This window comes from Candidatus Eisenbacteria bacterium, from assembly GCA_018831195.1.
GTDB lineage: Bacteria > Eisenbacteria > RBG-16-71-46 > CAIMUX01 > JAHJDP01 > JAHJDP01.
In genome coordinates this window covers 57,672-115,342 of record JAHJDP010000004.1, presented here as the reverse complement: position 1 = coordinate 115,342, position 57,671 = coordinate 57,672, and the positions used below count along the sequence as shown (strand labels likewise).

The 57,671-nt window shown below is 56.6% G+C and carries 43 protein-coding genes (2 of these 43 cut by a window edge); 18 read left to right on the top strand and 25 right to left on the bottom strand.

Annotation, left to right across the window (positions count from 1 at the left end):
• From KJ970_00810 to KJ970_00800, 3 genes are all read left to right on the top strand, one after another.
• On the top strand, positions 1–905 hold the 3' portion of the coding sequence (locus KJ970_00810; protein ID MBU2689441.1) for a hypothetical protein. Its footprint begins 115 nt before the window's first position; the window shows 905 of its 1,020 coding nt (coding positions 116–1,020); its start codon lies off the left edge, out of view; its stop codon occupies positions 903–905.
• A 168-nt stretch (positions 906–1,073) separates the two neighbouring features.
• A complete protein-coding gene (locus tag KJ970_00805) occupies positions 1,074–2,336 on the top strand; it encodes a VanZ family protein (protein MBU2689440.1) in 1,263 nt (420 codons plus the stop codon).
• Between the two features lie 4 nt (positions 2,337–2,340).
• Positions 2,341–3,228 (top strand): tetratricopeptide repeat protein, encoded by an 888-nt coding sequence (locus KJ970_00800; protein ID MBU2689439.1) that lies wholly within the window; start codon positions 2,341–2,343, stop codon positions 3,226–3,228.
• A 20-nt stretch (positions 3,229–3,248) separates the two neighbouring features.
• On the opposite strand, the gene KJ970_00795 is transcribed toward KJ970_00800, so the two are convergent.
• The 6 genes from KJ970_00795 to KJ970_00770 all read right to left on the bottom strand — a co-directional run bounded on the left by KJ970_00795 (position 3,249) and on the right by KJ970_00770 (position 11,807).
• A complete protein-coding gene (locus tag KJ970_00795) occupies positions 3,249–4,844 on the bottom strand; it encodes a DUF5060 domain-containing protein (GenBank protein ID MBU2689438.1) in 1,596 nt (531 codons plus the stop codon).
• A 148-nt stretch (positions 4,845–4,992) separates the two neighbouring features.
• Positions 4,993–6,630: a DUF5060 domain-containing protein gene (locus tag KJ970_00790; GenBank protein MBU2689437.1), complete on the bottom strand. Its 1,638-nt coding sequence runs from the start codon at positions 6,628–6,630 to the stop codon at positions 4,993–4,995.
• Positions 6,588–7,625, bottom strand: coding sequence for a flippase-like domain-containing protein (locus KJ970_00785; GenBank protein MBU2689436.1), 1,038 nt, complete (start codon positions 7,623–7,625; stop codon positions 6,588–6,590). Before KJ970_00785 ends, KJ970_00790 begins: the two co-directional genes overlap by 43 nt.
• Complete coding sequence (asnB, locus tag KJ970_00780) at positions 7,573–9,462, bottom strand: asparagine synthase (glutamine-hydrolyzing) (protein ID MBU2689435.1); 1,890 nt, start codon at positions 9,460–9,462, stop codon at positions 7,573–7,575. Before asnB ends, KJ970_00785 begins: the two co-directional genes overlap by 53 nt.
• 90 nt (positions 9,463–9,552) lie before the next feature.
• The gene (locus KJ970_00775; GenBank protein MBU2689434.1) at positions 9,553–10,965 is read right to left on the bottom strand and encodes an FAD-dependent oxidoreductase; all 1,413 of its coding nucleotides are present in this window, start codon (positions 10,963–10,965) and stop codon (positions 9,553–9,555) included.
• Positions 10,962–11,807, bottom strand: coding sequence for a hypothetical protein (locus KJ970_00770; protein MBU2689433.1), 846 nt, complete (start codon positions 11,805–11,807; stop codon positions 10,962–10,964). Before KJ970_00770 ends, KJ970_00775 begins: the two co-directional genes overlap by 4 nt.
• A gap of 351 nt (positions 11,808–12,158) precedes the next feature.
• On the opposite strand from KJ970_00770, the gene KJ970_00765 reads away from it, so the two are divergent.
• The 4 genes from KJ970_00765 (at position 12,159) to KJ970_00750 (ending at position 17,854) form a co-directional block, all read left to right on the top strand.
• Positions 12,159–13,979 carry a hypothetical protein gene (locus tag KJ970_00765; protein ID MBU2689432.1) on the top strand — a complete coding sequence of 607 codons (1,821 nt, stop codon included), beginning with the start codon at positions 12,159–12,161 and terminating at the stop codon, positions 13,977–13,979.
• A gap of 110 nt (positions 13,980–14,089) precedes the next feature.
• The gene (locus KJ970_00760; protein MBU2689431.1) at positions 14,090–15,070 is read left to right on the top strand and encodes a glycosyltransferase family 2 protein; all 981 of its coding nucleotides are present in this window, start codon (positions 14,090–14,092) and stop codon (positions 15,068–15,070) included.
• Positions 15,067–16,068: a glycosyltransferase gene (locus tag KJ970_00755; GenBank protein ID MBU2689430.1), complete on the top strand. Its 1,002-nt coding sequence runs from the start codon at positions 15,067–15,069 to the stop codon at positions 16,066–16,068. Before KJ970_00760 ends, KJ970_00755 begins: the two co-directional genes overlap by 4 nt.
• Positions 16,046–17,854, top strand: coding sequence for a glycosyltransferase family 39 protein (locus KJ970_00750; protein ID MBU2689429.1), 1,809 nt, complete (start codon positions 16,046–16,048; stop codon positions 17,852–17,854). The genes KJ970_00755 and KJ970_00750 overlap by 23 nt, the downstream gene beginning before the upstream one ends.
• Here the strand turns inward: KJ970_00750 and KJ970_00745 are convergent.
• A complete protein-coding gene (locus tag KJ970_00745) occupies positions 17,844–18,815 on the bottom strand; it encodes a bifunctional helix-turn-helix transcriptional regulator/GNAT family N-acetyltransferase (protein ID MBU2689428.1) in 972 nt (323 codons plus the stop codon). The genes KJ970_00750 and KJ970_00745 overlap by 11 nt on opposite strands.
• Before the next feature lie 279 nt (positions 18,816–19,094).
• On the opposite strand from KJ970_00745, the gene KJ970_00740 reads away from it, so the two are divergent.
• Together KJ970_00740 and KJ970_00735 are read left to right on the top strand one after the other, a co-directional pair.
• Positions 19,095–22,307: a hypothetical protein gene (locus KJ970_00740; GenBank protein MBU2689427.1), complete on the top strand. Its 3,213-nt coding sequence runs from the start codon at positions 19,095–19,097 to the stop codon at positions 22,305–22,307.
• A 171-nt stretch (positions 22,308–22,478) separates the two neighbouring features.
• A complete protein-coding gene (locus tag KJ970_00735) occupies positions 22,479–24,197 on the top strand; it encodes an ankyrin repeat domain-containing protein (GenBank protein ID MBU2689426.1) in 1,719 nt (572 codons plus the stop codon).
• A gap of 25 nt (positions 24,198–24,222) precedes the next feature.
• On the opposite strand, the gene KJ970_00730 is transcribed toward KJ970_00735, so the two are convergent.
• Complete coding sequence (locus tag KJ970_00730) at positions 24,223–25,356, bottom strand: SUMF1/EgtB/PvdO family nonheme iron enzyme (GenBank protein ID MBU2689425.1); 1,134 nt, start codon at positions 25,354–25,356, stop codon at positions 24,223–24,225.
• A 179-nt stretch (positions 25,357–25,535) separates the two neighbouring features.
• Between KJ970_00730 and KJ970_00725 the strand changes: the two genes are divergently transcribed.
• Positions 25,536–26,180, top strand: coding sequence for an acyltransferase (locus KJ970_00725; protein ID MBU2689424.1), 645 nt, complete (start codon positions 25,536–25,538; stop codon positions 26,178–26,180).
• Positions 26,181–26,185: 5 nt separating this feature from the next.
• Here KJ970_00725 and KJ970_00720 read toward each other — a convergent pair whose 3' ends face one another.
• The 5 genes from KJ970_00720 to KJ970_00700 all read right to left on the bottom strand — a co-directional run bounded on the left by KJ970_00720 (position 26,186) and on the right by KJ970_00700 (position 30,527).
• Entirely contained in the window at positions 26,186–26,851 is a 666-nt protein-coding gene (locus KJ970_00720) for a lactate utilization protein (GenBank protein MBU2689423.1), read from the bottom strand.
• Position 26,852: 1 nt separating this feature from the next.
• Positions 26,853–28,271, bottom strand: a complete 1,419-nt coding sequence (locus KJ970_00715; protein ID MBU2689422.1) for an iron-sulfur cluster-binding protein — start codon at positions 28,269–28,271, stop codon at positions 26,853–26,855.
• The gene (locus KJ970_00710; GenBank protein MBU2689421.1) at positions 28,268–29,008 is read right to left on the bottom strand and encodes a (Fe-S)-binding protein; all 741 of its coding nucleotides are present in this window, start codon (positions 29,006–29,008) and stop codon (positions 28,268–28,270) included. Before KJ970_00710 ends, KJ970_00715 begins: the two co-directional genes overlap by 4 nt.
• On the bottom strand, positions 29,005–29,955 hold the full coding sequence (locus tag KJ970_00705; GenBank protein MBU2689420.1) for a slipin family protein: 951 nt from the start codon (positions 29,953–29,955) through the stop codon (positions 29,005–29,007). The genes KJ970_00710 and KJ970_00705 overlap by 4 nt, the downstream gene beginning before the upstream one ends.
• 170 nt (positions 29,956–30,125) lie before the next feature.
• A complete protein-coding gene (locus KJ970_00700; protein MBU2689419.1) occupies positions 30,126–30,527 on the bottom strand; it encodes a GntR family transcriptional regulator in 402 nt (133 codons plus the stop codon).
• Positions 30,528–30,655: 128 nt separating this feature from the next.
• Between KJ970_00700 and KJ970_00695 the strand changes: the two genes are divergently transcribed.
• Positions 30,656–31,816, top strand: a complete 1,161-nt coding sequence (locus KJ970_00695; GenBank protein MBU2689418.1) for an ATP-binding protein — start codon at positions 30,656–30,658, stop codon at positions 31,814–31,816.
• Between the two features lie 28 nt (positions 31,817–31,844).
• Here the strand turns inward: KJ970_00695 and KJ970_00690 are convergent, their stop codons facing one another.
• From KJ970_00690 to KJ970_00655, 8 genes are all read right to left on the bottom strand, one after another.
• Positions 31,845–32,453, bottom strand: coding sequence for a T9SS type A sorting domain-containing protein (locus tag KJ970_00690; GenBank protein MBU2689417.1), 609 nt, complete (start codon positions 32,451–32,453; stop codon positions 31,845–31,847).
• Positions 32,454–32,511: 58 nt separating this feature from the next.
• Positions 32,512–32,832 carry a hypothetical protein gene (locus tag KJ970_00685; protein MBU2689416.1) on the bottom strand — a complete coding sequence of 107 codons (321 nt, stop codon included), beginning with the start codon at positions 32,830–32,832 and terminating at the stop codon, positions 32,512–32,514.
• Positions 32,833–33,155: 323 nt separating this feature from the next.
• Complete coding sequence (locus KJ970_00680) at positions 33,156–33,875, bottom strand: class I SAM-dependent methyltransferase (protein MBU2689415.1); 720 nt, start codon at positions 33,873–33,875, stop codon at positions 33,156–33,158.
• A gap of 10 nt (positions 33,876–33,885) precedes the next feature.
• Positions 33,886–34,332, bottom strand: coding sequence for a methionine--tRNA ligase subunit beta (gene metG, locus KJ970_00675; GenBank protein MBU2689414.1), 447 nt, complete (start codon positions 34,330–34,332; stop codon positions 33,886–33,888).
• Entirely contained in the window at positions 34,304–35,044 is a 741-nt protein-coding gene (locus KJ970_00670; protein MBU2689413.1) for a glycosyltransferase family 2 protein, read from the bottom strand. Before KJ970_00670 ends, metG begins: the two co-directional genes overlap by 29 nt.
• A 14-nt stretch (positions 35,045–35,058) precedes the next feature.
• The gene (locus tag KJ970_00665; GenBank protein MBU2689412.1) at positions 35,059–36,252 is read right to left on the bottom strand and encodes a Xaa-Pro peptidase family protein; all 1,194 of its coding nucleotides are present in this window, start codon (positions 36,250–36,252) and stop codon (positions 35,059–35,061) included.
• An 18-nt stretch (positions 36,253–36,270) separates the two neighbouring features.
• On the bottom strand, positions 36,271–37,425 hold the full coding sequence (locus tag KJ970_00660) for a glycosyltransferase family 4 protein (GenBank protein ID MBU2689411.1): 1,155 nt from the start codon (positions 37,423–37,425) through the stop codon (positions 36,271–36,273).
• A gap of 26 nt (positions 37,426–37,451) precedes the next feature.
• Positions 37,452–38,240, bottom strand: a complete 789-nt coding sequence (locus KJ970_00655; GenBank protein MBU2689410.1) for a patatin-like phospholipase family protein — start codon at positions 38,238–38,240, stop codon at positions 37,452–37,454.
• A gap of 243 nt (positions 38,241–38,483) precedes the next feature.
• Between KJ970_00655 and KJ970_00650 the strand changes: the two genes are divergently transcribed.
• The 4 genes from KJ970_00650 to KJ970_00635 all read left to right on the top strand — a co-directional run bounded on the left by KJ970_00650 (position 38,484) and on the right by KJ970_00635 (position 44,371).
• Positions 38,484–40,400: a hypothetical protein gene (locus KJ970_00650; protein ID MBU2689409.1), complete on the top strand. Its 1,917-nt coding sequence runs from the start codon at positions 38,484–38,486 to the stop codon at positions 40,398–40,400.
• 74 nt (positions 40,401–40,474) lie between these two features.
• Positions 40,475–41,422, top strand: a complete 948-nt coding sequence (locus KJ970_00645; GenBank protein ID MBU2689408.1) for a hypothetical protein — start codon at positions 40,475–40,477, stop codon at positions 41,420–41,422.
• 54 nt (positions 41,423–41,476) lie between these two features.
• Positions 41,477–43,360 carry a biosynthetic arginine decarboxylase gene (gene speA, locus KJ970_00640; protein MBU2689407.1) on the top strand — a complete coding sequence of 628 codons (1,884 nt, stop codon included), beginning with the start codon at positions 41,477–41,479 and terminating at the stop codon, positions 43,358–43,360.
• A 132-nt stretch (positions 43,361–43,492) separates the two neighbouring features.
• Complete coding sequence (locus KJ970_00635) at positions 43,493–44,371, top strand: HDOD domain-containing protein (protein ID MBU2689406.1); 879 nt, start codon at positions 43,493–43,495, stop codon at positions 44,369–44,371.
• 48 nt (positions 44,372–44,419) lie between these two features.
• On the opposite strand, the gene KJ970_00630 is transcribed toward KJ970_00635, so the two are convergent.
• Complete coding sequence (locus KJ970_00630; protein MBU2689405.1) at positions 44,420–47,068, bottom strand: fibronectin type III domain-containing protein; 2,649 nt, start codon at positions 47,066–47,068, stop codon at positions 44,420–44,422.
• Between the two features lie 78 nt (positions 47,069–47,146).
• Entirely contained in the window at positions 47,147–49,504 is a 2,358-nt protein-coding gene (locus KJ970_00625; GenBank protein ID MBU2689404.1) for a hypothetical protein, read from the bottom strand.
• 366 nt (positions 49,505–49,870) lie between these two features.
• Between KJ970_00625 and KJ970_00620 the strand changes: the two genes are divergently transcribed.
• The 3 genes from KJ970_00620 (at position 49,871) to KJ970_00610 (ending at position 55,182) form a co-directional block, all read left to right on the top strand.
• Complete coding sequence (locus KJ970_00620) at positions 49,871–51,316, top strand: DegQ family serine endoprotease (protein ID MBU2689403.1); 1,446 nt, start codon at positions 49,871–49,873, stop codon at positions 51,314–51,316.
• 105 nt (positions 51,317–51,421) lie between these two features.
• Positions 51,422–51,697 carry a DNA-directed RNA polymerase subunit omega gene (locus KJ970_00615; GenBank protein MBU2689402.1) on the top strand — a complete coding sequence of 92 codons (276 nt, stop codon included), beginning with the start codon at positions 51,422–51,424 and terminating at the stop codon, positions 51,695–51,697.
• Between the two features lie 116 nt (positions 51,698–51,813).
• Positions 51,814–55,182, top strand: coding sequence for a hypothetical protein (locus tag KJ970_00610; protein MBU2689401.1), 3,369 nt, complete (start codon positions 51,814–51,816; stop codon positions 55,180–55,182).
• On the opposite strand, the gene KJ970_00605 is transcribed toward KJ970_00610, so the two are convergent.
• Together KJ970_00605 and KJ970_00600 are read right to left on the bottom strand one after the other, a co-directional pair.
• Positions 55,169–56,302, bottom strand: a complete 1,134-nt coding sequence (locus tag KJ970_00605; protein ID MBU2689400.1) for a hypothetical protein — start codon at positions 56,300–56,302, stop codon at positions 55,169–55,171. The genes KJ970_00610 and KJ970_00605 overlap by 14 nt on opposite strands.
• Positions 56,303–57,671, bottom strand: partial view of a DUF2723 domain-containing protein gene (locus tag KJ970_00600; protein ID MBU2689399.1) — the 3' portion only. The gene runs 605 nt beyond the window's last position; 1,369 of the gene's 1,974 nt are visible here — the last part of the coding sequence; its start codon lies off the right edge, out of view; its stop codon occupies positions 56,303–56,305.

Sequence of the window (57,671 nt, the reverse complement as noted above, 5' to 3'; positions counted from 1 at the left end):
CCCGGTCAAGCATTGAACAATGGTCTGAGACATACGATTCTTCTCCTCACGAGGCGGTATTTAATGGGATCCACATCATCAATGAGACATTCCAGATGGTGTTTTCAGGAGACAAAGATGATACAAAATTGATACTCCAGCAGAGCCTCGAGATAAAATATGGCGCCCCACCGGATCCGCAGCTCTCAAAGATTACTGTACAAGCCTGGCCCCTTGGCGCGGCTCTGTCTGATCAACCTCTTTATAAATACACTGCGTATGGTTTTGAAGGAGAACCCTATCGGGATATGTATAGAATCCGGGATGGGGGACATTGCAGCAATGTCATCACAGAGACCTATTTCAGCCTATCGACGGGCGAGGCGCTCTTTGAAACCAGGGCCCCCTTGCTTCAAATAAACACCCTCGACAATCAACTCAGACGATATATCACATTTAACAGGGCTCCGGCGCGCTCCCGGAATCAATCCCCGACGCGGCCGCCGGCGCACCCTAAAGGCCGGCCGCCGGCCCAACCGACCGTTGTCACCCTGACCCGTGATTTCGGAGTTTTGGAACTCATCGGTGGAGCCTCACCCGGATCGAAGCTGATGATAATTCTTCCCTGGCGCTATAATTACGAACTTAGATCGCTCTATTTCTGTGGTAATGGAATACCCGCCGGTTCTCAAACACTGGCTCTCTATGAGGCCCAAAGCCCTCAACAGATAGGCGGTTTTACAATCGCGGTGGAGATCTCGCGATGGCCATCAGGTCCATCGTTCCATTCATCTCCATACGAACCGATCCCTCCCCTGAAATTCGAGATCCCCATAATGGCGGATCAGTTTGCACCAGACCTGGTCGTAACCGATGAGGAGATCCTTCTAAGTCTGCTTGACGTGGATGAGGACTCGTACAGGTGAATATCCGGCATGGGTGAAGATGTTCCCGGGGACGCCGGGCCGGTGGGCGGCTAGAATACCCTTTGCAACGGCCTCGATTCAGGTTAAAATCCAACTTTGGAGAAAAAGCCGCAAGATCATATATTGAGGGATTCTCTTTGGGAGTCCTCAGAGGGCTGGTTGGCGGGAATGTCTAAAACAATAAAAACGTCGCAAAGGATACCCCTGGGACCTCCCCTTCTTTATTCCACCCGTCTTCATCTCATACTGTTCAGTTTCCTCCTGGTGGCGACACCTTTCATCATGGTGCGGAATTATCTCCAATCAGCGCTCGAAAAAATCTCTCTCGCGACGATAGCGATCGCCGGAATTTCAATCCCCATCGTCCCGCTCGTCGCCGGCATCCTTCTGCTGGCCGCCGTCATCCGGTTTATAAAGAGTGTGACGCTCAAGGGCCTCATCGCCGCGACCGTACCCATCATCATGATCGCAATGGGGCAGTTGATCTGTGACGTCTACTATGATCACGCCTTTTATGAGCTGCAGCAGAATTGGCACTACTTCGCCTACATGACCTTCGCCTTCATGATGTATCGCGATCTCAAACCCCGCGAGGTGCCTTTCGCGAAACTGATCTGGATGACATCGCTCTTCGCCTTCTGCTTCTCCACTTTTGACGAGATATTTCAATTATTCATGAGCGGGCGGGTTTTTGATATGGGCGACATATCAAAAGATGTCTGGGGCGCCTTGATGGGATTGATTATTCTCTACATAGGCTCGCAGAAGTGGAAAGATATAAAGCGCGATTGGAAAAGCGTCCGGCACCCGAAACTTGGCGGCTACATAAAATCTCCGGCAAGCGTGCTGATTCTGGATTTTGTCTTGTCCTATATTTTTCTTTACGTCTCGTCGCTGCTGACCGACGCGCCCTATTGGAAGTCTATTGTGGCCATCACCATCGGCTCCTATATCGTATTTTTCCTCATCTTTCATCTCAGCCAATTCCGCCCTATTAAATGGGTCCTGCTCATTCTATTGACCGCCGCGGTTCTCATTCAGGGGTATTCATTTTTTAAGTTCAAGAACGACAACATTGTTTATCACAAATACGGAATGACCGTGTACAAGGGGATCCCGATACCCTTCTTTGATATCATTGTCTTCCCGAACGGCACCGTCCGGCCGGCCGACAAAAAGCATTTCTTCAGAGACAGGGATCAAGCCTATCTCCTAAGACGGCATGCCGATATTATTCTCATCGGCTCGGGGCACCACGGCCTCGGTGGCAAGGGATTTCCTCAGCAGACGCCCAGTCAGTTCATCTTCAACCGCTATTCCTTGAAGGGAACACAGGTCATCATTCTCAAGAGCCAGGATGCCTGCCTTCTTTTCAACCGGTTAAAACAACAAGGGAAGAACGTCCTCTTCGTTCTTCATACGACCTGTTAAAGTCATGACTCAAAATAATGACAACCGGCAAGTACAGGAGATTTCCCGCACCAGGGTGATCGTCACCTGCGGCCTCCTCGCACTCTGGCTGTTTTTCATAGCCTTCGGTGTCATCGCCGCGACGGATCCCCTCTGGCTCCGTAAGCTTTCGGGCATCGGCAAGGAGGTCGAAACCAATAACGTGAAGAACCGGGCCGATGCCATCTTCCGCCGCGGAAACCCCCGAGAAGCCATCGAATTGTATAAATATGTTCTCGACATCCGTCCTGATTTTACGGGGGCCTCGGTCAATCTTGCCATCGCCTATGGACGCACGGGACAGCCGGCCTATGGCGAAAAGATCCTACTTGATGCTCTTGAATCGGGCACGGAGCGACCCGGAATCATCGCCTACAATCTTGGCGAAATCCTGGAAAAGCAGGGGAAGTTCGAAGAAGCGATTCAGAACTATAACAAAGCGATCGATACGAGCGTAGGGCAGGACCGCGTCTATGGGAAACTGGGTGCCATTTATCTTCAGCAGAACCTTCTTGATAAAGCCCGGGAATCCTTCCAGAAAAGACTGCAGATTCAATTGGATCCCTGTACATCCTATCGTTATATGCTGCGCCGCTGCCTGACGACGCATAAGCGGTTTCCCGAAGCCATCCAGGCGGCGCAAGAACATCTCGATAGGGGGGTCGTAACAGATGATCTCGAACCCTTCGATCTCGAGATCATAACGCAGCTGCAGCGGGTGGATCGCGGCATCTCCGAGACCTGCACACAACTCGGTATTATCTATAGAAAACTCGGGGAGAACTCCCTGGCGGACAAATATCTAAACCAGGCGCTCATGATCTGGCCGGAGAATCCAACGGCAAGGGCCGCTTTATCGCCATCCGCCAATTAGGTGAACGAGTTTGACGCCGCCTAATACTCTATGGGGGCATTGGCCTTCATTGGAATCGAGTCGGGAGCCGCCTCACCCCATTGCGCTCTGACACTATTGAGTATTTCCAGTAGCGACCGGCCCGATTCACCCCGGAAAGATCCGGCGGTTTCCATTTGCAGGGCGGCCCGCTCCAGCCGCATGAAGCGAATCATATATTCATCTCTCTTGACCGCATCACTCTCAAGCTCAAGACCGGCTATCTCATGCGCCAACCTCTCCAGTGCGGCGCGGATCCCGGCGGAATCCCCGGCGATCACATCAAAACGCCCCTCCTCACTGAGGTAGGGAACTTCGGCGAATTGCTGAGTCCAGTGATATGACCAGGGGCCCAATTCATCCGGCAAAAACTCAACCATCCAACAATGATCGCCCTGATATTCCGCCTTGATCCTGTGTTTCTCACCCTGAGGGGAGACAAAGGTCCAGAGAACTTCCTGTTCTTCAGGCGGCGCCGTCAGAATCCAGGTATCCCTCAATTCGGAACGAAAACCGGTTCCGAGAGGAACCGGATCGACGGCGGCGGTGAGCCGCAGGACTTCCGGTGACGACGGGCGGCGGGTCGGATGGGACAGGACACACCATTCAGCCCGCTGATCCCGAACAGCGGATCCCATCTCCAAGACAGGCGGGATAAAACCGATTTCAGGGATGAAAGTGGCCGCAATCCATTCCGCCGGCCCCTGTGGGAATCCATCCAACAGGGTGCGCCTTCCATACTCGAGGTGAATTTCCTTCTCAATCGTGGAGATTTCGCAGGATGACTCCCACTCCAATATAAGATACGGGCGCCGCCTCACATTCCGCTGATCGCCATGATTCCCTGAATAGAAATATATCATCGAACCGGGGAGATCTTCCGCATAGTCATCGAGTTTGATGAGGAAAAGAAGGGGGCGCGCCTCATTGAGTTCCCGCTCGATATAAGAGGCGAGACGGGAAGAAGAAAAGGATAACAAGGAATCGCCCGGTTGCAGGATCGCTTCGGCGAGAGGCATCCCGCCCGTATCGGCCTGGGGATCGCTATCGGAGGCATACCCGGCGCCGGGCAGCCCCCAAGGCTGATCAGGCCAGGAGTTATCATTCCACCAAACCTCACCCGGTTTCGGCGGACTGACATTGTCGTAGAGCGTTCCTCCTGTTCCAGGGTTCCAATCCTTTCGGACGTCATAAAGCAGCACACGCGTTGGGCGGAAGGGATTATTCTCCAGAGTTAAACAGATCCGGGCTTCCAGGATATCGGCACCGGGAGGAAGCTCGATCTTCTCCCAGCGCTGTAAAATCCGGAACAACTCATATTCGCCGTATCTCGGCGAGCGATCCCGGCGGCCGGCCCGGACATGGATCTGACCCGGTTGATTCCAACCATAACGAAATCTTCCATCCAGGAATCCTCTGAGATCATTATCCTCCATCCCCTGATAACCGGTTCCGTTGACCCAAGTGGTGCGATGGCGTGCGGGATGGACTATGGGAGTGTGCGGGGGCTCGTCCTGCAGGAGGGGACCTCCATAGAGCGAGACAACAAGACGCCCCTTCACACCCGGGGGGGATACGGGCAATAGATCCTGTTTCATCGGTTGCCGGAATGATTGGACAATGTGAAAGCCCCCAATGAGACAAATCCCGATGGGGATAGAATAGGCAAGGAGTCGCTTTATCATTGGATCTCTTCTTTCTTGCAGCCTTCTTCTCATTCAAGGACCAATAAGGCTCCGGCATCGTTTATGGGACCAGTCTGAGCGCCCAATCCCCTTCTCCCAGCGGGCGAAAGAGCTGCGTCGCGCCCCCCGGAACCGGGTCAAGAGCAGTCCAGTCACCTTTCCGAGGATCAAACCAGGTCACCCTCCAGATACCGGGGAAATCATGCAAATTGATCTCCACCTCATCGCCTTCTGGAAGATAGGCCAGAAGTTCCCGTCCTCTCTCCCCCAGAAGATAAGCTTTACCGCGAACGACCATCCCGGCCAGAGGTTCAAGCGCGGTGTAGGGAACCGCCGAAATAAAATCGGACAAGGGCGGGAGAAAGGCTCCGGTCCCGCTGCCGGCGCCACCGGCGAAGAGAGCGCACCAGGCTTTGATTCTCCCCGCGTCATCCTCTCCGCCCAGAGAAAATTCCTCATTGAGCAGGGGTTTTGCGGCCGCCCCACGGTTTGTTAATCCTAATGTATAAACAGAATCGTAGTCAGCTTTGTTTCCGGGCTGTATGATAAGGTAATCGGCCCAATCCGATTCTGGATAATCAAAGTCGCCCGGCGTTCCATGAACGCTGACAAGCCGGCTCCAGGGATTTGCTTCCTGAGTCACCCTTCCCGCGACCTCGACCTCTTTCCGGGACCACCCTTCTTCCCACTCGAGACAAACAACAAAGATCGTATTGACGAAACCCGACAATCTCGCCATGCCGTAGCGGATGAGTTCAAGGCGTTGCTCCAGCGGCAGCTTCCCAAAATCCGAATCATCGGCAAAGAACCAGATATGAGCCGCCATATCTGCATCCCGCAAACGCCGCAGCCAGTGTTCATACATCCGCCAATAGGAGAGATTAAAGACAACCTGCCCCTCTTTTAACTTTTTCTCCGACCATGGCGTCGTCTGAATCCCGCCGTAATCCCCGCGGTTGGCGAGATAGATATCCAGGCGGTTGCATTTCATCCGCCGGTGGCGGGCCAGCATCTCTTCGCGATCAGCATCGATCACCTGCTCAGAAAAGAAGGTGTGGCTGAACTGGATCGGTTCCGGCGCTGCCTCATCGAGGAATTTGGCCATGAGATAGAGAGGTGTCCCATCCGCAGTGGAGAAGAAACGGGAATGCTTGGGATGAACAATGATCGGACCGCGGGCGAATAGACCCGGCAGGCTGCCTCGGCAAAGGATGCGGCCCCCTTTCCCATGCAGCTCGCTCAAACCGGAGAGAATCTCCCATGACCACCACCCCTCTGTATCGGGACAGAGACGGATTTTGAAAACGTGACCGTTTGAGCCGCCTGCGCCATCACCATCGAAGAATCCATCCACATGAAAACGCCGTCCCCCGGGCGTCCAAACGACAGCCTGTACATTAATATCGGTGAAGGGGCTGATATCCCCCTTCGCCTTGAATTCTTTCTCGGAATGTAAAATGATATCGACTGTTCCATAGCGGGGAACAATCAAGGTTTCGGATTCCGAAAAGGAAACCTTGCCATCGGCGGCATAGGGATAAGAAGAAGGATCGACACCCGATTCATTGAGACATCCCCCAACCGATAAAAGGCAAGACAGGATCGGAAGAGAAAGTTTCCGCCATACCGCAATCCCGGCAGAGACCGGCCTGTGGCTCAGCGGCCGTCGGAAGATTTTGACGTTCTGAGGAAGAGCCACAAAACACCCCCGGGAAGCAGACCGATGAAGTCCAGAAGCTGGCGGACCGCTCCCAGCGCGAAGGCGGCGCCCCCCGCAACACCCAAAATGCCGAAGAAGAGGACACCCAATCCCTGGAAGACGCCCAGAGAGTCCACACTAATCGGCACGCGGGACAGCAGGACCATCGGCGGCACGGCGACCAAGCAGGGCAGAAAACCGATCTTCAAATCAAGAGCCAGCGCAACAATCCAAATCCCGACCACTCCGTGCAATGATTCGATCATCGAAAAAATATAGAAGAGACAAAGGGCGCGGGGATGATTCCGGTACGATTGATATTCAGACGCAAAACCGGAGAGCTTTCGCCCAAGGGGTCCCAAGCGCCGGATCAGAAGGTCGGGCGGCATCACAAGTGAGATCCAGGCGAAGAGGACCAGTATAAAGCCCCCGGCGAGAGTCGTCAGGGCCGGCGCGACGGGCAGGAGATCCTGCCTCCAGGCTGCCATGAGGCCGAACCAACCCACCGTAACGAGCGCCATGAGCCCGACAACCCTCTCCATGAGGATCGACGCGGCCAGGGCCGGCCGATCGCCCTTGGGAAGATTCAGAAGGAAATAGCGGACCAGATCGCCTCCAACGGTCGCCGGTAAAAAGGCGCCGACAAAAGTGCTGGCGTAATAAACCGATATAAGGCGCCGGATCGGAAGTCGGATCTTCAGCGGATGGAGCAGAATCGACCACTTATACGCCATGAACCCGCGGTTCAGGATGAAGATCAGTAGATAGAGACTACTGTAAAGAAGCGCCCGCGGCGTCTGCAGATGGGAGAAGTGATCGATAAAACCTTCCGACCAGAATTGCCGGGCAAGAATGATAAAGATGACGGATCCGATGGCCAGCCGGAGGACAAGGCCGGCCGGGCCGCCCCAGAATCGTCCCAGACGGGAAGGTCTTTTTTCTTCATCCGGCATGGGAGGCCGCTGCCGCCGTCGAGCGATGGATGAAGGTTTCATACCACAGTGAAAGATTGATAAGGGCCCAGAGGATATGATTGTGGTTGTGCCGGCGGGAGAGATGTTCATCGATGAGGCTGTTCACCGCATCCGCTCGGAGAGTCCGGTGAACCAGGGGACATTGTGTAATCGTCGCAACCATGAAATCCCGCAAATCTTCGCGCAGCCAGTTTTTTATAGGAATACTGTAACCTTGTTTGCCTCTTCCGACGATTTCAGGAGGCAGCAGATCTCGCATCGCCTCCCTGAAGATGGCTTTTGTTGTCATCCCATGGAGTTTTCGCGAGGGATGCAGCATCGCTGAGAATTCAACAAATTCATGATCGAGGAAGGGAACCCTGACCTCAAGGCTCGTGGCCATCGACATCTTATCCACCTTCATGAGAACGGAATCCGCCATTGCCATCCGGATATCTATATAAACTTCCCGATCTTCCCGGCAGGCTTCCGCACAGCCTTCTGCGATACGCCGGATAGGCGCAAAGATCTCGGCGTCGACCGATCGAAGATAATCCGATTGAAAGAGTTTTTGTATAATATCGGCATTCAGAAAGTACTGCCATCGCATATGCTCTCCATCCTCGGGAAGCAGAGCCCCCTCGGCGAACCGCTTCAGCATATTGATCATTCCCTTCTTCTGGGGCTGATCCGGAAGCACCGCGACACATTGGAATCCGAGACGGCGAAGCGGAGCGGGAATGGGACGAAGGCGATGATTCAACCGGCTGGCGCGAAAACGGTCATACCCCATAAACAGTTCGTCGCCCCCCTCTCCGCTTAGACAGACCTTGACATCCCGCCGGGCTCGTTCCGAAATGAGCATCAGCGGGACAGAAGAGAGATCAGTCATCGGTTCATCGAGGTGCCAGACGGCTTTGCGAATCCGCTCCGGTGTCAGGGGATCTATCATCAGCTCATGATGTTCGCTTCCTACATGACGGCTGACGATCCGGGCATAGGGCAATTCACTAAACGTGGGATCTTCATACCCAATTGTGTATGTTCTGAGAGTCTCTTTCATATGGCGGCTCATAAATCCAACCAGGGCGCTTGAATCAAGGCCTCCGGATAGAAAGGCGCCGACCGGCACATCACTCAGCAACCGCCTTCTTACCGCTGTTTCAAGAATCTCCGCAAGACGCCGCTCTTCCTCCCGCGGTGACAAGGAGCCATGTTCGAAATGCAGATCCCAATAGGGCTCTTCTTTGCACATGCCGTTTTCAAAAATGAGAGTATGGCCCTGCCGCAATTTCCGGATCCCGCGAAAGAGCGTGCGGGGAGCGGGCACGAACTCATATCCCAAATACTCGAACAGAGCTTGTTCATCCACCTCGCGCGGCACATCGGGATGTTCGAGGATCGCTTTGACCTCGGAGGCAAAGATGAGGAGATACCCATGATGGTAATAGTAGAGCGGCTTGATGCCGATACGATCGCGGGCCAGTAGAAGCCGCCGCCGGTTCCGGTCCCAAAGAGCGAAGGCAAACATTCCCTGGAACTCTGTGACGCAGGCTGGACCGTATTCCTGATAGGCTGGAGCAATCACTTCTGTGTCGCAGTGCCCGCGGAACCTGTGGCCTTTCGCCTCCAGGCGATGCCGAAGCTCGGGTGAATTATAAATTTCCCCATTGTAGACAACCACAATCGATCCATCCTCATTGAGCATCGGCTGATGCCCGCACTCGGATAGATCGATAATGCTGAGACGACGGTGACCCAACGACAGACCGGGTTCGATAAGGATCCCGGAATCATCCGGGCCCCGGTGCGCGATGATATCCGTCATCGCACGGATAGATCTCTCGTCAGCAGCTGTGAATCCAGCGATTCCGCACATTAGCGACCCCTGTGATCAATCTTCGACCGATCCGAACCACCTCTCAAGTATGAAGCGTAAAAAAGGGAGGTCAGACGGAAGAATTTGCGGTTAGCCGGGAATATTCCCCGCAAACCGCCAGTCATCGTTAAAGTCATCCACCTGGCGCATCCGTTCCCCTTCCTCAAAGCCAAAATGATCCTGAACAATCCGCGAGGTCAGATCGACCAGACGCCTTCCAGGGTGACCGGCGGCGGCAAGACCCGTTCGGCGGAGCAAGATATCGCCGATCGTCAGGGCCCATTCCTCTTCAACCGCAAAGAGCAAATCGCCGCGGCGGATCCTGAGTCCCGGCGAATCCAGAAGTTCTTGTCTTGAAGGATCGGCTGCTATCCAGCGTTCCCGTGCAGCCGCCATATCCGGCAGCATGGGCCGGTCGTCGGCCGGCCGTTTCGGAATAGAAATCCCCATCTCCCTGCTGATTCTTTCAACCGCTTTTTCGGAGACTCCGCAAGCGGTTGTATACTTCACTCCCTGCAATTCCCAACCGCCGCCGCCTCTTCGCCGCAATGTATCCTTGTGCGAAGGATCAATACCGCCGGATAGATCGCCGGGCAGGAGGCCCGCATGGATAAAACGGATATCGGAGGGACTCAGCCGGCTAAGATCGGGATGAACAGGGCGAAGCCAGTCGATTGCTTCATTCAGCCAGGCACTATCAAATCGGAACTTCTCCGCCGGATCATAGGGATAAGAGCGGTTGATCGTTCCGATAATCGAACGATCCCGCCAGGGTACGAAAAAAACATTCCGTCCATCGCCGGGGTGGCGCATGGCGACCGCCGTTCCATCACGATTCAGCGGCAGGCGATCCACCAAAAGATTGATCGCTAGGACGGCGGGCCGCACGCCTCCCGCCGGGCCGGTGCAATAAAGAATGGCACCGGCCTCTATCTTTCCATGATCCCGGATTTCCATGCCTGTGATCCGCCCGTCCTTCTCAAGAGTCCGGATGATGCCGGCATAATTTCTTGCGGCAATCGATGACCCGCCGATCTCATGCGCCGCACGAATGAAATCGATGAGGAGACGTTCGGTATCGGTCATCAATCCGTCGTACCAGAAAGGATAACGCGCCGGAGGGATCTGTTTATCCTTCTGAACCCCCACGTTACCCCGAATCGAAATGATATTGTTTAGAAGGAGACCGGTTCGCAGCAGCCATGGGAAAAGAGGACCGCACCCCTTGGGATCCTGCCGGCAGGGCAGCCGTTCAATCCGGCTGGGCGCCAGCCTTAACAGCCGCCGGCGCTCCCGGATCGATTCCAGGCTTCTCCGGAAATCGGCCGATTGGAGGTAGCGAAGCCCGCCATGCAGGATCTTCATGCTGCTGGAGGAAGCGCCCGAACCGAAATCGGATCGATCGATAAGGCAGGCTGAAATGCCCCGCCGCGCCGCATGCCAAAGAGCCGTTGCCCCGAAAATGCCGCCTCCGACGATGAGGAGATCAAATTTCGATTTCATGAGACCCGGCCCCCGCAGTGCAGGCGATATTGTAATTGCTCCCGAATCATGGAAAGGAAAGTTTCACGCCGCCCATACCGGCGAATCGGCGCCCTTTGGTTAAAAAGCTCAAGGAGCGCGGAGCCGGGATGTTCCGGATCAAGTTCCCCTTCAAGGGTGAAGCCATACCCGGCCAGCCGGTCTTCACTGCCGGGAAGGGGCAGAAGATCAGTTCCCGATAGAACGCGGACATCCCCACCGAAGACTTTTGGTTCAGGCAGCGGAGAACAGCGATGCGCGATATCCCCAAGAAAGAAATGTGGATTTTCTTTCCATTCCGGATCTCGAGCGAGTCGCTGAACCAACCGCCCCCGCCGCCCGATCCACTTCCCGACACCCCAAGGCAGAACCGACACCGCCCCTGCCTCCAGCGTTCTCTGTACAATCGCCGCGGCGGGCAGTGAACGATCGGGCACTTCGTTCAATGAATGTTCAGGATTCAAACAGAGGGCGAGAAGTTCGAGTTTTTCGGCCGATTGGAATTGCCGTCCGGCCATCAGATAGATTTCCGGATGACCCGCATCCCCATCCCTCTCGATCCGCACCGACAGAGATTCAAGCAGGGATCGGCACCTCAACTTACGCGTTGAGCCGATTCCGCCGGCTGAACGGAGGCGGGCAAACTCGTTTCGTCCGGACGTCTCGGTGAGCAGAAGCATCAAGGGACCGCCAAGTTCGGCAGCCCGATCCAAGGCCCCCTCAAAGAGGCGCTGGAGATCAAACTCCCGGTGGATGTGGACATGCCCGTCGCAGAAAAGATTCATCTGGCAATCTAGACACCGCGCCGTCCAACCTGTCAACAAGGAAATGGGGAAAGCACGTATCATCCACATATATGGCAAAGAGTTACGGCATTCGCCATGGCCCGATTCAAGCCGGGGAGGCGTCCGAATGCGGGGACTTGCGGGAAGAGGGCAACTAACGCAGTATCATTCTTGTTCTTCGCCAAAATCCGTGAAGTGTGGGAGCGGGATCACCAAGGGCATCTCAGCCGTCAAGATGCTTGTGTTTCTTGCCGTTAACCGGAAGGCTGGGAGGTGGTTCGACTCCCTGGCACAAAATCTCCAATGAGTGGCAACGGTCACCAATGGATCAGCGATAGAGACTCCTCCCCGACCGGGAAGAGCAGGCCCACAGAGGTTCAGAAGTCTTCCATGCGAATACTGGGAATAACCGACGGACAGACAAGCGGCGCAGCCCTTATCGAAGATGGCCGGATCATCGCCGCCATCAATGAAGAGCGGATCGTTCGACTGAAGATGGCACGCGGCTTTCCGCGGAAATCCATTGCCGAAGTCTTCGAGCTCTCCGGTGTGAAGCCGAGCGAAATTGATGGCGTCGCTGTGGCTCAGGAAAATATGGAACTGCGGGAGGAAGTCACAGGGTGGCCCGGGTGGTTCGAGGCTCGAAGCGAAGACAGAGATCTTCACAGCGCCTTCTTCCAGGTGGCATCCCGTTTCGGTTCAATGGCCGACAAGGTTCCCGGCCTCAAGAAGGCTTACCGCTCCCTGCGGACACCAGCCTTTCAACACCGCCGCCGCAGGATTCCCCAAATCCTCCAGGAAGAGTTCGGCATCACCGCGCCGGTCCGATTTATCAATCATCATTTAGCCCATGCTGCATCCGCCTATTGCACCTGCAATTTCGAGGATGCCTTGGTCGTCACCATGGACGGCGGTGGGGACGGCCATTGCTCACATATCTATAGTGTTCGGGGTGGACATTTCAAACGGGTTTGCGATGTGGAATCATACGATTCCCTTGGCAATTATTACGCCTATATAACGGCGATTCTCGGCTATAAGGCAAAGCGGCATGAGGGGAAGACAACCGGGTTGGCCGCCTGGGGAAAACCCATCTACCGCGAAATGCTTGAATCGATGATCGGGTACGAAGACGGCCGTCTTGTGAATCGCGGGAGGGTTTTGTTCAATCAAGCGATGGAACACATCCGCCGGCAACTCCCGGAGGGATGGAAGAAAGAGGATCTCGCCTGCTCTATTCAATGGCTCGCGGAAGATACAACCCGCGATTATGTCCGGTATTGGGTGCATCGTACGGGGCACCGGCGTGTAGCCCTTGCCGGCGGTCTCTTCGCGAATGTACGGATCAACGAAGAAGTTCACATGATTGACGGGGTTGATGAGGTTTTTGTGCATCCGGGGATGGCCGATGAGGGTCTAGCTGTCGGCGCCGCCTTTTCTATGCACCTCGATATGATCCAGGAAAAAGGCATCCCCTGGAAACCCCACCGGCTGGACGACGTTTATTTCGGCAATGAATACAACGAAATGGTTGTTGCGGATGCCGTCCGGCAATCGGGTCTTGAGTCGGAATACTTGCCGGGACATATCGAGAAAGAAGTCGCGGAAAAGCTGGTTCAAGGCATGGTGGTGGCGCGCTGTGCGGGACGAATGGAATACGGCCCTAGAGCCCTGGGGAATCGGACGATCCTTTATCAGCCGAACGATCCCTCCGTCAATGACTGGTTGAATGAGCTCCTTCGGCGGACGGAATTCATGCCTTTCGCCCCGGCCACTTTGGAAGAGTCGACCGATCAATTGTTCAAAAACGCCACAGGCGCCCACGACACGGCGCGGTTCATGACAATTACATTCCATTGCACCGACTGGATGGCGGAACGGTGCGGCGGGGTTGTTCATATCGATGGGACGGCACGCCCCCAAATCGTCCGGCGCGAAGACAATCCGTCTTATTATAAAATCATTGAAGAGTATTATAATCGAACCGGTGTTCCTGTTGTCATCAATACATCTTTCAATGTTCACGAAGAACCGATCGTCCGAACGCCTCATGATGCGATCTCTGCTTTTCTTGACAGCAAGCTCGACTACCTCGCCATGGGTGATTTCCTCCTAAAAGGACCGATGGGTAGCCATCAGGTCAGAAAAAAGTGGGAAGGGCGGAGCAAATGGAGTCGCAGCAGCACGGGATCCCCCGCTACATCGGAATAGTCATCGGCTTCCAGTACCACAGGCCAGGTATTGTTGCCCGATGGCGAGCGGTGGGCCGCACCTGTTCACCTTCCTGGTCGAAGTTATTTGTGGGTGATTAAATGCCAATCATGACGCTGCCAGAGATTTCGATTGTCGTCCCATTATACAATGAGGAGGAGAATGTCCGTCCGCTCTGTAACGCCGTTCGAGAGGCGTTAAAGGAGTGGCCCCGCACCTGGGAGCTGTTGCTTGTTGACGACGGCAGCCGCGATCACACGGTCGACGCCGCGGCCGAAGAGGCGGCGGCCGATCCACGCCTCCGTCTTCTGGGGTTGAAGAGGAACCAAGGACAAACAATGGCGATGGCCACCGGATTCGCCAAAGCCCGCGGCAGAATCATTGTGAGTATGGATGGTGATCTACAAAACGATCCCTGTGACATCCCAATGATGGTCTCCCGTATTGATGATGGATTTGATCTTGTCTGTGGGTGGCGCAAGCAAAGGAAGGATCTCTTTCTCTCACGCAGACTCCCGTCGCTTGCGGCCAATGCCCTCATTGCTTGGATTACAGGGGTTCACATTCATGATAATGGCTGTTCCCTCAAAGCTTACCGGGCGGCAGTCATTCAAACCGTACGCTTGTATTCTGAAATGCATCGTTTCCTCCCGGCCCTGGTCTCGATGACCGGCGCACGGATTACTGAAGTCGTCGTTCGCCATCATCCAAGAATCCATGGACAAAGCGCTTATGGCCTCTCCCGGGTCTTCCGCGTGCTCGGTGACATGATTATCATCAAAATGCTCACCCAATTCTCAAACCGGCCGGGACAGTGGTTCGGGTTATTGGCGCTGCCTTTTCTCGTTTTGGCGCTCGTCCTCGCCGGTGTATGGGCGGGCGGTATCTGGTTCTCCTCAAAACCAGTCTCGATCATTTACCCCTCGCTGTCCGTTCTCAGCATGTACATGTTCGGCTCGCTGATGACATCCTCAATATTGAGTGAAATGTTGCTGGCGAAGGCCGATAAAAACTATTTACGGGATCTCACAAGCGTCCTGGCCGTGGTCAAGGAACTGGGCCCCCATCAAGCCCGGAATGGAAAATTATGAATCCGCATCCCGACATAACGGGTGATGATGGGATCGAGGTATCGATCGTTTGCACACCGGGCCATTATGCGCGAAACCTTGCAGAGATTCACAGGGAATTCCGTGAGATCCTGGATCATTCGGGAAGAAAGGCGGAGTTTCTCTATATCATTAATGCGAACCGGGAAGAAACATATCAGGAGCTTTCTAAGATCGTCGAAACGAAATTTCCGGTCCGGATTATGCAATTGTCGAGAGGTTTTTCAGAAGCAGCCTCATTGAATCATGCTTTTGAGGTCGCTCGGGGCCATCTGATTATCACGATACCAGATCATTTCCAAATTGATCCGGGTATCCTGCCGGAAATTCTCAAGGCTCTGGATTCCGGTGTTGAAGTTGTACTGACACGGCGGGAGCCACGCAAAGACGCATTGATCAATCGCCTTCAATCAAGACTCTTTCATATGCTTGCCGGACGAGCCTACCCCCGGAAGTTCCGCGATCTCACATGCGGGTTGCGCGGATTTAAGCGGGATGCCGCCCGAAAATTGGACCTTTACGGTGATCTTCATCGCTTCATCCCGATCCTGGCCGCTCATAAGGGATTTAGAATGGTGGAAATTCCAGGTGGCCAACGTGAAGAAGACCACAGCCCCCGCATCTTCGGACCGGGCGTCTATGCCCGCCGGTTGCTGGATGTCCTCCACATCCTTTTTGTCACCCGCTTCACCAGAAAACCTCTGCGCTTTTTCGGCTTGGTGGGTCTGAGCTTCTCATTCATCGGTGTCGTGATATGTCTGTTTCTTCTTTGGTCACGACTCGTGGGAAAGGTCGCTCTTGCGGACCGCCCTATGCTTCTTTTAGGCGTTGTTCTGATTGTCCTCGGCGTTCAGATCGTCTCGACAGGGCTCCTTGGCGAAATTATTATTTTCTTTACGGCCGATCGGGAGAAACCTGAAGTCATGGAAGGCCCTCCACAGGCGGAGCCGTTTGAAAATGACGACACATCGGCCGAATAGGATGCCGGAGATTAACAAAAATGGAAACCGTTTGAAGCAGATGAGCCCCAGACAATCTCAGCAATCGACTTCCCCCTTCCAGAACCGGATCTTTCTCGTTCTCGGCGCCGTCATTCTGGGCGCTTTCCTTATCCGTCTTTGGGGATGTCATTACGGACTTCCGTATATCTATCACACCGATGAGGTCTTTGAGGTGAAACGGGCGTTGAAGCTTGGCGCTCTTCAGTTTGATTTCCAAAGAGTCTTCAAAGGCGGATTGTATCTCATCCTGTTCGCCGAATATTTTGTTTATTATATTGTTCTTTATCTATTGGGGATCATTAAAAACGGTTTTGACTTCCTGGTGCTGTATTTCAAGGATCCCACCGGATTCTGGCTGATCGGCAGGATTACCGTCGTCATAATCGGCACATTGAATGTCTATTGTATTTATCGCCTTGGAGAGAAGATCGGCACCCGCACGATCGGACTTCTATCGGCCTTATTTCTCGCTTTTGCATATGACCATACATGGTCTTCCCGTTTCATCACTGTTGATATTTTGATGACAACCATGATCACGATCTCCCTGAGTCATATGATCGACATCCTGAAGAGTGGCAGCCAGCGGCACTACATTCTTGCCGCGCTTTTTGCGGCGTTCGCCGTCATGACGAAACTCCCGGCGATACTCCTTCTGCTCTCCTTCGGCCTCACCCATGCCCTTCGCCTTTACACTGAAAAGAAACCCGCCCAACGATTCCTCAGCGATCGAAGAATTCTGTCCGCCGCCGTTGTTTTTGTTGTTGTTACGGCGATTGGAAACCCTGGATTCTTCCCCGGCATCATAAGATTGGCGCTGGCCTATTTGAAGACGGCTCCTCCGGAAGCTCTCTCGGCGCTGGATGTCGACCCATTCCCCATCAGGACGACCAACATCTGGCTCTATTATATCAAGACGATGGGGCATTCACTGGGATACCCGATCCTGGGGTTCTCCCTCGTCGGCCTAGCTGTTTCATTATTCCGAAGAAAACAGGGTGAATTCATACTTTTCCTCTTTGCACTCTTCTCCTACATCATGATCTGTATCCCTCTACAGGTGAATAATATCTACGCGCGATACACCCTGCCGGTCCAAATCGGCTTGGTCATCTTCGCCGCTTTGGGTATCGAATATTTTAGAAAGTTTATCAAAGAAAGATCAGCATCAGAGATATTTCTCGTTGCCGCAGTCGCCCTGACGATCGCATCTCCATTGTATAAATCGGTGCAATGCGCCAATCTCCAAACACATGAGGACACACGCACTATCGCCAGGAAATGGGTCCATGCAAATATCCCGGCGGGGGCCGCGATCCTGCTTGAAGGCAGGGGCTATTCTTCGTCAACAACAACAATCCCTCTCGACAATCTTACATCCAATATCACAGACTCGATCGATAACTATCGCACTGTCGATCAGCGCTGGAACACCAATGAGAATTACGCACGGGAAAAGGACCGCTTCCACAAAGCGGCCGTCGAGGCGCTTAAAGGCGAGAAATCATATAATCTCTTTTCAACCATGTCGGCGGCGGGCAGCTATGAAAGCCTTAATTGGTATATTGAGCAGGGAGTAGAATACATCGTTATCAATCCGAACAAACTAAGAGACTTCACCATAGGCGCCAACTATCAAAGGTACCCGGAGATCGGCGATTTTTACAGAGATATCATTGAAAGTCCCAGGCTCGAAATGATCCGGCGATTCGAACCGGTCAATCGTCTGGGACCCACATTAGAGATTTACCATGTTATGAAGTAACCGCGTTCTCAAGATTCAATCTCATCGCCAGCGAATTACGACAGTGTTTGCTGAGGGTCAGAGGGTGCCGCTTCACTTCTCTGAAACCAAGCCGGCGGTAGAATCGGCCCGCAACTGTTAATTTTGGACTCGTTTGAAGAAACAACTCCTGGGCACCCCGGTCCCGAGCTCTCTTAATCACTTCATCGGCCAGAGTCTTGCCGATCCCGCGTCCGCGGAACTCTTCGGCAACCGCCATCTTTGCCAACTCCAAAACGCCATGAGGATGCTCAAGCAGGGCGCAAGTCCCGACGATGTGACCCTCAAGGCGGGCAAAAAGGATCTCCCCGCCTCGCTTGATAATATTCCGGTTGGGATCGTCCAATAGTTCCGCGTCGCTCTTCTCGATCGTGAATTGCGCCTCCAGCCACTGACGGTTCAACGAGGCAAAGTGTTTTTTATAGGCGGGGCGATATTCCACAATCTCCAATTTCTGCGATAGCGGCAGATTCAACCGGCGGCGCAACCGATCCAGCATTGAAGAATCGTCGAGCGCCGATTCGAGGCGGTCCAATCCGCCCAGCAGATCGATACCGGTCTCCTCCAAGAGTTCCCTCCCCGCAACCCGGATCTCATCCCAGACAGGTCTGAGACATTTAATCGTCTCGCGCCCCTTTTTAGAAAGGCCGAGCAGTCTTTTGCGCTCATCCTTCGGATCGCCCTTCTCCACAATCAGATCACGCTTCAATAAATCGCGGGCGATTTGGCTGATCGCGGGATGCGTCAGCCGAAGCGCCCGTGCCAGATCTGTCACCGCCATCGCCGGTCTCTGCGCCAGTGCATAAAGCAAAGGAAATCCGCTGGCGGTAAAATCAATATTGAGGTCATCGTAAACTTGGGATACGTCCCGCATGAGACGATCGCTTAATCGCTTCAGCCGACTGGCCAAAGCCAATTCCCCCAGTTCTGTAATGGTATCCATGTCCGCGCCTCCCATCCTGAGTCTACCCTGTACACTAAATATGGCGTTAGTCCTTTCTTGATCTGCAGAAGCGCCATCATAAGCCATTGCATTATCGCAAAAATCACACTACACTTAGTATCGCTTGGATGTTTGGAATCTGTGACTGTCGTCGGATTGGCCAACACGCTTTTGAAATCAGCACCGTCTTGGGGAATCCCAAGAAATGAGGGCTTGGGAATCTCCAAGAACTCGAAGAGCCGAGGAGAGCTATCCTAAACTGAGGAGGGAGGGATTAGCATGTTTTCCAAATACAGGAATCGATCTATGGTCGCTTTTGCAAGTCTGTTCCTTTGTACAATACTTGTCCTGCCTGCAGGCGCCGATTGGAATCAGGGCGACCTCGCCAAGTGGGTACAAGAGCCGGATCTAAGCATGATGGGGATCGATGTGAATGCATCGGTCCCTTTTATTCTCGCCGATGATTTCCTCTGCACAGAGCGAGGTTACATTACGGGGATTCATATTTGGGGATCCTGGCGCGGGGATCATCTCCCATTCGAGCATGATCCAAATGCCGTTCGATTTGTATTGAGCATCCACAAAGATATTCCAGCCGAACAAAGTCCCACGGGTTTCAGCATGCCCGGCGTGACAGAATGGTATGAGGCCTTCATGCCGGGCCAATACTCCTCCCGAGTGTGGATGGACGGAATTGAGGAAGGCTGGATGGACCCTCCGGATATGTACGTCTGGCCGGGGGATTGGACTTGTTGGCAGTACAATTTCAATATCCCGATCGACCTGGCCTTCTTCCAAGAGGGAACCGAGTCCGAACCGGTCGTCTACTGGCTGGATGTTCAAGCCTTCCCGGAAGACCCGACGGCCTTTTTCGGGTGGAAAACTTCGATGATGCATTGGAACGATGATGCCGTTTGGGGCACGGGAGAGGAACCCTATCCCGGCCCCTGGCAGGAGTTGATTTATCCGCCCGGGCATGAACAGCAGGGGCAGTCGATTGATCTCTCTTTTGTGATACAGAGCCAGCCGCCCGATGATGAACTCGACTTCGGCGACGCCCCCGATCCAGCCTATCCAACGCTATCCGCCAGTGGAGGGGCAAATCATCTGATCAGTCCCAATATTTTCCTAGGCGCGCTGATCGATGCGGAACCGGATGGCCAGCCTGATCCGGCTGCGCTGGGGGATGACAATAGCAATCTTCCCGATGAAGATGGTGTTTTCTTCGCCACTCCCTTGATCCCCGGGCAACCGGCCATTATCAACGTCACGGCATCGGTGGCCGGTTTCCTCGATGCCTGGGTCGACTGGGAGGGGGACGGCAGCTGGGCCGGGAATGCCCTCTTTGCTGGGAGCTTCAGCCTGCTGGGGGGGCTGAATACGATCAACATCAATGTGCCGGCCTCCGCCGCACCGAATCTGCTCACCTACGCCCGCTTCCGATTCAGTACGATCGGCGGCTTAAGTTATACCGGTGGCGCACCCGACGGCGAGGTGGAAGATTACCAGGTCTTTATTGAACAACCACCGGAGGAACTGGACCTCGGCGACGCGCCCGATCCGACCTATCCGACCCTTCTGGCCAGTGCCGGCGCCAGCCATCTTATTGTCCCGAATATCTTCCTCGGCGCGTTGATCGACGCGGAGCCGGACGGACAGCCGGATCCTGCCGCCCTCGGGGATGACAATGCAGGCCTCCCCGATGAAGATGGTGTCTTCTTCTCAACGCCTCTCATCCCGGGCCAAATCGCGACGATCATCGTCACGGCATCGGCGCCCGGTTTCTTGGATGCGTGGATTGATTGGGAAGTTGATGGTTCTTGGGCCGGAAACGCCCTTTTCGCGGCGAGTTATAATCTTTTGCCCGGCCCCAACACGATCAATTTCGGCGTCCCCGCCGTTGCAGCTCCGGGTACGATGACTTTTGCCCGCTTCCGGTACAGCACCGCGGGCGGTCTGCCATTCACCGGATGGGCGCCCGACGGCGAGGTGGAGGATTACCGGGTCGTTATCGAAGATCAGCCTCAAACGTACAAGTGGGAGCAACGGCCCGACCTGGATATCACCGGCATCGATATTCACGCGACAGAGCCCTTCATTCTGGCCGATGACTTCCTCTGCAATGATACCGGGTACATCACCACGATCGGCATCTGGGGATCCTGGTTGGACGATTTCATTCCCTTCCATGAAGACCCATCGGCGGTCCGCTTCATCCTGAGTATCCACGCCGATATACCCGCTGAGCAGAATCCGGATGGCTACAGCATTCCGGGCGAGCCGCTCTGGGCTCACGATTTCGATCCGGGAATGTTCAGCGTGGAACCTTACGCCTCGGGTATCGAGGAAGGATACATGGTCCCGCCGGATGATTATCTCTTCCCCGCCGACTGGACCTGCTGGTATTACGAATTCCATATCGATCCGTCGATGGCCTTCCTGCAGCTCGGAACGCCGGAACAGCCGATCGTCTACTGGCTTGATGTTCAAGCGCTCCCGCTGGATATCAACGCGCGCTTCGGTTGGAAGACATCGGTTGAACACTGGAATGACGATGCTGTCTGGGGTACGGGGTATGAACCTTATCCCGGTCCATGGCGGGATCTGATCTATCCGCCGCAGCATCCGTGGATGGGTGAATCGATCGATCTGGCGTTCCGCATCAATCATGATCCAGTTCAACTCGATCTGGATTACGGCGACGCTCCCGATCCGACCTTCCCGACGCTCCGTGCCAGTGACGGGGCCCGTCACCTGATCAATCCGGCGGTCTTTTTGGGATGGCAAATCGATGCGGAACCGGATGGCCAGCCGACACCCAATGCCAATGGCGACGACTTCAATGGACTCCCGGATGAAGACGGCGTTTTCTTCCTGACGCCACTGAATCCCGGCGCGCCGGCGACAGTCGATGTCATCGCCTCCACCAACGGGTTCATCGATGCTTGGATCGACTTTAACGGCGACGGTGATTGGGATGATGTGGACGACCGGATCTTCGCGGGACAACCAGTGAACCCGGGCGTCAACACCTTGACCTTCCCCGTTCCCGCTAACGGACTTCAGGGGCATCTTTCCTACGCCCGCTTCCGCTTCGCGACGCAGCTCCTGGCGCTCTCCTACACCGGTCTCGCCAGCGATGGAGAGGTGGAGGATTATGAGGTTTATATCCAAGACGATGTATCCTCGGTGCCGGACGATCTGATGCCGCAGACATTCGGTCTCTATCTCAACCGGCCGAATCCGTTTAGTCCGGAAACGGCGATCTTCTATGACATTCCCGCGGAGGGCGCTCGGGTCACTCTGGAAGTCTTCACGGTTGAGGGGCGTCTTGTCCGCACCCTTGTCGACGGATTCATGCCCGGCGGCCGCCATGCCGCTGTCTGGCGCGGAGTGAACGATGCCGGTAGAAGGGTTCCCGCCGGTCTCTATCTCTATCGCTTCAAGGCCCCCGGATATGAAATGACCCGGAAGATGATGATGATTCAATAATCGTCATTTCCTGACAGGGATCCGCAAGGATCAGAACAGATCCAAACCCCCGGTTTTGCGGCCGGGGGTTTGATCTGTTTAAAAACCTTGCCTCGTTATCGAATGACGGCAATGCTTCTATGGAGCTTGTCGTTGAAAACTGCCATCGATCCCCCAGGTGAAGGAAATAAAATGTATAGATTATGGATCATCGGGTTTTTTATCCTCACGGCCGTCTCCCGCCCGGCCCCTTCACAGGCGGAAGACATATTTGAAGCGGCCGCCGAGGGGGATCTCTACCAGATCACCTGGCTTTTGGCGGGCGATCCCGATCTCGTCAACGCCAAAGATGAAGATGGGCGGACACCGCTGCACTGGGCCTGCATGCAAGACCAGAACAAAATCATCGGCCATCTGGTGTCAGAAGGGGCGGATGTCAATCATGCCGATCATAGCGGTCTCATCCCTTTAGACATTGCCGCCTCCCGTGGAAACACTCCCGCTGTGGATCTATTGCTCAATAAAAAGTCGGAGATCAATCACGGCGCGGAAACGGGATGGACTCCGTTGAATTACGCCGTGAGAAACGGCCATGCTGATGTCGTTGGATTGCTGATCTCCAAAGGCGCCAATCCGGAATTGAGGATGGAAGACGGAATGAGATCGCTGCACCTTGCCGTTCGGGGGGGCGAGAGAACGGAAGCGGTTCTCGAGGTCTTGATCCGCAGCGGCGTCGAATTGAACACAAAGACAACGAACGGCACCACCGCCTTGCACATGGCCTGTATCAGTTCCGAAAAGGCGGTCGAGCTGCTGGTGCGCGGTGGCGCCGATCCCAATATCGCAAAGATCTACCATGTGACCCCCCTCCACCTGGAGGCGGCGAAGGGTTCCGCCAAGGGCGCCGATATTCTGCTCGCCTACGGGGCCGATATCAATGCGGTTTGCTTCAACGGAAAGACGGCATTGGATTTTGCCGGGGATTATGGTCACAGCGAGGTTGCGGAGCTCTTGCGAAACCGGGGGGCCGACCCCGATGCCGGGTCTTTTCCGGTAATGAATGAAAAGTACCCGGGGCAGAGACGGCCTGGAATGATCCCCGAGATCTTCGCGCCCGGCATTTTTATCACCCCCTTCGATGTTCACGGACCCCTCGCCTTTTCCCCCGGCGGAAAAGAGATCTTCTGGTCCCAGAACGCCCAGCCGATACCGTCACTGTGGTCGATGAAACTCGAGCAGAATCAATGGACGCCGCCCGCGATCGCCTCCTTCTCCAGCGATTCAAAAGAGGTGATCGATTCAGCGCCCTGCTTCTCCCCCGACGGGCAACGATTGTATTTTCGCTCAAACCGCTCCGCAGCGGAGAATGCTGAGGATCAAAAGTCTCACATTTGGTTCGTCGACCGGACACCGGACGGGTGGAGCGGCGCTCAACTGCTCGACGCCCCCTTTAACAATAGTGACTGGTCGATCGGCGGCCTCTCCATGAGCGCCAACGGCACCCTCTATTTTATGGCGGAGAAGGATCTGGAAAGCAGAAACAGCGAAATCTATCGGGCCCGCTGGACGGATGGGCGGTTTGCGGAGGCTGAAAACCTGGGCCCCGCAGTGAATAGTGAAACCTATGATCTCACGCCGGCGATCGCGCCCGACGAAAGCTATCTCGTCTTCGCTTCGATAAGACCGGGTGGATTCGGCCACGCACCGGAATTGTATATCTCATTCCGCGCCGATGACGGCGGATGGACGGAGGCGGTTCATCTCGATGGAGCGATCAACCAGAACGGCGCCTGGCAGCCGTTTATTTCTTCAGATGGGCAGACTTTCTTCTTCGTGAATGGAAGAACCGGAACCGGTGAGTACTGGTGGGCCGATGCCCGCATCCTTGAAAAGTACAGAGCGGGGAAATAGTTCATCCCCGCTCTCCCTGGCGGTATTATTCCAATTCGACACCCAGCTCCCTGAGTTTTTCCTTCGCCCCCTTGTTGTTGGGATTCAGCGCCAGCGATTTCTTATAATTCTCTATCGCCAGATCCCTTTCCCCAAGGGTCATATAAGCCTCACCCAGGCTGTCATAGGCGTTCGCCGATTCGGGATTGTTCAATAGATTGATCTTGAAGATTTCCACCGCCTCATCCATCTTTTTCTCGCCCATGAATGTGTAACCGAGATCGTTGAACTCCGATTCGAAGAATGAATAGTCCCAGGGATGATCTTTCTTCATCCCGTGGTAGGCGGCCAGCCCCTTTTCAAGACCCTCCAGCCGGATCACCCCTTCCATTCGGGCGGCCGCTGAACCCAGCTTGTGCCGGGCGCATCGAAAACCAACATTGAAATCGAGCCAATTCGTCTGGAGGCAGGTCCGGTGGAAGACCTTGCTGCATCCGGGTCCGGTATGCCATCCCCCGCCCCGGACCACTTTGAAACGTCCCTCGGCCGGCCCGCTGGGGTTTTCATCCGGCAGTGTTTTGTACGTCTCGTCATCGTACCAATCGTTCACCCACTCCATCACATTGCCGGTCATATCGTGGAGACCAAAACCGTTCGGGGGTCGGCTTCCCACGGGAGAAGGACCACCGTCTCCCGTCTTGGCATAGAGGTCGTCGTCATACTCATCCCCGTGGGAGTAATTCTTGCCCTCGAGACCGCCCCGGGCGGCATATTCCCACTCGGCTTCGGTCGGAAGCCTGCCCCCCCGCCATTTCGCATACGCCTTCGCTTCGCTCCAGCTGACCCCGATGACGGGAACATCAGGGAACGCGGGCCCGCTGAAGAACCGATCCATCCCCCAGAAAAAGGGCAGCTTGTGCCCTGTCTCTTCACAAAACTTTAAATACTGGGCATTGGTGACTTCCGTTTGATCCATATAAAAAGAATGGATCCTTACAAGATGGGGAGGGCTGTAATCCCCATCCCCTTCCTTCCCCATCATGAACTCACCATCCGGAATCAGAATCATGCCGGCCGGCGGCTCCGTTATCCCTGTTTCCGCGGCGGCGAGCGGGACTTGTTGTGTGGGCCAAAGAACCAAGAGCGCCAGAAAAATGAAAACCCCAGCCATGCGCATCATGAAACCTCCCTCCCCCTTCTGTGACCAAACCCGGATTTCTTACCACGGCGGGGCCCGGAGGTTCCCGGAAAAAGGGTTGTCAATGGCCAACAAAGCCCACCATGGCAATAGGTTAGCGAAGAGAATCAACTCACTGATCTCTCAGGAACCCGCCTTCATCGGCCGATCTGGGTAAAGATATGAAGAACGGAATCAAACATTGCTGCCGCAGAACCGGGCTGTACCGGTTCCTTTCCTGGCTCCATCGGGAGTATCTCGAGGACCAGAAGTGCTGTTACCGCCCCGGGCAATTTTGCTTCTACGGCGAGAGTGTCAGGATTGGACACAAGGTCCGCATCAACCGCCCGGATCGGGTCATCCTCAAGAACCGCTCTTCAATCCATACCGGCACGGTGATCAACTCCACCGGCGGCCTCTACCTCGGTGAGAATAGCGGGATCGGCTACAATTGCACAATTTTTACCGCTCAGCACAGGTACCGCAATGCCGAAACGATCCCCTTTGACAAGATGGCCGAACTCAAGCCGGTGATCATCCGCGATTTTGTGTGGATCGGCGCCGGTGTCATGATCCTCCCCGGTGTCGAGATCGGTGAAGGAGCGATTATCGGCATGGGTTCGGTAATTACAAAAAATGTCCCGCCCCTCGCGATTGTCATAGGCAACCCGGCCGAGGTTGTCATGTACAGGAATAAAGAGCATTACGAAAAGTGCAAGACCGATGGAAAATTCCAACCGATAACCGTAGACCACTACGAAACACATTTGACGGAAGCCTACAAAATTAGATATCCCGATATTGTGAAAGAGTTGGGATTGGGATAGTCCAACTATCCGCCGTCGAACAGAATCAGATGCAGTTCCGCTGGGCCGTGCACGCCGACCACGAGTTTCATTTCAATATCGGCCGTTTTACTGGGTCCGCTGATCACAGTCATGCCGGATGGCGACGCCGCGCTCCGCGACGGCCTCCATCCGGCCGTCCAGTCGAGCATGTCACTCCGGATCTGATCGGGAAAGATGACGGCGACATGCTTCTTGGCGGTAAGGGAGGCGGACCGCCGCTTATCTTCCCCTGCGGAAAGGATGATGGAGCCGGTTTCCGCGATCCCCTGCTCGACGCCGGTTAAAGCCGCCTCGATTTCAAAGAGGGTTTCCCGGGTGAGCGAACGCCCGCTGAGGATCCGGCAAGACTCCGGCCATAAGGCGGATGGATCTTCGCCCAGCCGCGTCGCCAGCTCCGCTCCCGCCGCAACCGACACGATCGATCCGGAGGGTGCGATCTCCGCCAGGATCCTTTTCAAACCATAAACATCTTTAACGCGGTGAACCGTCGAGCCTGAGGATTGCGCCCTTTCACAAAAGAGCTTGATCAGATCGTCTCTTTCAAGGTCGTGCGCGACCAGCCGCGCCCGGCCCTTATCGATCGCGTCGTACGCGGGGGGCGCCGCGGATCCCGGGTCGGTCTTCAGCGCCTCTCTTATGTTCTGTAGCACCCTATTCTCCACGATCCGCCTCCACGTGATCCGCTGCCTGCCGCGCATAGAACGCTTCGATAAAACTCTCGGGCGCCGGAAGGGGAAGATCCTTCTCCCGCGTCCATCGGCCGGGAATCGACGGGAGATCCCGGACCCAGCCGGCGTGACTCCGCAGGCGCAGGATCGATCGCATGAATTTTCGGCCCCAGCGATACCCTTGCGGATGTCGAAGAATTCTCGAGGCCGCCGCCATTGAAACCCGCTCGAGCCGATCGGTGATTCCCGCTTTCACCATATCGCTTCGCAGGGCCACGATATGATCGGCCAATGGGATTTTGACGGGGCAGACCTCGTTGCACAGACGGCAGAGGCTGCAGGCCTTCGTCGCGTCGCCGGCTTGCTTTAATCCCTCGAGCAGCGGCAGTAGTACAGAACCCATCGGTCCCGAGTAACACCCCGAATAGGGATGTCCGCCGATCTGCTTGAAGACAGGGCAGGCATTGAGACAAGCGCCGCAACGGATACAGCGCAGCATCGAGCGATAGCGCGATCCCAAAATCCGGCTCCGGCCGTTATCGAGAATGACGAGATGCACATGACGGGGACCCTCATCATCGCCCGGCCCTTGCATGATATTCACATACTGCGTCAGCCGCTGGCCGGTCGCGAACTTGGCCAGCAATTTGAGGATCACACCGGCGCTGTCGATATCCTGAACGATCCGCTCCATGCCCATGACGGCGACATAGACCTGCGGCATTGTCGTCACGAAGCGTCCATTGCCTTCATTGGTGCAGATGATCCACTGCCCCTGTTCGGCCACGGCGAGGTTCACGCCGCTGATCCCCATCTGCGCCGTCTTGAAAATCTCCCTGAGATGCCGCCGCGCCGCTTTTGTCAAAGCGTCCGCTTCGATGGGGCCGGTATAACCGAGCTTCTCTTTGAAGAGCATGCCGACATCGGCCGTGCTGAGATGAACGGCCGGCACAACAATATGGGACGGCCCTTCTTCCTTCAGTTGAACAATAAACTCGCCCAGATCGGTTTCGATGACTTCGTATCCGTGGCGTTCAAGATGGTCATTCAGGCCGATCTCTTCGGTCACCATCGATTTGCTTTTAACGATCCGCTGAACATTGTGCTTCTCCGCGATACCGGCGATCGCCTCCCGGGCCTCCCCGGCATCGGCGGCCCAGTGGACCCGCACGCCCGCCGTTTCGGCATGCTCGACGAACGTGGTGAGATACCGATCGAGGTTCCAGAGGATATCGTCCCGAAGATCCTTGGCCAGCTCCCGGAAAGCCTCGATGTCACCCAGCTCTTCACAGATGACTTTCCGGGCCTGATCCTGCCGGTCGGTCGCCGTGTGCAGCTTTCTTGACAGCTCCCGGTCGTCACAGGCCTCCCGGGTCTTATCGTAAAAACTTCTGACCGTCATGACCCGTTCCCCATGGCTTGATCGAGGAGTTCGGCAATGTGCAAGACAGGCAACTCCGCACCGATGCGATGGGCGTAGCCCGTAATATTCATGAGGCATCCCGGATCGGCGTAGATGAGAAGTTCAGCGCCGGATCTCTGAATCGCCTCGACCTTTTCGGCCGCCATCGCCCGGCTCACATGCGGCAGATTGAGGGAGAAGGTGCCGCCGAAACCGCAGCACTGATCGATCTTTTCCAGCGGGATGTAGCGGATGCCCGGTATTTGCTTGATGAGGTCGATCGGCTCCTCTTTGATCCCCAAACCCCGGTAGTGGCAACTCCGGTGAAAGGTGACCGAGCGATCGAACCGCCCGCCCCAATCCGCCATTCGAAACTTCTGCTGATGCACAAGAAACTCGCAGAACTCAAAGGTCCGCTTTCCGACCGTGTCGGCTTTGGCGCGGTAGAGCGCCTCTTCTTTGAAGAGCTCCGGGTAATGCAGACGGACCATGGCGGCGCAGGAGCTCGATGGGGCGATGATCGGCCCGGTTGTCTCATCAAAAAGATCAAGGAAACGGCGGGCAACCGCGCGCGCTTCATCAAAGTATCCGGCATTGAACATGGGCTGGCCGCAGCAGGTCTGATCCCGCGGCACCGAGACAATGTGTCCGATCCGTTCGAGCACGCGCAGCGTGGCCCGTCCGATCCGCGGATAAAATGTGTCGCCGAGACAGGTCACAAAGAGCGTGGCCTTCATGCCTTTGCATCCGTCACGGCCGCCCCCTCCTCCAACGCCAACGATTTCTTCTCGTTATGCTCTTTGAGAATGCGGTCAAAGGCGGTCAATCCGCCCAAAGCGCCGAGACCCATCGTTTCGACGGCGGTGCTGGGAACAATCACCATCGATCCATTCTTCTTGAGCCCCTCGAAGATCATATTCATCGCCCTCAGATGCATCGCCTCGGGATTTTCCACGTAGTGCTTTGCCGCCTCGGCGAATTTCTCGGCGATCTCCGTCTCGGCGTTCGACAGGATGATCCGCGATTGGCGCTCGCGCTCCGCCTGCGCCTGGCGGCTCATCGCGTCTTCAAGCGCCTTGGGGATGATGATATCACGGATCTCCACCGATTGGATGGTGATCCCCCAGGCATTGGTCTTGGCGTCGAGCTGAGCCTGAATTTCACTTCCCAGCTTCTCCCGATTGCAGAGCATCTCGCTGAGATCATGCTTGCCGATCGCATCGCGCAACCCGGTCTGCGCCGAGAGGGCGACCGCGGCGAGAAAGTCTTCAACCTCGAGCACCGATTTCTCCGCATCCCAGACCATCCAGAAGGCGATCGCGTCGACATTGACGGGAACGGTATCTTTTGTAAGCGTTGTCTCGGCGTTGAAATCGGTCACACGAATGCGCTGATCGACATAGTTGGCGACTTTATCAATAATCGGGAGAATGAAAAAAACGCCGCTCCCCCGGACACCCTTGAACCGGCCGAAGCGCAGGATGATCGCCTTTTCCCATTGAAAGGCGATCTGTATCATCGGTGCGATCAAGCTGGCCGCCACAACCGTGGCGACGAGAATTCCGCCATGCGGCCGGTGATTCAGATAGGTCACCAGGCCCGCAAGGGTGGTGAGGACCAGCACCGCTTCCCAGACCTGAAGCGACCGGAAGAGAACGGCCAGGATCAGCGATGTGGCGATCATCGTAATAATGACCCTCAGGCTGAATTCAAAGACCGCAAGATGAATAATCATGCCGATCAGACAGATAGCGACAAGGATCATGATGTTGAAGGGACTGAATCGGAAATCGGCGCGGAATCCCGTGGAGAATTCATCCAGAACTGACAAGCCCTGTTGTGACTTCACCGCTTTCATTTTTTGTCTCCTTCTTTGGCGGACAAGCGCCGGCGGAGGTTCTCTAAAATATCTTCGATAGTGAATCCATAGGATGAAGCCCTTGAAAGAAAATCCTGGCAAATCTGATCGCAGATCCGCCGCCGTTCGGCTTCATCCTGCTCAATTTGTTTGGTCCCGACAAAGGTACCCGATCCCATCTGTGTCTCCACCAGCCCCGTCAGTTCGAGCTCGGTATAGGCGCGGCTCACCGTATTGGGATTAATGGAGAGGTTCACCGCCAGTTGGCGGACGGTGGGCAGCCGGTCGCCCGACTCGAGCCGGCCGGTCGCCATCGCCGTCTTCACCTGATCGATGATCTGGCGGTAGAAGGGCACCCCGCTTTTCAGATCCAGCTTGATCTCAATCCCCAAGGTCATCCCCCCTTTCAAGCGTTCTAGAGTCCTAGTGTTCTGTTGTATTAATGGTATAATACAATAATCGTCAGATTTGTCAAGGGCTATAAAGATTTCTTGACCGTGGGTAAAAATGCGGCTATTCTACCCACATGTATGAAAGATTCCTCACCACCAAACTACAGACCGGGAAGCGCAGCGTCCTCCTTATGGGCCCACGGCAGGTCGGGAAATCGACGTTGGTCAACTTGTTGAAGCCTGATCTTACGGTGAACCTCGCCAGCCCGGTGGCGTTCCGGGACTATGTCACACACCCCGAGCGGTTGGAGCATGAACTTCGCGGCGCAGGGCCGGAAACCCGATCCGTCTTCATCGATGAGGTTCAACGTGTCCCTGCCCTATTGAACCTCGTACAAGTCATGCTCGACGAACGTCCGCAGCGTTTCCGTTTCCTCTTGTCCGGATCAAGCGCTCGTAAGCTGAGACGGGGGCATGCGAATTTACTCCCCGGTCGAATCCATGTTCACTATCTCCACCCACTGCTGGCCTGTGAACTCGGTGGGGAGTTCGTGCTCGAACGCGCGCTCGCACACGGGACCCTTCCCGGAATCTACGCCGAGCCGGATCCGCCCACTCGCGAGGCGGATCTCCGCAGCTACGTCGATACCTACCTTCGCGAGGAAGTCCAGGCGGAAGCCCTTGTCCGAAACATTGGCGGCTATGGCCGGCTGCTCGAACTTGTGGCGGCATCATCGGGCCGCATTCTCAACATCAATGCGCTCTGCAGTGATGCGGGCCTGAGCTATGAAACCGCCCGCCGATATATCGAGGTTTTGGAGGATACCCTCATCCTCTTCCGAGTTCCCGCCTGGAGCGACTCAGATCGGGCGAGCCTCATCTCTCATCCCAAGTTGTTCCTGTTTGATCTCGGTGTACGGAACGCTCTCTTGCGCCGGCCACTCGACCGGCCTCTGGATGATGAATGTGGGCTTCTTTTGGAGCATCTCGTCGGCTACGAGCTGCATCGTCGACTGGATGGTCTATGGCCGCAGGCCGGGCTTTCCTATTACCGCACGCGCCACGGCGTCGAGGTGGATTTCATCCTGGAGGTGGATCGAGAACTCTGGGCGATCGAGGTCAAGTCCGGGCGCCGTATCGATCGTGGATCTCTCAAGGGGCTGTCCTCCTTTGCGGAGCGTGTTCCCCGGCTGAAGCGGCGGATTGTCGTCTTTCTCGGCCCCAGGAAGCAATTGATCGATGGAGTTGAGGTGATTCCTCTTCAAAGATTTCTGGAAGAGTTGCCGTCGCAGTAGGAGCCGGCGGAATGCGCCCTTGACGATCTTACTCGATCCGCACCACCTTCTGCGTCAATGTCGCCGACGCGGCGTCGAGCCTTATAAAATAGACGCCGGCGGATACGGATCGGCCGCCGTCATCGCGTCCATCCCAGATCGAGGTGTGCCTGGCGGGATCCATCCGGCGGTTTACGAGAGTCCTGACCTTTCGCCCGGCAATGTTAAAGACGTCGAGCCGCACCGCTCCCGCAGTCGGCACATCAAACCGGATGGCCGTTTGTTTATAGAACGGATTCGGATTGATCAGCTGGACGGCGAAGCTCGTCGGCATTGGATCAACATCGTCGGGGGGGGCGGCTGTGTCGAGGCCGCCGGCCACGAAGGGTGATCCCGCAAAGCAGGCATCGATAGCTTGAACACTCCAATAAAATTCCGGAGGCGGCGGGTCGGGAAGGGTAATCATCCAGCTGGTATTATGATTCGTGTTTCCCAGCTGCACGACCTTGCGATACCCCGTCATTGAATCGGCCATCGCTGACATGATCTCCGAGCCGCCGGGGGTCGTCCCCACACAGAGGTTATACGTTAATCCCAAAGTGGGTGTTTCATCGTCGATCGCCGCGTCCCAGGAAAGGGTCAGCACATTCCCGTCCATTTCGCTTGCAGGATTTGTGGGCGCGGACGGCGGTGTGTTCGGATTCGGATTCCAGTTCTTAAGGATAGATGACGGCATACCGGCCGTTGGGGAGCCTTCGGATGGCATAGCCCAGGAGTGGCCCCGGATCTGAGACGGAATAGGTCGGGATACCGAGTTGCGATCTCAGCTCTGCGGGATCGCCGAATGTATAAATCGTCGCCCCGCGCTCCAGCTCCTGATAGGCGGCAACAGCGCCTACTGCTTCGAGTTGATAGGCGCCCATCGGTGGCGGAGCGCCGTCGAAATCGGCGGCGCTGCCGCCCGAATCAAACCCCGCATTCAAGAACAATGCGATGACCGGGCACAACAAATAGGAACCCATCTTTTTGCAGATCATTGGAACCTCCCCCTTGCGCGGCCATGGCATTGGAATGCCATGGGAGAATTTCGCCTTCCCGGCTCAACCGACCCGGCGCGGTGGAGCCGGGACGCAGCTTTGATATTGCAGGGTCTGTATCTAGGAGACGCGGAGGAGCCGATGGCGAGAATACAAGAGACACGCTTAAAGAGGAATATCGATCCCAGCGCGCAGTCGGTACAAAACCGTGGACTGTCCTTATGGACATGCCAGAAATATTTTAACCCATAACTATATTGAAGTTAAGACTGCGATTACCGCTTATTGCGAGAAACTGAGCTGGCGGGATTCGGCCGCCGGTTTCAATTCTTCTTTACGACAAATATGAAGTATCGCGGGACTTTATCAATTACCGGCGTCACTTGCGGCGATGTGGTCATATTTGGATTGCCAAATACAAGGCTTACGATTCTTCGAATCACCCGGTTTGCGATGATGCGCCGTCTTTGACGCTGGCCATAGAGCCCCTGTTCAAGAGTGGAAAATCCCGCTGCCTTTAATTCCGGCAGCAGTTCCTCTGGCGTAAATTCTTGGATATGAAATTCGTTGGAGGGCTTGTCGGTGAGTGAATTCGCGCGCGGTGAGGTAATCAAGCGATGCGGTGAAGAGATGATGAGCACTCCATCCGTGTTGAGAAGATGATACAAGTTTCCAAGCGCCGAACGGTAATCTTTGATATGCTCGATCGTCTCATAACAGACGACGAGATCATATCTCTCGCCGTCCTCATAAGTACAGATATCGCCGGCGACAAATCGGGCCTTTTCCGAACCGTAGGTGCGCGCCGCATATTGAATCAGCTGTTCGTTCAGGTCGACGCCGACATACCGAGCGGCGCCGGCGGCCAGGAACAGGGGCGCCGAGAATCCAACACCGCAAGCTATATCCAATACGGTCCTGCCCTGTGCGAATCCGGAGGCGAAACGATACCTTTCCATATGGTCCGCTTCGATCCGCTCGCCGGACTTGCCGGGAATAAAGAACTCGCCGGTGAATTCCGGTTCTGAACCGCTCGTCTGCATGCCGGCCCCGTCAGCTGATCGCCGACCCCGGGGCGACATCCTGATCGGGCTTGAGAAGGCTGATCGTCTCGCCGTCGGATGCCGCCAGGAGCATCCCCTGGGAGAGCTCGCCGCGGAGTTTCGCCGGTTTCAGGTTGGCGACGACGCATATCTTCCGGCCGACAAGATCCTCCGGCTGGTACTGCCCGGCGATCCCGGCGACGAGCTGGCGTGTGTCACCCGAGCCGAGATCGACCTGCATCTTTAACAAACGGTCGGCGTTGGGATGCGGCTCCGCGGCGGTAATGACGGCGACCCGGAGATCCATGCGGGCGAATTCATTGTAGGTCAACTCCGGTTTCCCCGGCGCTTCGCTTTTCGTCTCCGCTTGCTTCGGTTCCTCTTCGGCTTTCTTTTCCTCTTCCATCTCTTCCTCCCGTTGCAGTTCTTTACTTATACTTTTCAAAGAGTTTCGCATACTTCAGCGCAACATAGTAGGCGCCCATGGTGGCGACGACCAGGCCGCGCCACCCTTCGAGAAATCCCAACTTTAAAATATAGGCTTTGAGAAATTTCGCCGGCGGGCGGAAGATCAGGTCCGGAAGAGCCGGCCGGCCCGGCGCCCCCTCCGCCCAAAGCGTCGTGTACTCGTTGATCTTTTCGAGATGATGCGTGAGATTGCGGTACGAATAATGTAGAAGATCCCCCCGCAGCCGCTCGACGCGCCCGTCGATCACGGCCGTCTCGTGCACCATCCGCTCGTCGAAACGCACCTTATCTTTCAGAAAAAGCCGCGTCTTCCAGTCGGGGTACCATCCGCCCCATCGCAGCGCCTTCCCAAGGTAAACGGTGCGGCGCGCCATGGCGAATCCGCCGGCTGTGGTTTCACTTTCCATCGCCTTCCGGATGGAGTGAGCCAGCTCGACGGTCACCTCTTCATCGGCATCCAGCCACAGAACCCAGGGATGGCGGCATTGCGTCAGGGCGAAGGATTTCTGCCGGCTGTATCCTTCCCAGGGATGGCGAATCACGCGGGCGCCTGACGCTTCAGCCGCGTCGATCGTGCCGTCGGTTGATCCGCAATCGATGACGAGGATCTCATCGGCCCACGGGACCGACCGCAGCGTCTTCGGCAGACGGTCGGCCTCATTCAGCGTGAGGATGAAGATCGAAACCGGCAGCTTTGTCATCGAACCCTTCCCCGTTATACCGGCAATAGCGGCAGACTCTCTTGGGGTGAGGATAACCACTCGATCCCCTTCTTCGTCACTAAAACCATCTCTTCCAATCCGAGATATCCGCGCCCCTCGAGATCGACGCCGAGTTCCAAGGTGAAGATATTTCCCTCTTCAATCGGGAAGAAGGGCGTTTGCCCGTAGCGCTCCCATTGCGGTCCCAGCACGCCGCCGCCGTCATGGCAGGCCCGGCCGACCTGGTGTCCCGTCGCATGCTGGTACTCGGGATAACCGGCCTCAATGACGACCCGGCGCGCGGCGGCGTCGACGGTCCAGCCCTCGACACCCGGCTGCAACACCTCAGCGGCGGCGAGGATGGCCCGGCGTACCGTATCGAATCCCTTTTGCACACTCTCAGGCGGCCTCGTTTCCCCGGTGCGCGGCACATACCAGGAGCGTTGAAGATCGGAACAATACCCATCGCGCCGGACGCCATAATCAATGTGAAAGATATTCCCCTCAGAGACGCAGAGCTGATCGGAAGGAAAGCCGTGCCCGGCCATCGATCCCGGCCCCGTGGTTACGGAGGGACAGAGCGCCGCCTCCCAGGCCAAGCCGACATGCCGCCGGGCCGCCGCGTCATGGAGATGACCGTGAATGTCGATCTCGGTGTGGCCCGGCCGCGCATAGCGGGTGAGGTCGAGAAAGATCTCTTCCGTCGTCGCGATCGCCCGGCGCACGCGCTGAATCTCTCCGGGAGATTTCCTGCCCCTGAGGGTGCCGATAATCTTCTCGGCGCTGAGGAAACGGCTGGCAAAGGGTGTCTCCGAAAGATGCTGCTTTAACAATTCAAAAAGACCGAACGTAAGGCCATCCGCCTTGACATCATTCAATGAGTAATTGAGCGCGACCTCTTTCGGCTGCAGGCGGTTCAGTTCGTTGCAGAGGGGCTCTTTTATGCTCTGAACATAGGTGAGAACCTTCGACCAGGCGCCGCTGGATCTCACCGCTTCATCTTCATATTTCCCCACGATCGCGATCCGTTCGCCCGATTGTGTAAGGATCAGGGCGCTTTGCCAGGTGAGGGGGTGATCGAGGATCAACGGCAGCACGGGATCGCCGGCATCGGTTGTCTCGCGGACAAAGGTCAGCCAGCAGTCGATGTCGAGTTCCTTCAAGATGCCTTCAACCTGATGCAATTTCTCATGAACAAGTTGTGTCAAAGCCGTTTCCTCCCCGCCTCAATCCCAATCATCACCGGCCAAAGCCTGCCATAGCAAACCTTCGAGCCGGCCGCCGAGGGCATCCCAAGAGTACAACTTTTGCGCCGCCGCATGGCCCCGTTCAGCCCGCCGCCGCGCTTCATCGGGGTTTTTCATGATCGCATCCACCGTGCGCCGCAGGGCCGCCGGATCGCCCGGCGGGACAATCCATCCGGTCTCACCGTCCTGGATCACCTCAGGTATCACATTCACAGAGGTGCCGACGACGGGCACACCCAGCGCAAGACACTCCATCGCCACCCGGCAGACCGCTTCCGAGCCGGTGCTCGGTATCAACACCGCATCGCAGGCCGTCATGGCGGGCGCCGCATCCGGCACCTGTCCTATATAATGGACCCGCGCTAATAGCGCGCCGGGAATCTTTTTGGCCAATTCTATCCAGCGCACCTGCGACTCGCCGCCCGCGAAGATGAGCTGGAGGTTTTCATCCGCCGTCATCAACGGAAGGAGCGCCTCCAGAGCCGTCCGGTGCCCTTTGACAGGGCTCAGCCGCCCGATCAATCCGACCAGCGTCGACCGCCGGGACAGGCCGAAACGCTTGCGGATCTCCGCCGCCTCGCCCTCCCAGCGCTCCCTTGAAAAATGTTCAACATCGACCCCGCCGTGGATGACGGTCATTCTTCCCGAATCCAAAAACCATCCGCTGTAGTGATCTTTCTTCATGAACTCGCCGGAAAGGAGGATCCGGTCGGTCAACCGCCGGTGGAGGACCCGGTTCACCATATTGTCTCTGGGCGGGCGGATCTCCGGCCGGGCGCGGATGAGCAGAACCTTCTCTTTCATCCCCCACCGGGACAGGGCCAATTCCCCGTGGCCCGGTCCGGTGTGAACGATCAGAACATCGAGTTCACCCTCCCGGATCATCCGGCGGATGAGGAACAGCGAGGGCATACGGCCGGTCATGCCGTTGCCGGCGGAACGGATCCCTTTCAATGTCGGGAGACCGGAAGTTATGCATCGATCCATATAGGGGGAATTTTGGGCGCCGGCGGCGATGACATGATGCCCCCGGCGTTGCAGCGACACGGCGACGGCATGCGCATAGTGGGCCAGGGCGCTCCACCACCGGATATGGGCGACATTGAGAATCTTGAGATGCCTGGGTTCCGTCATTTCCGCCATTTCCGCCGTCCCCGCTCTTAATTTTCTCTCTGCGGCCCCTCATCCAGAAGAGCCCGTATCCTCGGCAAGGCGCTCCGCGCGGCCTTCTCCCCTTCCTCAAGAAGCAGGCCGGCTTTGTGTAACTCGAAGACCGGGAACTTCTCCATGTTCGGATGAATGAGAATATCCACCCGCTCGCGGGATTGCATATAATTATTGTATTGTACAAGTCCAGAAAACTGAGCCATCAGTTCCACCAGATGCCGGGGTTCGCCGCCGCGGGGAGGGTCCTTGATCGTCGACACTCCCACCGTCATTTCGGCGCCCATCGAACTCAAGCACTCCACGGGCAAAAAATTAACAACCCCGCCGTCGAGATAGATCTTTCCGTCGATCTTGACCGGACTGAAGAGATGCGGGATGGCACATGAGGCTTCGACGGCCGGCAGAATCGGCCCGCTGTTGAAAACGTGCGCCGCGAAGGTCGTCATATCGGTCGCCACGACGGCGCAGGGAATTTTGAGATCCTCAAAGGATGGATTGCCGATCCACTTTTCGATGAATTGGCGGATCGGCGCCGTGGAAAGGAATCCCAGCCGCTTCGGCGAGAGGTGGGCCAGTTCGCGCCAGGAGAGCTTGCCGGCGAGCGCCGCCATATCGGTCACCGGCAGCCCGGCGGCATAGAGCACCGCCGCGATCGAGCCGCCCGATGTCCCCGCAATGGCGTCGATCGGGATCCCCTCCGCCTTGAAGACCTTCAGAACGCCCACATGCACAATGCTCCTCGCGACGCCCCCGCTGAGCGCCAGCCCTAATGATCGCGGCATCGACCCTCCCTTATCACCCCACATCGCATAACCGCGCCTCCGCAACCACCTGCGAAGCTCCACCTCTCCGTCCTGCAGCTTACCCCTCTTCAGGGGCGGATCCAATCTTGGCGTCGCGACGCGAGCGTTTGACAACAGCCCTGGGAGACCCATAATCTCCGTGAGTGTCTCGCTTCCACAGGGCCGCGGGATGATAGGAACCCAGAAGCGGCCCGGCTTCCGAAGGAAAGGATCATTAAGACGGTGACCCTACCAGCTTCGATCCGTCTCGCTCTGCGGATCATATGTCTTCTTCCCGGATTGGCCCTGTCGCTTCCGGCGCCCGCCGCCGGCCAGCAGCTTCTCTTTGAAGATTTCGCGCTCGATAGTGGCGCTTTCTCTCCGAATGGAGACGGCATCCAGGATCATCTCCTGATCACGGTGCGTCTCAACCAGGCCGGTTACCTCCGGGTTCAGGTCGATTCATCCGATGTTCCCATCCGCACCCTCCTCGACAGTGTTGCGGTGGGAACCGGCGCGGTCGAACTGATATGGAACGGAACGGCGGATCCCGCCGGTTTGGATCCGCGTCTGGTCTCAGAAGGAGATTATACGGTCAAAGCCGCCGCCTGGAGCGGCACACAGTCGATTGTCGCTGATCCGTTGGATCTGGTGCTGGACATCACGGCCCCGGTCCATACCTCAACGCTCTTTGTCGAGGGCGATACCCTGGTTCGTGATGGGGAGTCGATTCAACTCGAGACGACATGGAATGGGGACGACTACCGCATCCGGCCTGATTTCACCGCTGTCGATTCGGACACGCTCGGCGGCCTGCAGATGATGGAGTCCGGCACCACAACGCGATTCCAGTACACCCTCTCTTTTTATAACACAACCGCCGATGCGGACAGCCTTCCGGTGCCGATCACCGCTGTCGATCCCGCGGGGAACACCGCTGTCGATACGACGATTTTGTTGAACCTTCACAATACACCGATCCCGCTGGGCTCGGTATTGGCCGACTCATCCTCATGCATCAGTGATGAATGGTCCATTGTCATTAAGACCCGCTGGGACCGGGACGATCTCAGCATCGTTCCCGATTTCGCCCATATTGATAACGGCCTCCCGGGTCCTTATACCGTCTACCCCGAGGGGGGCGGGCTCTATACGATTCAATATACGACTTCTGAAAACAACACCACTCCCGACGCCGATTCCCTTGTGGTCGGCCTCACGGCATCAACACGCTTCGGGGATCGTTTCACCGATAACAGCCTCCGTCTCACCATGAACAATCATCCGCCGGTTCATATAGCGACCCGGTTGATAAATGCGAAAACTGTTTTTAAAAACAGTGATACATTAAAAATAGAAACCCAATGGAGCAGCCCGGGAGAGCTCGAGATCAATGTCGGCGCCGATTTTCAGGGGATCAGCTCCCGCTTTAAAGATGGGAATGAGGCGACACAACAGACCAATGACACAACCTTTGTTATCACCTATCTGATTCCAGCCGCGAATGAAGCATCGGATGCGGCGTCGGTGCTTATCCCTGTTTACGCGCAAACAGGCGGCTGCCGCCGTGAAGAGATCCGCGCTCTTTGGATCGGGCTGGATAACACCGCGCCCACTATTGTACCGGTGCTCAATCCTCTGCCCTCCTCAGTAACAACAGATCAGATCACCGTCGCCGGTGTGGTCGACAGCCTTCCCGCCGTCGCGATTTTCAAAGATGGCAAACGCGTCGCCACAGCCGATGTCGGCGCCGGCGGAGAATTTTCCGTCCCCATCAGTTTAACACCCGGCCCGCAAGAGATCGCCGCGGCCGGACGGGATGCCGCCGGCAATGAGTCGGGTCATTCGGCTGCGCAGACCGTCATCTATGTCACGGCGGGAGAGGTTCTCATCCCAAAACCCTTCAGGCCGGGAGACATAATGACCATTTCGCACCCGATCGGGTATGAGCATGTCGATGCCCGGCTCCTTAACATTGAAGGCGGCTTGGTGCGGGAGTGGCGCTGGGACCAGAACCTAAACTATATTGAAATTCAGTGGGATGGGCGCAACGGAGATAATGCGCGGGTCCACTCCGGAGCCTATCTCCTCAAGTGGGAAGCCCGATTTTCGGACGGTGGGTCGGAAAAACACATCTGGCCCATTCTCTATCTTAGGTAGGCGGCCGCGCTAAGCGGCTGAGTCAAGTGTCCTACGTAAGAAACTGATGCAAGACGCGTATGAAGGGAAGAATCATGCCGCGGATCGTACGTTTCATTTTGACCCTCTTTATCATTTCCTCCCCGGCTTTGGGCGCAGGCTCCGCAACGCAGGGGGCCTTTCCCGATTTGCCGTGGGGGGCGACCGGGGCCGTCTTTGGGGCGGGAAGCATCGCCTGGATCCAAGATCCCTCCGCCGTCCATTGGAATCCAGCCCTGTTGCCGCACGTCACCCAGCGGTCCTTCATGGCGGGCAGCGGTGATCTTTTCGGCGAAGGCCTTGTCCGTCATTCCTTTGCGGCCATCGCCCTGCCCTTTTACAAAAATTATGTGGATGCCGATGCCGGCGGCCGCCTCACCGCCGGGGGCGGATCGGAAATCTCCCGCGTTTTGGGTTTTGGAGCCGATATTCTCAGTCTCGACGCCGAAGGAGACACCTATCGTGAAACCCGCCTGACGGTCGGCACCGCTTTTTCATCGTTAAAGTCCTCGACCGTCGGATGTAATCTGAGTTACCTCAGCGTCGGCGGCGATGTGACCGGATTGTCTGCTTCGGGTTACGATCTCGATCTGGGTTTAACATGGCATCTGACCGATCGCGCTCAGGCCGGATTTGTGATGCGCCACGCCCTCAGCAACCTCTCCTGGGACGGTGGCGACTCAGAGCGCCTGAATCTTCGCCTTGAAGGGGGCGTTCTCCTGGAATGGAATCACCTCTTTCGATTCCCCGCGGGTTTGATTTGGGATCCGGAAGGTGTCGGGCTTCAAGAGCTCAGCTTCGGCGTCGATTATCGGCCGGCCTTGCCGATGCAGATGGTCGGGATCCAGGCCGGCGTGCGGCACCGGCCGGGCGATGACGGCGGCACCCTCTTTTCCGGCGGCCTGACGCTGACGCGCGGGCGTGTCCACGCCGCTTACGGCCTCGTCGCGGAGGAAGCCGGTCTTGGTTCGACACACCGGTTTCATTTTGGGATTCTCTTTTAACCGCCGGTTTTCGGACCGGCGGCGGAGCCCGCAGAACGATCAGGGAGGTAGCGGTTGGAATCGGCCATCCGCCGTGCGCTCGAGCTGTACGGAGTCGAAAACTGGGGCCACGGATATTTCAGCATAACCCGGACCGGCCACCTTGCTGTCCAGCCGGTCCCCGGCGGGCCGGAGATCGATCTGTGGGAGATTGTACAAGAAGCCCGCGGCCGCAAGATAAACCCGCCTTTCCTCGTCCGCTTTCCACAGATTTTGGAGACAGAGGTTCAACGGCTGCACAGAGCTTTTGACGCGGCAAAAACAAAGTTTGCATATGACGCCCCGTACCAACCGGTCTACCCGCTTAAAGTCAGTCCGCAACGCGTCGTCGTCGAGCAGATCTTGAAATCAGGCCGTGATTTGGGTCTCGGGATCGAGTCGGGAAGCAAAGGGGAGCTTCATCTGGTTCTGGGGATGGACCTCCCGCCGGGCACACTGGTTGTTTGCAATGGTTTTAAAGACGCCTCGTATCTCCGGATGGCTGTTCTGGCCGCCCGCGCCGGGCTGCGTGTTGCGATCGTGGTGGAACAGATCCGGGAACTGGAAATCTTAAACGCCCTCGGTGACGATCGCGGACTTCTGGAATTGGGCCTCCGCGGACGGCTTTACAGCCGCGGCAGCGGCAAGTGGGAGTCGACCGGCGGCGATGCAGGCAAATTCGGGCTCACCACACCCGATCTCGTCTACGCCCTTGATCTGATCCGCGACATGGGAATGACGGAGCGTCTTCGGATGCTCCACTTTCATATCGGCAGCCAGATACCCGATATCCGCAAGATTAAGAAGGCGGTGAAGGAAGCGGCCCGCGTTTATACAAAAGTCCGGAAAATGGGTTTTCCGGTCACCCTTCTTAATGTCGGCGGCGGCCTCGGTGTCGATTACGATGGATCGGGAAGCTCGGCCGATTCGAGTGTTAATTACTCCCTTGAAGAATACGCCAACGACGTCGTCTACAACACACGTGAGGTTTGCGATCACGAAAAGGTTCCCTATCCGGCTTTGATTTCAGAGAGCGGCCGGGCGATGACCGCCTACCACGCGCTGCTCCTTTTCAATGTACATGCCCGGGAAGCCGCACCCACTCCACCCCCCGAGACCGGCGCGGAAGAACATCCCCTCATGGCCGAACTGGAGGAAACCCTCCGCGTTATCAATCCCAAAAATTACAGGGAGTATTATCACGACGCTTTGCAGGAGCGGGAGGAATTGCAATCTCTCTTTGATCTCGGTTATCTCAGCCTCAAGGCCCGCGCCCGCGCCGAGTCGGTTTTTCGGGATGTCTGCCGGAAGGCTCTCGCCTATGCCCGTGACGCGGGTGAGGTGACGGGCGAGTTCTCCCAATTACAGCGGGTTTTTCGCCGGGGCTATATCGCCAACTTCAGTGTCTTCCGCTCAGCACCCGACGCCTGGGCGATCGGGCAACTCTACCCCGTCCTTCCGATCCACCGCCTTGATGAGACCCCTGTGGAGATCGGGATCCTCCTCGACATGACCTGTGATAGTGACGGCAAGATGGATCACTTCGTCGCTCCTAAGAATGTTAAAGAAGGATTGGAGCTTCACCCGACCGATTCCGGAGAGCCTTATATCCTGGCCATCGCCCTGCTGGGCGCCTATCAGGATGTCCTGGGAAATGTCCACAACCTCTTCGGCAAACCGGCCGAAATCCTCGTGAGGGCAGAGTCCTCCGGGCGCTTTCAAATCGATCCCGTCAAACCCGCCGATCCGATCGATTGGATCGCCGGTGTCGCCGGCTGGGATCCCGAAGAGATCCGGGAAAGATTCCAAAAGCGGCTCGAGGAGGCCGGGAAGACGGGCGCAGCGGGCGACAAAAATGCCTCCCGGTGGATCTCGGAATTCATGGAACTTCGTCGCAGGCCGCCCTATCTCGATTTGTGAGAAGGAAATGAGCCCGCCCTTCCATCCCCCCTCGAGCCATGCCCGGTCCCGGTGGAACCTCATCCACCCCTCAACGATTCCACTTCCCCTGCCGATAGATCAACATCGGGGGGCGGACCAGAGGATTCCATCGTGACTGAAATCATAGAAAACAATGCCCTGGCGCGTGTCCAGAACGCGTTGGGGGAGAGAGATTACCTCTCCCCCGTTCCCCATGCTATCGCCCGGCTCTGGGAGGTCATCGACCGGCCGGAAACAACGGTCGATCATCTGACCCAAATCGTTGAGAGCGACCCCTCCCTGACCGTCAATCTTCTGCGGATTGTCAATTCCGTCAGTTTCGGGCTGCGCCGGAAGCTGGTGAATGTGCGGGATGCGATTATCTATGCCGGTCTCAGCGAATTAAAAAACCTCTCCATCGCCCTTGTTGTGCAAACAGGCCTGTTGCTCCGGAAACCCTATTTGACAAATTTTGATGTCGATCTCGTCTGGCGCCACAGCGTCGGAACGGGGATTCTCGCTCGTCATCTGGCCCGTCAAACGCGAGCGGCCAAACCTGAAACCGCCTTCGTCACGGGTCTATTGCACAATGTCGGATGGATTATTCTCGATCAGGTCATTCCCGAAAGGGTCGCAGAGATCCTCGGCGATCATGAAGATTCAGAAGAGGGCTCGGGTCCCAGTGAATTCAGACATCTAGGATTCACACACGCCGACGCCGGAGCCTGGCTGATTCAGCAATGGAAACTTCCCAAGATCCTCTCGAACGCCGTGCAGTACCATCACCAACCCCATGCGGCAACGACCCACCGGAAGCTGACGACTCTGCTCTATGTCGCCGACACGCTGACCGCACAGGTTGTCCCCTATATCCCCCAGTTCCCACCCATCGGTGATCCGCCTGAAGAGTTTTGGCGGGAACTCGACATGTCTCCCGCGGCGGGCATCCCGGCCATCGGCCTTGTGGAGAAGGAATTGGAGAAGGTTATGGATCTGTTGCGCGTGACATAGCCCGCAACAGTTATGATGGCGCAACAGCGCGATCACCGGCTTGTGGAATTACTCGATCAGCAGAAACTTCATTCCCCGAACGTCATTCCCCGCTCGAACTCTAAGAAGATAGAACCCCGGCGTCACGGGACGGCCCGATTCAGAGAGACCATCCCAGATCAGTTCAATCTCCCGGCCCGCCCGGACAGGGCCGTTCCAGAGCATAAAGAGCCGTCTGCCTGAGAGCGTGTAGACGGCCGCCTGAAGTTGAACATTACCTCCAGGAGCCGGCGGCAGGGACAATTGGAACCGCGCCGACGCCCGCGCCGGGTGAGGCCTGGGACACATCAGGCGGAAGGCATCGGTATAAAGCATCGTTTCCTCTGATAGAGCGCTTTCCAATCCCCAACGATTAACCGAAGTCACAGCGTACAGGACCGGCGCATCCGCCGTCGGTGCGGTCAATTCCAGACGGGGCGCCGAAACCGGCTCAACGGTCACCCGCATGAATTCCCCGGCGCCCAGACGCTGGTACACATGATACCCGGTAAGGTAGGGATCGTTGACCGGCGGCCATTCCAACAGCAGCAGGTCCTCTTCGAGCCATTGCACATTCAGTGTGGATGGAGGCAGCGGCGGCACGGCGTCGATCTGGGGAGTCGTCAGCGTGAGTAGGTTCGAGAGAGGCGACCAGAGCAAATCTTCCGACCGGCTTTTCAGGGCGAAAATGTATAATGTTCCCTCGGTCAGATCGCCGACCCACCAATCTTGCATCGTTCCCGGCGCCGCCGGCAGCGGTGGGTCCTCGATTTTTTCCACCAAATCCCATGATTCCTCGGTGATCATTTCGGGAGATATCCCGAGTTCATAGGAGATCACATCCCCCCCATGCAATCCAGGGTGGGGCGCGGTCCATTCCAGAACGAGCTCTTCCGGCCCTATGCTTAAAATGTGCAAGTCATCCACGGCCGCGGGTGGTTCCGGATCTTCCGGCGGTTGTGTCTGCGGATCGATCCACAGGGGATTCGCGAGCGCCGTCAGGCTGTCCTCGTTGAAAAGCGCGCGCAGAGCGACACCGGACCCATTCTTGAGCGAGATATCATCGATCCGAACCGATTGAACCGCGCCCTCAGGCGCCGGGGGCGGCAGACCCTCTGTCAGATGCAGGGCGCTCTCCCAGCCGGCTTCATCTTCAATCGGCGATCCCGGATAAATACCGAGGACGTAGGAAATGATGAGATCCCCTGAATCGGGCGGCGCCGACCAGGTGAGAATCATCCAATCCAGTCCCACATCGGCGAGGGAAAGATCGGTGATCGGCCACGGCGGCGGGGGATCATCCGGCGGATCGGGCGGATCCTCCAACGGCAAGGTCTCGATTGTTAAAACAGTCCCCTCCTCGGAGAGATGATCGGCCGCATCCCGGCATCGGATCTGAAAGGAATAGGTTGTATCGGGCAGCAGGCCCTCAAGGCGAACCGTTTCCAGAGAGCCCGGCGGGGAAGGCGCGGGCAACGAAGTCGAGTCTTTGGCGGCCAGTTCCCATGCTCTGAGACTCGGCTCCCAATCTCCGAATTTCCAGCCGAGAATATAGCGCTGAAGCTCCCCATCGGGGTCGCCGGGGGCGGTCCATTCGAGTTGTACAAATGTGGTCCCGACCGCCGCCAGGGTGAGATCGATGATCGGTTCGGGATCCATTGTATCGGGCAACGCCAATGTCCGGTGGACCAGCGGTGGTGACATCGGCGAGACATTTCCCGCCTCATCGAAAACACGGATCGCGAGGGCATAGGCGCTTTCCGGCTCCAGTCCGCTGAGATCGAATTGCATTTCCGTCCCCGGCGGCTCAATCGAGGGCAGATCTTGGAGCTTGGCCGCGCCCATCCAAGCCGCTTCGTCCTCGATGGGTGTATCACCGGCTGTCAACGCAACAGCCATCGAATCGGCCAAGCCCTCCATCCCATCATCCCCGGTCATCGTCCAAAGAAGGCGGAAACCATCCGTCAGGACCGACACGACACGAAAATCATCAACCCGGCTTGGGGGCGTTTCATCGACTTCCGGCGGTATGTAGAGCGTATCGGTTTCGAAAACCAGTGGATTCGAAAGTTCCGACAGATTTCCTTGCATGTCCCGGGTTTTGACGGCCGCCGCATAGCTTGTCCCCGGTTCCAGTCCCTTCCAAGAAATGGTCTGCTGCGTCGCCGGTTCATGTGGAAGGGGCGAACTGGGATAGGGCGTGGCCGACGGCCAGGTCGTTTCATCGATGGGATCGCTGGAAACGGAAAGACGGATCTCATAAGAAGCCAGCGACGAGCCGCCCTGATCTTGCGGAACCGTCCATTCGAGGATGACCGAGGTCGTGTCCCTATACAGTACGGCCAGATCATCAATCGGATAGGGCGGCAGGGTGTCCGGCGGCGGGGGCGGCGGCGGCTCGGCCATCGTGCTGTCGGCGAAGGGCGGGCTCAAATGTGAAAGATTCCCCGCGGCGTCATCGGTCCGCAGCGAAATGCCATAGAAAATACCCGGATCAAGGCCGGTCAAACGGTATTGTTCGGGTGACCCGGGCGCCGATGGTTCCGGGAGACCATTGGATATGACATTCGAAGTGATCCAATCGATTTCCGTCACCAGGGGATCACCGGGCCGGTAGGCCAGGTAATAATTCTGAACCGTATCACTCTCGGGCGGATCGGCCGGCGCGGTCCATGCCAAATCCAGCCAGTCTTCACCGCGATCCGTAACCTGAAGATCGATGATGATCTCGGGTCTTAGTGTATCGGGCGGGACCGGCTAAGGGAGTGTATGCGCCGCCAGGGGTGAGGAAAGGGCGCCCATCAGGCCGGCATCATCGACCGCCCGCACCGCCACGCCGTATGTGGTTCCGGGGGCCAGATCAGTTAGACAATAAAACTCGAGCTCTCCGGCCAAAGCCGGCACCGGTAGATTGTCCTCAATCGGAGTGGCATAGGCCCAATCGACCTCCGACTCGAGAACCCCATTCTCAACAATCCGCAGCCGGTAAAACTGCGCCCGGCCGATCATGCCGTCATCGCCGGGGGCGGTCCATTGCAGATTGATCCAAGCTTGTGAAGAATCGGTCGCCGCCAGATCATGAATGGCGCTCGGCGCGGTGATGTCGGGCGGCGGTCCGGAAGACCGGGTGGAGACGAGCAGGGGCAGGGTGAGGAGCCCTTCATTCCGTTCTTCGTCATAGGCCCGCACAGCAAAACCATAGGCCGTTTCGGGCTGCAATCCCTCAACCAGACAGTTTTGCTCGGTGCCCGGAACCCCGGGAACCGGGATCCCTTCATAGACGGGAATGCCGATATTCCAATCAAACTGGGTTACGATGGTCCGTCCCACAAGATACCGAATCTCGTATTCCTGCGCCTGCCCCTCCATGCCATCGTCCCCGGGGGCGGTCCAGCGCAGGGTGACCCAGTTCGCTCCCTGCCCCGGCGACATGAACCCGCCGGGCGCGCCTGGAGGGGTGTCATCCTCATCTGAGGGTACACCCTGCCAGCTGACGACATTGGAGAGCGAAGGGTCCTGGCGGTCGTGAAGGATATTCCGGATAGCGGCGTAATAGGTCATCTCCGCGGAAAGATTCGAGAGAATGATATGCAATCTCTCTCCGGGATTGCCGTCGAAAGGCGATCCGGGCGCCATCGCCGCATCATCCCAATTTTCAGCGGTGAGAGGGAAGTTCGCCACACGAAGCTCGAATCCATCGACCTGATTGAAGGCGCCATCGGGCACCGTGAAGGCCAGTTCGGTCGTCCCGACTTCTACATTTTCCACCTCGAGATCGGCCAAGGTGTACCAAAGACCCATGTAGGCGTCTTGTGCCGCGATCCCGTCAACCGGCTCGGATTGTGGATTGACCATAACCAGGCCTTTTGTGAAACGCCGCGTATAAACAGTATCCCGCAGCGTGCTCGTTTGATTGGATAGCTCCCCTATGTAATCTTCCACCGGCAGCCCGAGATCCAGGTTGTACAAATCATGCCATGCCGGGTCCTCGTCGGTATCATACGTATGGTAAAAATACCCATCCCCGAGCAGGGCCGTCCCCATGCCATAACGTATCCACTTCTCTTTCTGCTCGAACGACCAGGAGGGGGACATGTAAACCTCGAGCATTGAAAGATCCCATCCGGTTCGATCATCCGGCGTCTGCCGGTAATTCTCCTCCACATACTGGTAGCCCGGCCCCCACAACTCCGTTCCACTATAGTCGCGGAAGCCGTAGAACCAATCCCACCAATCCTGCCAGGGGAGATTTGCATCGAGCCACCGTTCGACTTTGATTCCCCAGGCTTCAGTCCGCCAGCTCGGACCGGCGAACTCGGTATTCATATTCATAATGAAGGGGAAATCGTCACCCATCGCCTCGACAAAATCCTCATAGAATTTATTATTTGTCTCCCGCATGAGGATTGATAAAGAGTCCTGATCACCCCCTTGCGAGCACATATGGCTCGTACCCTCGGCAAGTCCGTCTTCATCGGGATCGGCATCCTCGATCCCTTGAAAAACCCCCGCCAACGATCCCATGCAGTCGACCAAGAGCTCAAAGTGAATCCCGTCAAAGGCGCTCGATCCCCAACCCCACGGTTCCCAATCGGGGGAATCGCGCATGATCTGCGGCATGGCGACGGAGGCAAGCCACTCGGCATACGTTAATCCGACGGATGTCCCATATGTTCCCTTGGGACAATAGGGGGTCCAGTTCATCAACCACTGGTCCCAGGCCGGGATGCGATCCCCCGCCGTTGTCTTCAAATACCAATCATTTTGGAGGGCGTAATACTCGACGAGCCGAAGAAGCGACCAAGTGGTGTCCGGATACCAATAATCGAGATCCGACGAGTAGTCGATCGAGTACATCGGATTGCTGCGGAAGATGAATCGGAGATCGGGGTTGCGACCTCTGAACTCCGCGATTTTCTGCGGAGAGTCCCAACTCGTCACAATGAGATCATGCCTCGAAGCGGTATCCTGTTCCGCCTCCGTCATCAAATCGAGACGGAAGACGTAAAGGGCGGTCCGGGGATAACTGGGATCTCCGCGGGCAATCGTCGGCGCCAGCGCGCCCAATAAGGTGCAGAGACCGAGTATGAGTGCTGGAATCCTGTGATGCATCATCAATTAAGCATTGCAGCTTCTGTTCCAAGTCGCGGCCCGCGCTCCTAATTATAGTACGTTGATATGCTTGAAGTTCCAATCGCTTTTTTGGCCGATCTTCGTTTACGCACTCTTCGAATTGCAGGTTGCAATGAACAGCGTAAAGAATCCGCCAGACTGCAATTCGGGGAATTTGACGGGAGTGGCAAAAAACTCAACGGAACATTCTCCCTCCGCCCTGTGTATTTGTAAGGTGCATTGGCAAGGCGCACTGGCAGAGGGCCTTGAAAAAGTGCTTTGACAAGGTGCCTTGGCAAGATGCCGGGAAAAGTTCGACGGGATTTTATCTCTCCCCGCGACTATGTATTGAAAATGGAGGTTTTTCTCATGAGCACACTTCGGAAATCTATCGGTTGGCTCGGCATTCTGGGGCTCGTCCTTTTGTTGGCGAATGCTTCACTCCCCGCGATGGCCGATCCGAGTTATGGAAATGATCGTGAGACAGCGCATGCCCTCAGCAACGCCTTTGCGAGCGCCGCGGAAGAGGTCATGCCGGCCGTTGTCACGATTACTTCTTTCAAGGTGATCCGCTTTTCCTCCCGCGAGGATCCCTTCTGGCGCTTCTTCGGCAATCCCAATGAACAACCCGAGGAAAGGGAAATCCCGCAGCAGGGTCTGGGATCAGGTGTCATCGTAAGGGATGACGGCATCATTCTGACCAACAACCATGTCGTCGCCGAGGCTGAAGAGCTGACGGTTTTATTGGCCGACGGCAGGGAACTCAAGGCTGAGATCGTCGGGCGCGACCCCAAGACCGATCTTGCCGTGATCCGGATCGCCGCCGATGAGAATGTCAGCAATCTTCCGGTGGCTCATCTCGGGGACTCCGATGTCATGCGGGTCGGCGATTGGGTTCTAGCGGCGGGAAGCCCCTTCCAACTTAATCAAACGGTAACGGCGGGCATCATCAGCGCCAAGGGGCGGTCCAATTTAAGGCTCGCATCCTATGAAGACTTTATACAAACCGATGCCGCGATTAACCCGGGCAACAGCGGCGGCGCCATGATCAATCTCGACGGCCAGGTCATCGGCATCAACACGGCCATTGCCAGCCGGAATGGCGGTTATCAGGGCATCGGCTTCGCCATCCCGATCAATATGGCCAGGCAGGTCATGGACTCGATCCTGACGCATGGCCGTGTGATCCGCGGACAACTCGGTGTTTACATCCAAGAAATCACACGGGAGATGTCGGAAGCGCTGGAGCTTGGCACACTGAAGGGCGCCCTCGTTTCGCAGGTCAATGAGAATGGCCCCGCCGACAAGGCCGGGATCCGCGAGCGGGATGTGATTATCGCTCTCGACGGCAAGCCGGTCGAGAACATGCAGGATCTTCGTTTCCGTATCGCCGGCCTCCCACCCGACACACGGGTTGCGGTCACGATTCTACGGGATGGCGAGAAGAAAACGATCGATGTCGTGCTCGGCGAGCTTGAGGATGAGGAGGCGGAAATTATCCCCGCATCATTGAGCAATGATTGGCAGGATAAGCTCGGATTCCGGCTGGAAGCCCTCACGTCGGCCATCCGGTCCCAGTTGGACCTCGATGAGAGCGTGAAGGGCATCGTTGTGGAGTCGGTGGAGCCGACAGGCTCCGCCGCGGAGGCGGGATTGCGTCCCGGCGATGTGATTGAAAAGGTCGGTGACAAGAAAATCGAAGCACTGGTTGATTTCAAGAACGCCCTCGACGCTTTGGATGGCAGCAAACCGTTTGTCCTGCGGGTGACGCGTGGCCCTCAGAAGCTATTCTTGGCCATGGTGTTACCTAAATAGATCGAGGCCAGGCTTGACTCCCGGCGGTGATTCGATCTATAAGTTGAAGATTGTCGACGGATTGAATTGTTGCCCTTGTTTCCAAGCCGGATTGAGGAGGGTTCTATGTCGGACCAGGAAGCGCCACGCTCGAAATCGAAACATGTGATCGACCAGGAATCCCTGTTGGACCCGCAAAACAAGTATGAATTGGTCATGACGGCCGCGAAAGAGGCGGAAAGGCTCAACTCGGTCTATAATCACCGGCACGAAGAGCCGCCGATGAAGGTCACATCATTGGCCCTCGAACGTGTTTATAGCGGATTGACCAGGCTCACCTACGAGGAGGAAGAGAAGGAAGAGACACGCGAACAGCTGCCCTTCTTTAATCCGGAGCTTTAAAACTTTAAAAAGAGTTTCCAGAGCCGCTCCAATCGGGGCGGCTCTTTTTTTTGCCTTCATATTGCCTCCTTTCCCGGCGGGATGGTACACTAGCACTATCAAAAGGAGGCTGAGCCATGAGAACCACCGGCCGTCCCTCGAAGCAAAAGACCATCCTTCAGACTACAAGCCTCATCCTTTTCTGCCTCATGACACTCCCGCCGGCCGCCAGCGGCGCGACACGGCGCGTCCCTGAAGATTTCGCAACGATCCAAGAGGCCCTGCACAACGCTCTCTCCGGCGATTCGGTCGACGTCGCCGCGGGCACATACTTCGAACGGTTGAATCTTCCCGGAGGCGTTCTTCTGATATCCCGCGAGGGCCCTGAAACGACCATTCTGAATGGAATGTGCATGGGTCCCGTCATTTCGATTCAAGATCCGATCGCGGCCGTGTCACTGGCCGGATTCACGCTGAGGGAAGGCATGGATCCAAGCGGCAGCGCCGTATCTCAGTTTGGGGGGCGCCTCCGAATCTACAATTGTATCTTTGAAGAAAACATCGCCGTCCCGGGCGGCAGCGCGGGAAGAAATGGGGTCATCTTCAGCAATGCCGCTGAACTTCTACATATGGAAGGGTGCCTATTCAGGAAAAACAGATCCGAAAGCGATTTAAGCCGCACCATTGTCGCCCGGCAGGTCGATCGGCTCACACTGGAACATTGCCTTTTTGTAAAAGATCTATCCTCAGGGAAGATACTGGAGGATCTCAATACCGGCCGGGTCGATTCAATTACACTCACACGGAACCTCTTCACTTCCCCGGTGAGGTTGGCGGACACCTGGACTGAATTAACGATGGAGTTTAACTCTTTCACGGCGCCGGTGGAGATCGGTGGATTCGGCGAGCCCGATGTTACAGGCAATCTCTTCTATAATGCCGGTTCGTATATCACCCACTTCGATGATCCGGTCTACGGAATTTGCAACGCCTTTTGGAACACAAGCCATGATCGACATGAATCCTGTGAGATCACAGACAATCCCCTTGTCTGCGACCCCGCCGATCTCAGCCAAGGGGTTCATGTCGTCAGTCCTCTTGGCCCGGACCATAATCCCTGGCCCAATCATTGTGGTGAGATTGGAGGCATCCCCCTTATCTGCGATTTTCCGCTTCTTCTCGATTCGGAGCCCCAGCGGATTTCATACGCGGGGGGCGAAGAGATCATGATCACCGGATATGCTCTGGATACCGCCACTGCGTGGCGGTGTCTGGGACCCGAGGGGACTACGGTGCCCTTCCATCCCTTTGTTTCAACCGACACCGAAACGGCGGCCTTTCTCTCACCACTGATCGGCGCTCCCGTGGGCCACTACGATATTGAAGCCTCCTTTCCCCCGGATAACACATTAACTCTCTCGAATGCCTTGGAGATCACGGCGGGAAAGTTGGAGCAGATGGATCCGGATCACAGCCGGATTACTGATTCACTCTGGGTTCGAATCGACGGATTCCCACTCCTGCGCGGCCTTCAGGTATGGTTGGAGCATAGAGAGACCAGCCAGTACCTCGCTCCCCTGCAAACAATCGTTTGGGAACCTGATTCCGCGCGGATCCTATTGAGCTTTCTGAGATCACCTCTTGGTAAATACGATCTCTATGTCCAAAATCCCAATGATGACTTTTTGGAATTAAGGTCGGCTTTTTCAATTATCGAATTTGATACGCTGCGCGTTCCAGGCGATTACGCCACCATTCAAGGCGCCATCAGTGCCGCCGGCGAAGGCGCGACGATATTCGTCGATCCGGGGAGTTATCAAGAGTCGGTGAGCTTTCTGGGAAAAGCGGTGCGTCTTATGAGCACCACAGGGCCGGAAATGACAACGATCACCGCTGAAGGTCTCAATAGCCGGGTCGTGACGATTCAGGACTCCTGCGGATCGTTTGCCGAGATCCATGGCTTCACAATAACAGGAGGAAGAAGCATCAACGGCGGCGGCATCCGTTGCATGGCCCCGGCGCTGATTCACAATTGTATCATCGAATCAAACAAAGCCCTCCTGAGGTATGGCGAGGATATCCTGGTTCGTGGTGGCGGGCTCTATACGGGTGAGGGCACACGTATCATCGGCAATATTATAAGAGACAACTACGCGTATGGTGAAAGTTTTGATCCCGGCGATTGGTGCCCGTGGGTCGATGGCTATGGGGGTGGGATCTCCGCTTATGGTTCGATTATCGAGGGAAACCTCATTGAAGCGAATGAAGCCTACATGGGGGCCGGTGTCAGCGCTTCAAGAAGCATACTTCGGGGGAATCTTATCAAGGGGAATCGAGGACTCCAGCCCGGCGACCCTTGTTATCTCACCAGCAGCGCCGGCGGTCTGGTATTGGGCTCTAACTCGGTGGTGGAAAACAACAAATTTCTCGGAAACTATGCGGCCTACGGCACTGAGTTGCGATCAAACGGGACCTCACTCATTCGAAACAATCTGTTCCATTCCCCCGGCCGAATCAGCATGGAATTCGGCCGCGGTGATATTGTAGAGCGAAACACCTTTGCGCCGCCACCCACCGGTTTCAATCACATCTGGACCCATGAGCCCGAGGCGGCCCACTGGAAACAGAACATTTTTGTAAATATTTTGCTGGGAAGAGAGGATGATCTCCCGACAAAGGCTGCCGTACCAAAGCCGGCGCCCGATAATGAAATATCTTCCAGTCCCAGTTTTTCAGAGAATATTATGTATCGCTGCCAGATTGAGGGTCGGTTTGCTGAATACTTTCCCTCCTGGGCCGACTCAAACCTGATCACCGATCCCCTCTTCTGTGACAGTAATGATGGCGATTTCCGCCTCTCACCGAGCAGCCCGGCGCTCCCCATCAACAATCCCTTCGGCTGGCCCGATACGATCGGCGCCTTCGGCGGGGGGTGTGATGTCGTGCCGATCCTCATGTGGGATTTCAGCGGAGAGTGGGCCCACGGCCGCGTGGAACTTTCCTGGCATATGTCCGGTGATATCCGCGGCGACGGTCTGCATATCGACCGAACCGCATCAAGCGGCGGCCAGACCGTCCGGCTGACAGATCCGGCGGTGCCGATCTGCTCCACTTGTACTTTTACAGACCCGCACCCGCCCGCCGGCGAGGCGTTGCAGTATACTTTGACGCTTGTTCAGGAAAACGGATATGAGCTAACCCTCGGTTCGATCGCCCTGCCCTCCCGTTCCCTCACCATCTCGCTCTCACGACCCGCGCCCTGCCCCTCCGCCGGATCGACGACCCTTCAACTGCGGGCGCCCGTCGGAACGGAAGCCACCCTGGTCATCTATGACGCGATGGGACGACGGGTCCGGATACTGCATGACGGCCCGACGCTTGAAAATCCGCAGATCATAACCTGGGATGGAATAACACAAGACGGCAGCCCCGCGGCATCGGGGATCTATTTCATGAAGATGACCAGGCCAAAGGAGATCAGCCGGCGGATGCTCATGATCCGCTGACCGGGCCGCCGCCGTCCTTGATAAATGCCGCCGCGCCGCGCATGTCGACCGGGCAATCAATGGTCACAGGACCCTTTAATGTAAATGCGTACTTCAAATGCGATTTCAGACTGTCCCCCCGTTCCAGGCGGACGCTCTTCCCGCCGGCGACCTGGGTCAGGCGGATGAGATTGGGGCAGCGGTATTCAACAAAGGCTGTCCGGTTATACAATTGTTCCTGCCGCACGCGGGCCCACTCCCAGTGACTGCTGCGGAAAACCAATGTCACGATGGAGGCGCCCATCCGGCGCATGGTCTCGATTTCCAGAACCGAAGTGTTATACGAAGCATCATCGGTGATGACAATGACCCTCCCCTCAGGATGGGCCAGGCGCGCGCCGAGAGCGAGGGGGGATGCCGCTCCCGGGGTGGCGCCGGGCGGCGGCACGAAGAGCCGGCCGGCGGACAGCGGCTCCAAGAATCGTTCAGCCCATAAGCCGACGAGACCGCCGTCACAAAGAATGAGATCATCCGGCGTCAGAATTTGTTGAAGTGTTTCAAAAATCGGTATCGGCGTCGGCGGGAAATCAGGACCCTGCGTGAGTTGATCCTTCATCCCCTTCCATTCTTCTCGGCGTTCAGCGGCGGGCCGGCGACCGTCTCTAAAAGCCGGATCTTCCGATGGCCTGAAGGCCGGCGCCGTCTCCGATCCCGGAAGGGCGAGAAGGACGGGAGCGGCCGGCTCCCGCGCCGCCGCCTGCAGCGCCGAGTCGAGCAACGCGGTCCAATCTCCACCCTCCGCCGTGTCGAAGCGTTGCTTGATCACGGGGTCCAGAAGAGGGATCCAATCGCCGCAAGCCAGGATGACGACGGGGAGGCGATGCCGACGGGCCTCTCTCAAGGGCCGGATCAACTCAACGCCATAAGCATCCCCGGCGGCGCAGAGGGCGGGCCGGCCCGAAATCCACGCATCGCCCATCGCCATGTAGCCGGCCGCCCACATCTGGCGCGCGCTCACAAAATGGTGGGATCCGTCGGCCAGATCGTTCAGAAGATCCAAAATCCCTTCGCCTGGAATTCCGTAAAGATAATGAATGTTAAAATCAGTGAGGATCTCATGGACCTTCTGATACGAGCTCACTTAATTCCTCCCACTCATCTCACTGCGACGCCGCAGCCAGCCGGCCTCCTCCAACAGCACGGAAGCCCCCGGCGCTTCCCTTTCCTCGAGAAATTGCGCCCGTGAGACGGCCATATTGCTGATGAGATGCCGCATCAGCCGCGCCATCAGGTCATCGGTCCGGGGTCCGAATGCCAAGAAAGGTTCAACCAGCGGCAAGGGGCCGCGGCCGGAAAGCAGCTCTTCCGGCGGATCAAAAAGGATCACCATCCCATACGGCACCGGGAGCGATGTCTCGAATATCCGGGCATCCACCTCGGGCGTGACGGCCGTTGGACGCCGCTGGACCCAGGCTTGATGCAGGGCCTTCTGCAGCGCCTGATAACGAGTCTCGATGCGGACAGCATCATACGGCCGGCCCGCCTCGAAGGAAGCAAGATCCGTGAGAAACTCATCGCGTTGAGGGCGGACCGGATCGAGCAGCCCCGGATACATCCGGTCGAGCTGCGGATAATACCAGGAGCGGCGCAGCAGCTCCGTATCGACGATCGCGACATCGGGACGGAGCTCTTCAACAAACTGAAGATAGAGCATCGCCGAGACGCACGTGTCCCACTGCCGGCTGAAGAGGAGCGTCTTCTCGGGCAGCCCCTCCAGTAATCCCCGGGCATAGAGACCGGGCAGTGGCGGCCCATCGGCCGCGCAGCGGTCCCATCGTAAAAAAGCACCGAAAATAATCAGCGGCGCCACCGGCAGCATAACGAATGTTAAAATGACTTTTCGCCGGCGGATTCTCGAGAGCAGGATCGCAAGACCGCTCAATCCCAATGCCACGACGGCGAGATCGGACGCGGCATAGTAGGACTGGATATCTTTGATATCATAGGAAGCGGCCCAGATCAGTCCCACGGCCAAAAGGATTGTCCAGAAAAGCGCCGCCATCGCGCGCCGCCGCCAAGAAAGTATAAGCCCGGCAACAGCAGCGACCGGAAGAACCCATCCTAAATCATTCCATATTCCGGGAATCCGGCCCAGAACATTGGTGATGACCGTGTCTGATCCGGGAGCCAGCCAGACTCGGTATTGCCATCCCGAGACATGCCGGACCCAGCGCGCCCATGAGGAGGGATCCCCCCAGTTTAACAAGGGCTCCTGTGCGGCGCGCAACGGCAGATACAGATCGACCGAAAATCCGAACATGAAAAATATAATCAGGGTGAGCAGGATTTTCCAACGAATCGAATCGAACCGGGCCGTTGGCCGAACCCGCCGCCTGTACAAATAATACCCGGCGGCCAGACCCAGGGATGGCAGGACAAAGGCCAGCGATAGGTGATGACTGAATCCCAGACCCAGCAGATACCCGAGAAAGGCGAGGTGGCGGCTGTCC

What these genes read in the sequence shown, in the direction of transcription:
- KJ970_00805 (MBU2689440.1), top strand. Translation starts at nt 1,074, where the DNA reads ATGTCTAAAACAATAAAAACGTCGCAAAGGATACCCCTGGGACCTCCC.
- KJ970_00800 (MBU2689439.1), top strand. Translation starts at nt 2,341, where the DNA reads ATGACTCAAAATAATGACAACCGGCAAGTACAGGAGATTTCCCGCACC.
- KJ970_00795 (MBU2689438.1), bottom strand. Translation starts at nt 4,844, where the DNA reads ATGAAACAGGATCTATTGCCCGTATCCCCCCCGGGTGTGAAGGGGCGT.
- KJ970_00785 (MBU2689436.1), bottom strand. Translation starts at nt 7,625, where the DNA reads ATGAAACCTTCATCCATCGCTCGACGGCGGCAGCGGCCTCCCATGCCG.
- asnB (MBU2689435.1), bottom strand. Translation starts at nt 9,462, where the DNA reads ATGTGCGGAATCGCTGGATTCACAGCTGCTGACGAGAGATCTATCCGT.
- KJ970_00775 (MBU2689434.1), bottom strand. Translation starts at nt 10,965, where the DNA reads ATGAAATCGAAATTTGATCTCCTCATCGTCGGAGGCGGCATTTTCGGG.
- KJ970_00765 (MBU2689432.1), top strand. Translation starts at nt 12,159, where the DNA reads ATGCGAATACTGGGAATAACCGACGGACAGACAAGCGGCGCAGCCCTT.
- KJ970_00760 (MBU2689431.1), top strand. Translation starts at nt 14,090, where the DNA reads ATGACGCTGCCAGAGATTTCGATTGTCGTCCCATTATACAATGAGGAG.
- KJ970_00755 (MBU2689430.1), top strand. Translation starts at nt 15,067, where the DNA reads ATGAATCCGCATCCCGACATAACGGGTGATGATGGGATCGAGGTATCG.
- KJ970_00750 (MBU2689429.1), top strand. Translation starts at nt 16,046, where the DNA reads ATGACGACACATCGGCCGAATAGGATGCCGGAGATTAACAAAAATGGA.
- KJ970_00745 (MBU2689428.1), bottom strand. Translation starts at nt 18,815, where the DNA reads ATGGATACCATTACAGAACTGGGGGAATTGGCTTTGGCCAGTCGGCTG.
- KJ970_00740 (MBU2689427.1), top strand. Translation starts at nt 19,095, where the DNA reads ATGTTTTCCAAATACAGGAATCGATCTATGGTCGCTTTTGCAAGTCTG.
- KJ970_00735 (MBU2689426.1), top strand. Translation starts at nt 22,479, where the DNA reads ATGTATAGATTATGGATCATCGGGTTTTTTATCCTCACGGCCGTCTCC.
- KJ970_00730 (MBU2689425.1), bottom strand. Translation starts at nt 25,356, where the DNA reads ATGATGCGCATGGCTGGGGTTTTCATTTTTCTGGCGCTCTTGGTTCTT.
- KJ970_00725 (MBU2689424.1), top strand. Translation starts at nt 25,536, where the DNA reads ATGAAGAACGGAATCAAACATTGCTGCCGCAGAACCGGGCTGTACCGG.
- KJ970_00715 (MBU2689422.1), bottom strand. Translation starts at nt 28,271, where the DNA reads ATGACGGTCAGAAGTTTTTACGATAAGACCCGGGAGGCCTGTGACGAC.
- KJ970_00710 (MBU2689421.1), bottom strand. Translation starts at nt 29,008, where the DNA reads ATGAAGGCCACGCTCTTTGTGACCTGTCTCGGCGACACATTTTATCCG.
- KJ970_00705 (MBU2689420.1), bottom strand. Translation starts at nt 29,955, where the DNA reads ATGATCGCCACATCGCTGATCCTGGCCGTTCTCTTCCGGTCGCTTCAG.
- KJ970_00700 (MBU2689419.1), bottom strand. Translation starts at nt 30,527, where the DNA reads ATGACCTTGGGGATTGAGATCAAGCTGGATCTGAAAAGCGGGGTGCCC.
- KJ970_00695 (MBU2689418.1), top strand. Translation starts at nt 30,656, where the DNA reads ATGTATGAAAGATTCCTCACCACCAAACTACAGACCGGGAAGCGCAGC.
- KJ970_00690 (MBU2689417.1), bottom strand. Translation starts at nt 32,453, where the DNA reads ATGGACGGGAATGTGCTGACCCTTTCCTGGGACGCGGCGATCGACGAT.
- KJ970_00685 (MBU2689416.1), bottom strand. Translation starts at nt 32,832, where the DNA reads ATGATCTGCAAAAAGATGGGTTCCTATTTGTTGTGCCCGGTCATCGCA.
- KJ970_00680 (MBU2689415.1), bottom strand. Translation starts at nt 33,875, where the DNA reads ATGCAGACGAGCGGTTCAGAACCGGAATTCACCGGCGAGTTCTTTATT.
- metG (MBU2689414.1), bottom strand. Translation starts at nt 34,332, where the DNA reads ATGCGAAACTCTTTGAAAAGTATAAGTAAAGAACTGCAACGGGAGGAA.
- KJ970_00670 (MBU2689413.1), bottom strand. Translation starts at nt 35,044, where the DNA reads ATGACAAAGCTGCCGGTTTCGATCTTCATCCTCACGCTGAATGAGGCC.
- KJ970_00660 (MBU2689411.1), bottom strand. Translation starts at nt 37,425, where the DNA reads ATGACGGAACCCAGGCATCTCAAGATTCTCAATGTCGCCCATATCCGG.
- KJ970_00655 (MBU2689410.1), bottom strand. Translation starts at nt 38,240, where the DNA reads ATGCCGCGATCATTAGGGCTGGCGCTCAGCGGGGGCGTCGCGAGGAGC.
- KJ970_00645 (MBU2689408.1), top strand. Translation starts at nt 40,475, where the DNA reads ATGCCGCGGATCGTACGTTTCATTTTGACCCTCTTTATCATTTCCTCC.
- KJ970_00625 (MBU2689404.1), bottom strand. Translation starts at nt 49,504, where the DNA reads ATGATGCATCACAGGATTCCAGCACTCATACTCGGTCTCTGCACCTTA.
- KJ970_00620 (MBU2689403.1), top strand. Translation starts at nt 49,871, where the DNA reads ATGAGCACACTTCGGAAATCTATCGGTTGGCTCGGCATTCTGGGGCTC.
- KJ970_00615 (MBU2689402.1), top strand. Translation starts at nt 51,422, where the DNA reads ATGTCGGACCAGGAAGCGCCACGCTCGAAATCGAAACATGTGATCGAC.
- KJ970_00610 (MBU2689401.1), top strand. Translation starts at nt 51,814, where the DNA reads ATGAGAACCACCGGCCGTCCCTCGAAGCAAAAGACCATCCTTCAGACT.